Origin of the sequence: Microbacterium sp. KSW4-4 (assembly GCF_023091185.1) — a bacterium.
GTDB classification, from domain to species: domain Bacteria; phylum Actinomycetota; class Actinomycetes; order Actinomycetales; family Microbacteriaceae; genus Microbacterium; species Microbacterium paraoxydans.
This window is the reverse complement of sequence record NZ_JAHWXJ010000002.1, coordinates 788,428-844,058: the sequence shown is the minus strand read 5'-3', so window position 1 is coordinate 844,058 and position 55,631 is coordinate 788,428. Positions and strand designations below refer to the sequence as shown.

Below are 55,631 nucleotides of genomic sequence, written 5' to 3'. Positions count from 1 at the left end.
CCCCACAGCCCCGGTGCCCCGCGGCGCCCCCGGAGCCGCCACGTTCGCCGATGCCGTGCGTGATGCCGCGCGGGAGACGGAGCCGGCCGGCCCCGAGTCGCCCGAGGGGACCGCGGCCGACGCCGCCACCGGCAGCGACGGCACCACGGCAGCCGTTCCCGCCGGCGGTGCCGTCGCCACGCCGCCTCCGCTCCCCGCCCCGTCGTCCTCCGGGTCCGCGATCGCTCCGCCAGCGGTGCTGCCTGTCGCTCCGTCGGATGCCGACTCGACCGCGGTCCCGACGCCGCCGCACGGAGAGGACGCCCCGGCTCCTCCGTCTCCCGCGGGTCCGGCCGGCCCCGGCATCGACGCGCTCGCACTGCCCGCCAGCAACGCGCCCACCCTGCCCGCCATCGACGCGGCCGCCCCTGCGGCGACGTCTCCTCGTGCGGATGCGGTGCCCGCGGCGGCCGGCAGGGCGCCGGACGCCGCACCGATCGAGGCCGGAGCGGTCCGGTCGGCAGCCGCTCTCCCGTCGTCGGCTCCGACGACAGCGCCTCCGACGATCGAAGCGGTCGTGCCGTCCCCGCCCGCCTCGTCCGTCGACGCAGCGGCGGGTGCGCGCGCCGGCGCCGACGGCGGGACGAGCACGGGGTCGGAAGGCCGGATGTCCCGCCTCGCCGGTCCGGCGCCGGACGGAGCGACGGCCACGCTCGAGCCCCCGACCGAGGCCACGACCGTCCCCGAGACCTCCTCCCAGCCCCCGACACCCTCGGCCCCCGCGCCGGTCACCGCCGCGCCGGCGGGCCCGACGAGCATCGACCCGGTCGCGGCCGGGTCCGCCACCACGCCGAGCCCGGTCGCCGCCACGGCCACCGCCCCCGTCGCGCCGCCGAGCACCGTCCCCGCGCCGGTCCGCCCGGCCCTGCTCCCCCAGGTGGCGGCCCCGGTGCTGTCCTTGGCCCAAGCCCCCGACGGCGACCACCGGATCACGCTCACCGTCTCGCCGGAGAACCTCGGTCCCGTCACCGTGCGGGCCCACATCGCCGGCTCCACCCTCCGCATCGAGCTGCAGGCCCCGAGCGAGATCGGCAGGGACGCCCTCCGCGCTCTCCTCGTCGATCTCCGCCGGGACCTCGCGGTCGCCGCGCCGCACGCCACCCTCAGCCTCAGCACCGGGGACGGCTCGTCCTCCTCGCCTCAGCACGGCGCGACGACGCACGGCCAGACCGGGAACGGTGACCAGGACACCCCGCGCCCGCAGCCCGTCCCACGTGCCCCGACCTCGGCGCAGGCCGCATCCCCGCCCCCGCCCGCACCGCCCGCCGCGCCCACCGGCGGCATCGACGTCTACGCCTGACCAGAGAGGACTCCATGACCACGGTCGACTCCATCACCGGCACCCTGCCCCCGGGTGCCACGCCGACGTCCGGTGTGCAGACCGGCAGCACGACGCCGGCGACCGAGCGCAAGAAGACCCTCGACTCCGAGGTGTTCCTCAAGCTGCTCGTGACCCAGCTCACCAACCAGGATCCGAGCTCGCCGATGAACACCAACGAGATGATCTCGCAGACCACGCAGCTGGCATCCATGGAGCAGCTGACGGCGCTCGCCTCGACGAGCACCGAGAGCTTCGCCCTCAGCATGCGGCAGACCGCCGCCGCCCTCCTCGGGCAGGAGGCCCAGTACGTCGACGCCGACGGCATCACCCAGAAGGGCATCGTCACCGCGGTCTCGTATGCGGGAGCCATCCCCACCGTGACCATCGGCGAGAAGTCGATCCCCCTCGACGCCGTCTCCGGCGTCTCCCTCGTCCCCGGCACCGCTGCCTGACCCCGCTCCCCAGAAAGGCACCACCATGCTCCGTTCGCTGTTCTCCGGAATCTCCGGACTCCGCTCGCACCAGACCATGCTCGACGTCACGGGCAACAACATCGCCAACGTCAACACGACCGGCTTCAAGGCGTCCTCCGTGCAGTTCCAGGACTCCCTCTCGCAGCTCCTGCGCAACTCGATGCTGCCGCAGCAGGCGACCGGCGGACAGAACCCCGCCCAGGTCGGGCTGGGTGTGCAGGTCGCCGGCATCAGCACTAACTTCGCCGGAGGCGCCCCGCAGCCGACCGGCGTGCCCACCGACCTGATGATCTCGGGCGACGGCTTCTTCGTCGTCCGCTCCGGCGGCGAGACCCTCTACACCCGCAACGGCGGCTTCACGTTCGATGCGAGCGGCCGTCTCGTCGGCGCCGGCGGGGCCCTCGTCCAGGGCTGGACCGCCCGCAACGGGGCCATCGTCCCCGGTCAGGGCATCGGCGACATCACCCTCCCCGTGGGCGCCCTCAGCCCGGCCGCCGCCACCAACACGGCACGGGCCACCGGCAACCTGCCCTCCGGCGCCGCGGTCGGCGAGACGCTCGTGCGCGACATCAAGACGTACGGCGCCGACGGCTCCGCGTCCACCCTGCGCCTGACGTTCACTCGCAGCGCGACCGGGTGGGACGTCACCGACGGGGCGGGTGCGAGCACCGCACTGACCTTCACCGACGGCGTGCAGAACGGCGCCGGCAGCATCGTGTCGGGCGGCGTCACCGTCGACCTGTCCGGTGTGACCGGCTTCGCCGACGTCAGCGACATCGCGATCAAGGAGCAGAACGGCAAGCCGGCCGGCACGCTGAGCTCCTACGCGCTGACCAACGACGGCAGCCTCGTCGGCACGTTCAGCAACGGCGACACCCAGGTGCTGGCCCGCATCGCGCTGGCCGGGTTCGTGAACCCCGGGGGCCTGGAGAAGGTCGGCTCCTCGCAGTTCCGTCCGAGCGGCAACTCCGGTCAGGCCGAGCTCGGACAGCCCGGCACCGGCGGTCTCGGGGGCATCATCAGTGGCGCACTCGAGATGTCGAACGTCGACCTCTCGCAGGAGTTCACCAACCTCATCGTCGCTCAGCGCGGCTTCCAGGCGAACGCCCGCATCATCACCACGAGCGACGAGGTGCTGCAGGAGCTCACGAACCTGAAGCGCTGAGCCCTTCCCGCGAGACCCCGTCTTCGCGTCGAGGCCCCGCCGTATTCACGTGGATACGGCGGGGCCTCGGCGCGTAACCGGGGTTTCGGCAGGGTCAGACGTAGATGCCGCGCTGCTCCATGAAGCGCACGGGGTTCGTGTACCCGCCGTTGATGTAGACCTCGAAATGCAGGTGGCAGCCGAACGAACGGCCGGTATCGCCGGCATACGCGATGACCTGACCCGCCCGCACCCACTGGCCGCTGCGCACGTTGATGCCGCCCGGCTTGATGTGGGCGTACCCGGTGCTGATGCCGCCGCCGTGCTGGATGCGGATGTAGTTGCCGTAGTTCCCGTTCGGTCCCGCGTAGTCGACCGTGCCGGAGTTGGCGGCGTAGATGGCGGCACCACAGCCGTTGGCGAGATCCGCACCGTAATGGAAGCTCGACGAACATCCCTGAGGACCGCAGATGGGGGTGCGCGGGCCGTAGCTCGAGCTGCGTGCGCCGCCGTGCGGACGTACCCATCCGCCGCTGCCCGCTGAGCCGCCGCCACCGCCACCACCACCACCGCCACCGCTCGTCCCCCGGCCGGCCGCTGCGGCAGCCGCGGCTGCCGCAGCGGCCTCGCGCTTGCGGCGGGCTTCCTCTTCCCGTCGGCGCTTCTCGACGCCCGCCTGGTACCCCGCGACCGTCTTCGTCGTGGTGTCCTTGAGCGCGGCCAGCTGGGCCTTGAGGGTCTCGAGGTTCGCCGCCTGCTCGTCGAGCGCCGCCTGCGCGGCGTCCGCCGCCTGCTGCGCCGCGACCATCTTCTGCTCGGCGACCTGCTGCAGGCGGTCACGCTCGTCCCGGGCGACGTCGGCCTGAGCCGTCAGCGCCTGGGCGGTGTCGCGCGCCGAGACGGCGTTGTCGTAGGTCGTCTGGTTGTACTCGAGGAATTTGTTCATCGTGCCGAGGCGCGACAGCAGCTCGTCGGCGTTGGCACCCGACCCCGCGAAGAACAGCTCCAGGGCGGTGTCGTCCCCGCCGCTGCGATAGAGCTGGGCGGCGATCTGACCGGCCTTCTTCGCGGTCTCGTCGGCGAGCGCCGCCTGCTCATCGGCCTGAGCCTGCAGCGTCTCCGCCTCCGTGATCGCCGCGAAGTACGCCTGCTGCGCCTCATAGAACTCATCCGACGCGACCTGCGCGGCCGCCTGCGTCTCGGCGACCTTGCGCTCGAGCGACTGGATCAGCCCCTGGATACGGGTGACTTCGCCGGCCTTGGCCGCCTCGTTGCTCTTCGCCCGCTGGACGTCGTCCCAGCTCGGGTAGGACGCGGCGTGCGCGGCGGTGACGCCCGAACCGACGCCGAAGGCAGCGAGCGCGACCACTCCCAGCGCGCCGATCCCGAAGGCATGGCGCCGGCTCACCGGCTGGTTCCACAGTGCGCCGCGCTCGGCAGCGGTCGGCGCGCAGCCGCACTCCTCGGCCGCCGTCGCCGCGGCCTTCTCCACGTTCCGATCCCGCACAAGGCTCCCTTCGCCCGCTGCTCATCGTCCCCCGCCCCTGGTCTCTATCGGCGACGACGCGCCCGCCGTGAGAAAGATCCCACCTGGTCCCGACCCCGCGCTAACGCGGCGCAGCGCCCGGCCGACAGTCCTCTCCGACAGCCCAGGACGGGCCGTCGGTTCCCTGCTCTCGGGCGGGGCGAGCTTTTTCCAGGATGGAGCCCATGATCGTCCTCACGCGCCTGAACCGTTCCCGGTTCGCGGTGAACCCCGACCTGATCGAACGTGTCCAGGCCACGCCCGACACGACGATCATGATGGTCGACGGCGCGACCTTCGTCGTCACCGAGACGATGGACGACGTGATCGCCCGCATCACCCGCTTCCGCGCCGGCGTCCTCGCGACCGCGGCCGCGCTGGTCGCCGCCGGCATCGAGGACACCCGACCCGCCACTCCCGTCGCAGGGGGGGATTCCTGATGGATCCGTCCCTCATCCTCGGGCTCGTCCTCGCGTTCGGCGCCCTGATCGCCATGATCAACCTGGAGGGCGCGACGGTCGGGTCGCTCCTGCTGCCCGCGCCGATGGTGCTCGTCTTCGGCGCCACGATCGCGGTCGGCCTCGCCAGCGGCACGCTGCGCGACGCCCTGCACGCCGTGAAGTCCCTCCCGCGCGCTTTCCGCGGCGAGCGACGCACCGCCCAGAGCACGATCGACACCGTGGTCGGCTATGCGGAGAAGGCGCGCTCCGAGGGCCTGCTCGCGCTGGAGCAGGGTCTGGACGAGGAGAAGGATCCGTTCCTGCGGCAGGCCCTGCAGAGCATCGCCGACGGCACCGACGCGGAGGATCTGCGGGTGCTCCTCGAGGACGAGCTCACCTCGACCGCCGCCCGTAACCGCACCGCCTCACGCTTCTACATGACCCTCGGCGGATTCGCCCCCACCGTCGGCATCATCGGCACCGTGGTCAGCCTCACCCATGTGCTGGAGAAGCTCGACAAGCCGGACACCCTCGGACCCATGATCGCCGCGGCCTTCGTCGCGACGCTGTGGGGCCTGCTGTCGGCGAACTTCATCTGGCTGCCGATCGGCGGCCGGCTGCAGCGCCTCGGTGAGCTGGAGCTGGAGCGCATGACGGTGCTGATGGAGGGCATGCTCGCCGTCCAGGCCGGCGCCGCCCCCGCCCACGTCCGCGAACGTCTGAGCGCGCTCGTCTCCGACCGCTCCCCCGGCCGCTCCCGCCGGCGCGAGCAGCCCGCGGAGACGGAGGCGCACGAGGACCTCTTCTCATGAGCGTGCGCACCCGACGCCGTGTCCAGGAGTCCGAGCACAGCGGACCGGACGAGCGCTGGATGGCGTCGTACCTCGACATGGTGACGGTGCTCATGTGCATGTTCATCGTGCTGTTCGCGATGTCGACCGTGGACCAGGAGAAGTTCGAGGCCCTCAGCGCCTCGCTCGCGACGGGTTTCGGGCAGGAGCCCTCGGACGACGTCGACGTGACCAGCGGCGTGGTCGTACCTCCGGAACTCATCGACGATGAGGGCGAGGACTTCGCGGACACGGGTCTGGAGGCGGCGGAGCGCGAGTTCGACGAGCTGTCCGCGCTGCGCGAGCGGCTGCGCCAGGTCCTCGCCGAGCGCGGACTGGAGACCGATGTCACGTTCACCATCGACGAGCGCGGGCTGACGATCGGGCTCGTGAGCGCGGAGACGTTCTTCACCACCAACAGCACCGATCTCAGCCCGGCCGCGACGCAGGTGCTCGACGCCCTGGGGTCCGTCCTCGTCTCCGCCCCGAACGAGATCTCCGTGGAGGGGCACGCCGACGCCCGCGGATCGGTGGCACCGTTCCCCACCAACTGGGAGCTCTCCGCCGGACGCTCCACCCAGGTGCTGCGCTACCTCGTGGAAGCGGCCGGGCTGCCGCCGGCCCACCTCAAGTCCGTCGGCTTCGGCGACACCCGTCCGGTGGCCGCCGGAAGCACCCCCGAGCAACTCGCGGAGAACCGCCGCGTGGACATCGTCATCCTCTCCGACGCCAGCGAGGAGGTGCGAGCGCTGATCCCGGCTGCGGGTGCGGCGCAGACCTCCCCCTGACCCGCCCCTAACGCACGCCGATCACCGCCCGATAGTCGGGTTCGTGGTGATGGATGACGGCGTGCGCTCGCGAGTGCGCGCGGAGACGGCGACCGCCGACGTCGAGGTCTACGACTTCGGACGCGCGGCGACGCTGTCGCGCGAGCACGCCCGCACCCTCGAGCTCGCGTTCGAGACGTTCGCCCGTCAGTGGTCGGCCCAGCTCAGCGGCAAGATCCACGTGCGCGCGACCATCGCCGTCGAGCACGTCGGCATGCTCACGTACGGCGAGTACGCGCAGTCGCTGCCCACGACGACGACCATGATCGTGTGCGCGCTGCCGGACTCCGACGAGCGTCTGATCGTGCAGGTTCCGATCCCGACCGCGACGTCGTGGATCGTGCAGATGGTCGGCGGCAGGGTCACCACCACCGCCGAGGACCGCACGTTCACGCCGATCGAGCAGGCCCTGATCCGGTCGTTGATCGGCGACGCGATCGATCACCTCACCGGCAGCCTCGACGGTCTGCTGCCCGCCGGCGTCGCCGTCGCCGGCATCCAGTACAGCTCCCAGTTCGCGCAGGTGGCCGCCGCCGGGGAGCCGGTGATCGTGGCCCGGCTGTCGATGCGCCACGGCGGTCGGACGGTGCCGGCGAGCATCATGCTCCCCGCCTCGGTGCTCGCCGGGTTCGCGGTGCGGGCCTCCGACGCCGACCGATCCGAGACCCCTGGCCTCGTGCGCCGCCAGGTGGAGTCGACTCCGGTCGAGATCGCCCTCCGGCTGGCGCCGCGGAGCGTGCTCCCCCGCGAGGTGCTCGACCTCGCGGTCGGCGACCTGCTGCCCCTGCCGCACGCCGCCGACCGCCCGATGCTCCTCACCGTCGGTGACCAGACGGTCGCGACGGCGGCCGTCGGGAGCGCCGGTGCCCGCCTCGCCTGCGTCGTGACCGCCACCGTCCCCGAAACCGCCCCCGCTCAGGAGTCCGCGTGATCAGCACCACCGCCTACGAGTCCGCCGTCGCCGCCGCGTTCGCGGCGCGACTGCCCACCGCCGCACCGGTCACCGCCCGCGCCTCCCAGGTGTCCGGCGACACCGGCGAGGCGGTCGTGGCACAGTTCGTGGGCGAGGCGAGCGCTCAACTCGCCGTACAGCTCCTCGATGCCGACGTCCTCGTCGACGGCCTCGGGGACCGTCCCCTCACCGACCGGCTGCTGGATGCGCTCGAGGCCGCCGCGACCGCCCTCGGGCCCGGGCTGCTCGGCGAGGCCGCGGTCGGCGACGCCTCGGCCGTGTTCGCCGACCCGCAGACCCAGCTCTTCGACCTCGTCGACCACACCGAACGCACCATCGGCCGGCTCGCGGTCCGCATCACGCATCGACCGGCGCGTCCGACCGGAGCCGACGGCCGCCTGCATCGCATCGCGGGTGTCGAGATGGAGCTCACGGTCGAGATCGGGCGCACCCGCATGGCGGTCCGTGACGTGCTCGACCTCGAGCCCGGTCGCATCGTAGAGCTCGATCGCTCCGCGGGTGCCCCCGCCGACGTCAAGCTCAACGGCCGCACGATCGCGCACGGTGAGGTCGTCGTCGTCGACCAGGACTACGCGGTGCGGATCACCCGCATCCTCGAGAACGTCGAGGCCTGACCCTGGACGACCTCCTGCTCGCGCTGCGGGTCGGGCTGTCGCTCGCCGCCGTCCTCGGGCTGCTCTGGTTCCTGCAGCGCCGGGTCTCGAAGACCCAGGCGCGGCGCCGTGACGCCGAGGCGATCACGGTGCTCGGGCGGCAGGGCATCGGCCCCAAGGCGCAGCTCGTGGTCGTGCAGACCGATGACGCCCGCTACGTGCTCGGGGTCACCGAGCACGGTGTGAGCGTGGTCGACCGGCTGCCCCTGCGGCCGGAGCCCGCGGAGTCCGAGGAGGGGCGCCCGCCGGCCACCCGCACGGCCGACGACGCCGAGTTCGACCGCATCCTCGCCGCCGCCGCACTCACGAGCACGCCCCCGGCGGTCGGCCCGGCACCGGAGCTCCGTCGCCGCGTGCGGCACCGCAACGACCCGCTCCGCGGTTCCATCCTCTCCCCCGAAACCTGGCGGCAGACCGCCGAGGCCCTCCGGCGCGCACGATGACCGCGACCCGTGCCGTCGATCGCGGTCGCGCCTCGCGGCTGCTCGTCCTCGTCGCGGTCGCGATCCTCCTCGCCGTCGTCCTCGTCGCCCTCACCGGAACCGCCGCCCAGGCGGAGGTCGCCCCGGACGACGGCGAGGGCGTGACGATCGACATCAACGGCATCGACGGCGGCCCGTCCGGCTCGATCCTCACCCTCCTGGGGATCACGCTGCTGTCGGTGGCCCCCGCGCTGCTGCTGATGATGACGTCGTTCACGAAGATCTTCGTCGTGCTCGCCATGACGAGGAACGCGCTGTCGCTCCCGACGATCCCGCCGAACCAGGTGCTCGCGGGCCTGTCGCTGTTCCTCTCGCTGTTCATCATGTGGCCCGTGCTGACCGAGATCAACACGCTCGCCGTGCAGCCGTACATCGACGGCGCGCTCACGTTCACGCAGGCCGTCGACGTCGGGCAGGCTCCGCTGCGCGAGTGGATGCTGCACTACACGCGCGAGGAGGACCTCGCGCTGATGACCCGGATGGCCGGGCAGGACAACCCGGAGGACGCCGCGAGCGTGCCGATGTACACGCTCATCCCCGCGTTCATGATCTCGGAGCTGCGGGCGGCCTTCATCATCGGCTTCGTGATCTTCGTGCCGTTCCTCGTGATCGACCTCGTCGTGGCGGCGGCGCTGATGTCGATGGGCATGATGATGCTCCCGCCGGTCATGATCTCGCTGCCGTTCAAGATCCTGCTGTTCATCCTCGTCGACGGGTGGGGGCTCATCATCAAAGCGCTCCTGGAGAGCTACGGAGGTGTGGGATGAGTCCCGAAGCCGTCCTCGACATCGGCGCCCAGGGCCTGCTGATCGCCGCCAAGCTCGCCGCCCCGATGCTCATCACCGCGCTCGTGGTGGGCTTCGCGATCTCGCTGCTGCAGTCCATCACCCAAGTGCAGGAGGTGACGCTGTCGTTCGTGCCGAAGATCGTCGCGGTGGGCATCGCCCTGCTCATCGCGGGGAACTGGATGATCGCCGAGATCATCGCCTTCACGAACGAGATGTTCGCCCGCATCCCGTCGCTGCTGAGCGGATGAGCCCGTGTTCATCCCGATCGACTTCGCGTGGCTGGAGGCCACCCTGCTCGCCGCCGTGCGCATCACGGCGTTCATCATGATCGCGCCGCCGTTCTCGTACGGCGCGATCCCGGTGCGCGTGAAGGCGATGCTCTCGATCGGACTCTCGCTCGCGGTGGGCGCCGCCGTCGCGCCGGGGTACGAGAGCCTCGACACGGGCGCGTTCCTCGGTGCACTCGTGATCCAGCTCCTCACCGGCGCCCTGCTCGGGTTCCTCGTGCTGCTGTGCTTCTCCGCGGTTCAGGCCGCGGGCAGCCTGATCGACGTGTTCGGCGGATTCCAGCTCGCCCAGGCCTTCGATCCGGCGGCGATGGTCAACGGCGCGCAGTTCACCCGGCTCTTCCACCTCACTGCGCTGACGCTGCTCTTCGCCTCCGGCGGCTACCAGCTCATCCTCGCCGGGCTCGCCCGCAGCTTCGACGCGGTTCCGGTCGACGGCATCTTCCGTGTGGCGGGACCGACCGAGCTGCTCGTCGACGGGGTGTCCCAGATGGTGCTGGCCGCCGTGCAGATCGCGGGCCCGCTGGTCCTCGTGCTCTTCCTCGCCGACGTCGGGCTCGGGCTCATCACGCGCGTGGCGCCGGCGCTCAACGCCTTCGCGATGGGCTTCCCCGTCAAGATCCTCCTCACCCTCCTGCTCGCGGGCGCCGTGTACGTCGCGTTCCCCGGCATCGTCGACGCCCTCGCCACCCAGGCCTTCCGCATGATGCAGGGGGTGACGCCGTGAGCGGCTCGGACAGCGGCGAACGCAGCGAGAAGGCCACCGAGAAGCACCTCAGGGAGGCCAGGCAGAAGGGCCGGATCTCCCGAAGCCAGGACCTCACGGCGTGGCTCGGCATCGGCGCCGCCGCCGTCATGATGCCCGCCGCCATCGCCGCGGGGACCGCCGCCGGCACCGAGCAGCTCGTGACCCTCGCCGGGCTCATGCAGGCGCCCTCTCCGGAAGCCGCCCTCGCCGCCCTGGGGCGGGCACTCGCCTCGGTGCTGCCCACGCTGGGCGCGCTGCTGGCCGCGGTCGCGATCGTGACGCTGTTCGGCGCGGTGGTGCAGGGCGGTGTGCACCTGCGGAAGCTGTCAGGGCGCTACGAGCAGTTCAACCTCGTCTCCGGAGTGCGGCGGGTGTTCGGCCTGCAGGCGCTGTGGGAGGGGGCGAAGGCGCTGCTGAAGACGGCCGCCATCGCCCTCGCCCTGTGGGTCGTCATCTCCGGGCTCATGCCCGTGCTCACGGCGAGCGGCGCCCATTCGGTCTCCCGGCTGCTCGGCACCGCGGCGGACGGCACCGCGGCACTGCTGCAGACCGCCATCGCCGTGGGTCTGGTGCTCGCCGCGATCGACCTGTTCGTCGTGATGCGCCGCAACCGCAAGCACACGCGCATGACCAAGCGCGAGGTGCGCGACGAGAACAAGAACTCCGAGGGCGACCCGCTCCTCCGGCAGCAGCGCCGGTCGCGTCAGCTCGCGGTGAGCCGCAACCGCATGATCGCCGTGGTCGCCGGCTCCGACGTGGTGGTCGTCAACCCCACGCACATCGCCATCGCGCTCGAATACGACCCCGGCACGTCCGCCCCGCGGGTCGTCGCGAAGGGCAGCGGCGTCATCGCCGAGCGGATCCGTGAGAAGGCGCTCGAGTCCGGCGTCCCCCTCGTCCGCGACATCACCCTCGCCCGCGCTCTGCACGCCGCGTGCGAGCTGGGTCAGGAGATCCCCGAAGACCTCTACAACGCCGTGGCACGGGTCCTCGTGTTCGTCGACGCGCTGCGGCGCCGAGGCGCCGCCCGCGGCATCCACTCGCTCCCCTACCGGAGGACCGTATGAAGAAGCTCCTCATCACGCTCGGAGTGCCGATCGGCGTCGTCGGCATCATCATGCTGCTCGTCGTCCCCGTGCCGCCGTTCCTGCTCGACGTGCTGATCATCCTCAACATCATGTTCGCGCTGGTCATCCTGCTGACGTCGATGTTCGTGAAGAAGCCGCTCGACTTCTCGGTGTTCCCGTCGCTGCTGCTCGTGGCGACGCTGTTCCGGCTGGGGCTGAACGTCGCCTCCACCCGCCTCGTCCTCGGTGAGGCGTACGCGGGACAGGTGATCGAGGCGTTCGGGGCGATCGCGGTGGGCGGCTCGCTCATCATCGGCGCCGTGGTCTTCCTCATCCTCGTCGTCATCCAGTTCGTCGTGGTGACCAAGGGTGCCGAGCGCGTGGCCGAGGTGGGCGCCCGGTTCACGCTCGACGCGATGCCGGGCAAGCAGATGGCCATCGACGCCGATCTCAACGCCGGCCTCATCAGCGACACCGAGGCCAGGGAGCGCCGGGCGGAGGTGGCCGCCGAGTCCGACTTCTACGGCGCGATGGACGGCGCCTCGAAGTTCGTCAAGGGCGACGCGATCGCCGGACTCGTCATCATCATCATCAACCTCGTCGGCGGCATCGCGATCGGCCTCGTCCAGCACGGCATGTCGATCGACCAGGCCGTCAGCACGTACAGCCTGCTCACGATCGGCGACGGCCTCGTCACGCAGATCCCCGCCCTGCTCATGGCGGTCTCGACCGGCATGATCGTCACCCGCTCGACCGCCGAGGCCGAGATGGGATCGGCCGCGTCGACGCAGCTCGGCCAGTCGCGCAACGCCCTCATCATCGCGGGATGCGCGGCCATCGTCATGTCGCTCATCCCGCACATGCCGATGCTTCCCTTCCTGGTGATCGGCGCCCTGCTGCTCCTCATCGCGCAGCGCATCACCGCGACCCGCAAGCGCGAGGAGGTGGAGGCCGCACAGGCCCCCGCGCCGGTGCCCGCGGACCAGCCCGAGGAGCTCATCGAGCGTATGCGGGTGCACCCCCTCGAGATCCTCCTCGCCCCGGACATCGTGGACCTGGTGACCGGCGGCCCCGACGATCTCCTCGCGAGGGTCAAGGCACTGCGGCGCCGCATCGCGCTCGACCTCGGTCTGGTCACCCCGCCCGTGCGCACCAGGGACAGCATCGAACTCCCCCAGGCGACCTACGTCATCCGCATCGCCGGCGTCGAGACCGGGCGGGGCACCGCGCCGACCGGATCGGTGCTGGCTCTCGGACAGGGCCTGGACAGCCTGCCGGGGACCGCTGCCCTGGACCCGGTGTTCGGCCTCGAGGGCAAATGGATCCCGATGGAGATGCGGCACAGCGCGGAGTTCGCGGGAGCCACGGTGATCGACAGGGCGAGCGTCATCATCACGCACCTGTCGAGCGTGATCCAGACGCACGCCGCCCGGCTGCTCACCCGCGAGGACGTGCGGCAGCTCACCGACGCGCTCAAGCAGGTCTCGCCGTCGGCGGTCGAGGAGCTCACGCCCGCGCTGTTGTCGCTCGCGGAGGTGCAGCGCGTGCTGCAGGGGCTGCTCGCCGAACGTGTGCCGATCAACGACCTCAGCCGCATCTACGAGGCGCTCGCGCTGCGTGCCAAGGTCTCGACAGACCCGGAGGGACTGATCGAGGCCGCCCGTGCCGCGCTGGGGCCGGCCATCGCCTCCCGCTTCGCGGAGGACGGCACGCTCCGCGTCGTCATGATCGCGCCGCTGCTGGAACAGGCCATGCTGGAGAGCCTGCGTCCCGGCGACGAGGGCTCGCAGATCGTCTTCGACCCGCCGCGGATGGAAGCGGTGATCGCGTCGGTCAAGCAGGCCGTGGCGACGCCGACGGACGGCGGTGAACCGGTGCTCGTGTGCGCGCCCTCGCTGCGCCCGGCTGTGCGGCGGCTCGTGTCGGCGCAGACCGACGGCCTCCCGGTCCTCTCCTACACCGAGGCGACGGCCGCATCGCTGACGATCGAGACGATCGGCGTGGTCCGCGACTCCGCCACCGCGTCGCTGGGGGCCGCCCCCTCCGCACCAGTAGGCTGAACGAATGCTGGTGTTGACGAGGCGGATCGGTGAGAGCGTGCGCATCGACGGCGAGATCGAGGTCACGCTGCTCGACATCAAGGGCGACAGCGTGCGCATCGGCGTCAAGGCCCCGCGCGAGACCCGCATCCAGCGCACCGAGATCATCGAGGCCGTCGTCGCCGAGAACGTGTCCGCCGCCGCCGACACCGACGCGAGCGCCGCGGATGCGATCTCCGCGGCACTCGCGCGGGGGCGCGAGAAGCAGACCCCCTAGACCTCGCGGGACGGCGTCGTCGCGGCGCGGCGCTCCGCCGCGTTCCGTACGGCGTGCAGGGTCGCCGCCAGCACGGAGCGGTCGCGGCCGGCCGCCCATCCCGAGCGCACGCCGTCGCGGTACTCGATCAGAGTGAGCGCGTCGCTGTCCGTGCCCGTTCCGATGCTCGTCTGGTGCAGACTCAGGATCTCGACGGGCAGACCGATCTCCGCGAGCGCCGTACCCAGCGCCTCCACCGGACCGACGCCGTCGTGGCGGGTCCGCGTCTCGACGCCGTCGGCACGGAGCGTGATGGTCGTGCACCCTCCCGCGACGTCGGCATCCGCCCGCAGCCTCGACGGTCTCGTGTCCGCGCTCGCGAGGTAGGCGGCGTCGAAGATGTCCCACACCTCCGCGGCCGTGACCTCGTGTCCCGTCTGCTCGGTGCGCCGCTGGACGTGACGAGCGAGGTCGATCTGCAGGCGCCGCGGCAGCTCGATCCCATAGGCGTCTTCCAGCAGGTACGCGATGCCGCCCTTCCCGGACTGCGAGTTGACGCGGATCACGGCGTCGTAGCTGCGGCCGAGGTCCGCCGGGTCGATGGGCAGATACGGCACGCGCCATTCGATGTCATCCTCGGCGCGGCCCTCCTCCGCGGCACGGGCGCGATGCTCCGCGAACCCTTTCCGGATGGCGTCCTGATGGGTGCCCGAGAAGGCGGTGTGCACGAGGTCGCCGGCGTACGGGTGCCGCGCATGGATGTCGATGCCGTTGCAGTGCGCGACGGTCCGGCGGATCTCGTCGATGTCGGAGAAGTCGATCATCGGATCGACGCCCTGCGCGTGGAGGTTGAGGGCGAGGGTCACGAGGTCGACGTTGCCGGTGCGCTCCCCGTTGCCGAAGAGGCACCCCTCGACCCGCTGCGCGCCGGCGAGGACGGCGAGCTCCGCGCAGGCGATACCGGTGCCGCGGTCGTTGTGCGGATGCACGGAGAGGATGACCCCGTCGCGACGCCCGAGGTTGCGGTGCATGTACTCGATCTGGTCCGCGTAGACGTTCGGCGTCGCGACCTCGACGGTCGCCGGCAGATTCAGGATCACGGGACGCTCGGGGGTCGCGTCCCACAGGGTCGTCATCGCCTCGCACACGTCGAGGACGAAGTCCGGCTCGGTGAGGGTGAACACCTCGGGAGAGAACTCGAAGCGGACGTCGTCGAGGTCTCCCGCGACGCGGAGCACGTCCTGCCCGCCGGTGAGGATCAGCGCCCTCAGCCCCTCCCTGTCCTGGCCGAGGACGACGTCGCGCCACGTCGGCGCCGTGGCGGTGTACATGTGGATGACGACGGGGTTCCGGATGCCGCGCACGGACTCCACGGTGCGCTCGATCAGGTCGCGCCGCGCGGGCGTGAACACCACGATCGTCACGTCGGCAGGAGCGAGGTCGGTCTCGGCGAGGAGCCGGACGAAGTCGTAGTCCGTCCGGGAGGCCGAGGGGTATCCGACCTCGATCTCCTTGTAGCCCATCGCGACCATGAGCTCGAAGAAGCGCCGCTTGCGGGCCGGGTCCATCGGCTCGGCCAGCGCCTGGTTCCCGTCCCGGAGATCCACGGGGACCCAGAGGGGTGCCTGGGTCAGTCGCGCGCTCGGCCAGGTCCGCGTCTGCAGCGGCACGGCGACACGGGAGTACACGTCTCGATAGCGATGCGAGGGCATCTGCGAGGGCCGCTGCCTGTTCCAGTGCGGAGCATCGTCGGGGAGGGCGCCGGACGGGGTGGCGAGGGTCGGGAAGGCGCGGAGAGGGGTCATGATCTGGTTCCTGTTCGGATCGCGGAGAAGGCGACCGGCGCGTCCTGCGCCCCCACGACGGGGAGCCGGTCTGACTAGACCCCGTCGTGGCGACGAAGGAGGAGGAACCCGAATGTGCGCATAGGGAGAACCTAGCACTACTCCTCAGACAAGCAGAGCAGTCGAGTCACCTGCGAGAATGGACCCATGACGACCGTGCGCCGCGAATCCCTCGCCGAACAGGCCGCCGAGCTGCTCCTCGCCCGGATCGGAGCCGGCGAATGGGAGGTCGGCGGGAAGCTGCCCGGCGAGACCACGCTCGCTCCGCAACTGGGGGTCGGAAGGTCGACGGCCAGGGAGGCGATCCGCATCCTGGCCGGGCGCGGTGTGCTCGCCACCCGCCAGGGCGCGGGCGTCTTCGTCACGGCCGTCGAGCCCGCCCCGACCTGGGATGCCGTCCTCGACCGCGCCGACATCATCGCGGTCCTCGAGGCCCGCACCGCGATCGAAGTCGAGGCCGCGGCGCTCGCTGCGGAGCGCCGGACCGCGGCCGACCTGGACGAGCTGAGGCGCACGCTCGCCGAACGCGACCGTCGACGCACGGACATCCGCGCGCACGTCGAGGCGGACATGGCCTTCCACCGGGCCGTCGTCGTCGCCTCCGGCAATCCCGTGCTGCGAGAGCTGTTCGACGGCTTCGCCCCGCGCTCGCTGCAGGCCATGATCGACATGCTGCGCATCCGCGGCCATCACGGCGACGCCGCCGACCAGGACGCGCACGGGCGTATCGGCGATGCGATCGCCGCGCGCGACCCCCGGACAGCCGGCGCCCTGACCCGCGAGCACCTCGATACGGTGAAGAGGCTGTTCGGCTGACGCGGAACGCGAGCTCAGACGGCGGTCAGATCCGACTCCTGCGCCCGCTTCCACTGATCCCCGCCGGCGTCGCGCGCCCGTTCCGCCGCGGATGCCGCCGCCGCGACGAGTGTGCCGTAGTCGTATCCCGCGACGGCTGCCGTCGCCCAGCCGATGCTGGCGGAGGAGCGGATCCCGCTCGCAGGCGCCTCCAGATCGATGATCGACACGGATGCCAGGATCGCCCGCAGGTGGAACCGCACCGCCTCGTCGCTTCCGTGGATGATGACGATCGCGCGGTCGTCGGCGACCCGCTCCGCGTCGGCCGTCGCCGGCAGCGCTTCGCAGATGTCCGCGTGGAACCGATCGGCGATGCGGCGGAAGCCGGCACTGCTCGACGCCTCGCGGAGGTCGGTGGGATCATCCAGACGGATGTCGAGGATCGACCACGCCGGGTCTTTCTGCGCTGCCGCCTTGCGAAGCCGCTCCCTGGCGCGCTCCACCGCGCCGTCCGTCCCGGGGGTCGCGCTCTCCACCCGCACGAGGAGCACGAGGGTGAAGGCCGCGCACGTGCTCACGACGATCGTCCCCACCGCGTTCATCCCGCGCAGCGCGCTGAGCTGTTCCTCCGTGCTCACTCCTCCCGATACGAGGGCGGAGCCGGCGCTGACGACGGCGACCACGACGAAGCCGCACGCGGCGAGCGCCAGAGGCAGCACGATGTCCCGCGACGCCGGCTGTCCTCGGAGCAGCTCCCAGGCGAGCAGGCCGGCGAAGACCGCCATCGCCAGGAAGACGACGTGGAAGACCGGGAGATACCAGCGGGTACCCGCGGTGAGGATCAGTGCCGCGGGCACGCCGACGAGCGCGAGGACGACCGGCAGCCAGGGCGCTGACCGTCCGAAGTGCATCCGCACCCCGATCCACACGAGCGGCACGAAGGAGACGACGATCGCGGAGGCGGCCGCACGGAGCACGGGGCTGCCGGTGTGGTGACCGGCCAACCAGAGGTAGGCGCCGAGCATCCCGATGCCGAAGGCGACGCCCCAGACGATGGTCGCCCTGCTCGGCCGCGCCAGGGTGGCGAGACCGACGACGATCGCGGTGAGCACGGTCACCACGGCCACCATGCTCGTGGTGACGTCGACGCTGACGGGCACGAGCGGCGTCATACAGGGTCCTCTCTCATTCGTCGGGGGAAACGGACGGTGACGGTGGTGCCGACGTCCACCTCGCTCGCCACGAGGATGGCGCCGCCGTGCGCGACCACGATGTCCCGCGCGATGCCCATGCCGAGACCGGTGCCGGCGATGCCGCCGCGCACGGCGCTGTCGGCGCGGAAGTAGGGCTCGAACAGCCGCGGCAGCTCCTCCTCGGCGATGCCGATCCCGGTGTCCGCCACGGTGACCTCGGCATGTCCGTCCGACTCCGTCAGCCGCACCGTGATGCGGCCACGGGCCGGCGTGTACTTGACGGCGTTGCCGAGCAGGTTGTCGAGCACCTGACGGAGCCGGAAGGCGTCGCCCGTGATCACCATCCGAGCGGCACCGTCGAGCACGAGCTCCTGCCGCGCGGCACCCATCAACGGTGCGAAGGACGCGGCGGACTCCTCCACGACGACGCGCAGGTCCACCGGCTCGAACGGATCGTGCGAGACCCGCCCTGTCTGGGCCTGCATGCTCGTGACGAGATCCTGCAACCGCTCCCCGGCGTCCGCGATGACCTCGATCTGCGCGGGCACCCGGCCGGGGAGGTCGTCGCGCTCGCGGAGGAGCTCGACGTGCCCGATGATCGCGGTGAGCGGGTTGCGCAGCTCGTGGGAGATCACGGCGGTCAGCGCCCGCCGCTCCTCGGCGGCCTCCAGGAGTGCGGTGACGTCGTCGATGACGACGAGGGTGATGCGCTCCCCCTCCCGCGCTCCGGCGATGGGCTGCGTGGTCACGGCCAGGGCGTGCCACTGCCCTGCCCCGTCGTAGAGCCACACCCGCTCCTCCCGCATCGACTCCCCCGCGGCCGCGCGCGCCAGCGTCGTACGCTCCGGGGTCAGAGCCGTCCCGCGCCGGGCGTCGTACTCGACGGACGCCGACGGGAGCGCCGTCCCGAAGCGGTCACGGCCGTAGAGGGTGCGGTACGCGTCGTTCATCTGCAGGATGCGGCCCGCGGAGGTGACCACCACCAGCGCGATGCGCAGCGCGTCGATGACCTGCGTGACGCGCTCCTGATTCGTCTCGGCCCGCTCCGCCGCCCGGTTCACCTGTTCCGAGCGGCGCTGCAGGAGCCGGCGCGCCGCGCCGGACCGCTGGGCGCCGATGCGGACTGTCACGCCCAGGAAGCTCAGGGTGATGACGACGGTGAGCACCCGCAGCAGCACGTCCTCCGGCGGGCCCGAGCGGTCCGCGAAGAACACCAGACAGCCACCGCTGAGCGCGATGCCGACGAACACCCAGGGCATCGAGAAGTAGGTCGCCAACCAGACCACCGGAAAGACCCAGAGGAAGCCGAGCCGGAGATCCGGCACGTTCGTCGTCAGTCCGACCCCGAGCACGTCGAGCAGCGGGAGGACCGTCACGGCCGAGCGCGGCAGCCGTCGCCACGGGACCATGAGCGCCACCAGGGTGGTGACGACGATGAGCCCGATTCCGCCGATGAACAGCGGGATCGCGAGGGTCTGCGGCTTGAAGCCCGCGACCATCACCACGATGGCCACGATGCTCGCGGTGAACACCAGCTGCCACCGCCAGATCGAGACCGTGCGGATCATCAAGGTCCGCCTCCCGGTCGATCCTCAGCATTCACGCAAGATTACTCAAAGATCGTCACTTCTCGCTCTTCAGGAGGCCTTCCCGTCCTACGATTCTGAGTGGGAGCCGACGCTGCGACTGGGGAATTCGCAGAAGCTGGGGCCGCGCGAGTGGGGATTCGCAGGCATCCGGGGCCGCGGTGGGGGAGCCGCGGCCTCGACCCCTTCTTTTCAGGCGGGGCGGTCGTCGGACGTGAGGCGGTACCCGACACCGCGCACCGTCTCGATGTAGCGGGGGGCGGTGGGGCTGTCGCCGAGCTTCCGACGCAGATTGGCCATGTGCGTCTCGATCGCCCGCTTGTCGGGTTCGCTCACCCGATCGAAAGCGTCGCCGGAGGCTCCGCGCAGTCCGAGCGCGAGGTCGGCTTTGCTGCAGACCCGGCGGCCGGCCTCGAGGAGCGCCGCGAGCAGGTCGAACTCGGTGGGCGTGAGCTCGACGGGGCGCTGGGCGACGAGCACGAGGCGCGTGTCGAGGTCGAGACTGAGGTCGCGGTGCACGAGCCCTCGCCACGTGGCCACGGTGGCATCCCCGGCGGCCACCGTCGGGAGAGCGGGGATCGACGCGACGGAGGGTGCGGGGGCGGCGGTCTGCGGCGACGGGGCGCTTGCGACCTCCGGCGTCCCCGTGGGTACCGCCGACGAGCGGTTGCGGCGGAGGAGCGCCTCGATCCGCGCCCGCAGCTCGCGTGGCCGGAAGGGCTTCACCAGGTACTCGTCGGCGCCGGAGGTGAGGCCGAGCACCACATCCGACTCGTCGGCCAGGGCGGACAACATGATGATGAACGTGTCGCTGACCTGACGGATGCGCCGCGCGACCTCGAAGCCGTCGATGCCCGGGAGGTTGATGTCCAGCGTGGTGATGATCGGATGGTGCGCCGCCACGGCTGCGAGACCCTCCGGCCCTGACCCCGCCTGCACGGTTCGGAAGCCCGCGGCGAGGAACACCTCATCCAGGAGCGAACGGACACCGGGGTCGTCTTCGATGATGACCGCGACCAGCGGCTCCCCCGCCGTCATGCGCGCTCCTCGCGGGCGATCGTGACGAAGCGCGGCGCATCGGCATCCAGCTCCGAAGCATCGAGGTCGTCATCGTCCTCACCGGCTCCGACCGGTCGTTCGATCTCGATGTCCCACCAGGCGTCGGCAAGCTCCTCCGCCATGCCGCGACCCCACTCCACGACCACGACCGACCGCTCCAGGTCCAGGTCGAGGTCGTCGAGCTCGGCCGCGGAGCCAAGGCGGTACGCGTCCACGTGCACGAGGGGGGCGCGTCCGACGAGCGATGGATGGGTGCGGGCGATCACGAACGTCGGGCTCTGCACGGGTCCTCGGACCCCGAGGCCCTCGGCCAGGCCGCGCGTGAAAGTGGTCTTGCCGGCCCCCAGCGGACCGGTGAGGATGAGCAGGTCTCCCGGCTCGAGCTGCTCGCCGATGCGCAGCCCGAGCTGCTCCATCTCCTCGGACGTGGCGATCCGGCGTCGTCCGAGGAACGCCGGGTCCAGGCTCACGTCGTCCTCCGCGGCACCCGGTGACCGATGCGGGTGACGATCTCGTACCCGATGGTGCCGGCGGCCTCCGCCCAGTCCGCGGCCGATGGCACGCCGAGAGTCGGATCCCCGAAGAGCGTGACCTCGTCGCCGACCGCGACCGGGGCGTCTCCGACGTCCACGACGAACTGATCCATCGCGATCCGGCCCACGTTGGTGTAGCGGCGCCCGCCGATCGACACGGGCAGTCTCCCGGAGGCGCTGCGGGGCACTCCGTCGGCATATCCCAGCGGCACGAGCGCCAGGGTGGTCGCGCGGTCCGTGCGATGCACGTAGTCGTAGGAGACCCCGGTACCGGCGGGAACACGCCGGACGGCCGCCACGGCCCCGCGCAGGGTCATGGCCGGGCGCAGGCCCAGCTCCGCGGAGGAGCGGTCGTCGAAGGGCGAGAGGCCGTAGGTGCCGATGCCGATACGCACGGCGTCGAGTCGTGTCTCGGGCAGATCGATGGCGGCGGCGGTGGCGGCGATGTGGCGGATCTCCGGACGCACGCCGAGCGCAGCGGCCTGCGCCACGCCCTCCTCGAACCGGGCGAGCGCGGCGCGGTCGTCGGCCGGCGAGGCGTTGGAGAGGTGACTGAAGAGCCCCACGACCCTGACCCTTCCGATCCGCTCCAGGCGGGCGGCCTCGGCGAGCACCGTCGCCCAGTCGTCCGGAGCGATGCCGTTGCGCGACAGCCCCGTCTCGAGCTTCAGGTGCACCGCGACCGGGCGGTTCGCGGATGCGGCGGCAGCCACGGCCTGCAGCTGGTCATACGACGAGATACCGATCTCGACGCCCTCCGCTGCCGCCTCCAGGAACCGCTCCCCCGGCGCGTGCAGCCACGCCACCACCGGCGCGTGCACCCCTTGGCGCCTCAGCTCCAGCGCCTCCGGGATCTCGGCCACCCCGAGGCGGGTCGCACCGCCGGAGAGCGCGGCCACGGCGGTCGCGGCGGCTCCGTGCCCGTACGCGTTCGCCTTCACCACGGCCAGCACCTCCACGCCGGTAAGGCGACGGAAGTGCCGCACGTTGTCGGCGATCGCATCGAGATCGATCGTGGCCTCGCGGAACGGGACGGTCACAGCGGGGCTCCTTCGGCGACGACGAACGCGGCGGCGAGGCCGGCATCGTGGGTGAGGGTGAGGTGCAGCGTCAGGATCCCCCTAGCCTCGACCACCGCGGCCGTGGATCCGGACAGGACGAAATGCGGTCTCCCTGAGGGCTCGGAGGCGATCTCGATCTCGGTCCAGTGCACCCCGTCGGAGCCGCCGAGCGCCTTGATCAGCGCTTCCTTCGCAGCATATCGCGCGGCCAGAGAGGGCAGCCGGAGTTCACGTTCCGACGGGGCGAACAGCCGCTCCCGCAGTCGAGGCGTCCGGGTCATCGTGCGCTCGAACCTCGGGATGTCCACGAGGTCGATGCCGGTGCCGATGATCACGCGTTCAGCCTACTCGGGCTTCCCCACCCACCCCGCTACGAACGCCCCACCCCTCTGCGTGCGTACTCAGAGGGGTGGGGCGAACAGAAGGGAGTGGGTCGGCGGTCACTCCACCGTGACGGACTTCGCGAGGTTCCGCGGCTGGTCCACGTCGAGGCCCTTCGCGGTCGCCAGCGCCATCGCGAAGATCTGCAGCGGGACGACGGCCAGCAGCGGCTCGAACATGGGGCCGGCGAGCGGGATGTGGATGACCTCGTCCGCGAAGGGCAGCACGGCGGCGTCACCTTCCTCGGCCACCACGATCACGCGGGCACCGCGGGCGCGGATCTCCTGGATGTTGGAGACGACCTTGGAGTGCACGAGCGCGGAGTGCCGCGGCGACGGCACGAGCACGAACACCGGCTGCCCCGGCTCGATCAGCGCGATCGGACCGTGCTTGAGCTCGCCCGCGGCGAAGCCCTCGGCGTGGATGTAGGAGATCTCCTTGAGCTTCAGCGCGCCCTCGAGGGCGATCGGGTAGCCCACGTGACGGCCGAGGAACAGCACCGAACGGGTGTCGGCCATCCAGCCGGCGAGCTGGGTGACGTGCTCGTGCTCGCTCTCCAGCACCTTGGCGACCTTCTCCGGCAGCGCGGCGAGCTCCTCGACATCGGTCGAGGCGTCGGCCACCACACCGCGGACCCGTCCCATGTGCAGGCCGAGCAGCAGCAGGGCCGTGATCTGGGCGGAGAACGCCTTGGTCGAGGCGACGGCGACCTCGGGCCCGGCGTGCGTGTAGACGACGGCGTCCGACTCCCGCGGGATCGTCGCGCCCTGCGTGTTGCAGACCGACAGCGTGCGGGCGCCGCGCTCGCGGGCGTACTTCACGGCCATCAGGGTGTCCATGGTCTCGCCGGACTGGCTGATGGAGACCACGAGGGTGTCGGCGCCGATGACCGGGTCGCGGTAGCGGAACTCATGGGCGAGCTCGACGTCGACCGCCACCCGGGCCCACTGCTCGATCGCGTACTTGCCGACGAGCGCGGCATACGAGGCCGTGCCGCACGCGGTGATGATGACGCGGTTGATGCCGACGAACAGGTCGTCGAGACCGTCGAGCTCCGGGATCACGACCTGGCCGTCGCGGATGCGGCCGCGGATCGTGTTGGCGACGGCCTCCGGCTGCTCGGCGACCTCCTTGGCCATGAAGCTCGACCATCCGCCCTTCTCGGCGGCGGCGGCGTCCCACGACACGTCGAACGGCTCGGCGGTGACGGGGGTGCCGGCGAAGTCGGTCACGGTCACCGCGTCGGGGGTGATCGACACGATCTGATCCTGACCGATCGCAAGGGCCTTGCGGGTGTGCTCGACGAAGGCGGCGACGTCGGAACCGAGGAAGTTCTCACCCTCACCCAGACCGATCACGAGCGGCGAGTTGCGGCGAGCGCCGACGACGAGTCCGGGGTGGTCCTGGTGCATCGCGAGGAGGGTGAAGGCGCCCTCCAGGCGGTTGACGACAGCACGGAACGCGAGGGCGAGGTCGCCCCCGTTGCCGGCGTACTCGCGGCCGAGGAGCGCCGCAGCCACCTCGGTGTCCGTCTCGCTGCGGAAGGAGACACCGTCGGCGAGGAGCTCGTCGCGCAGAGCCGCGAAGTTCTCGATGATGCCGTTGTGGATCACCGCGAGCTTGTCGTCGTCGGCGAGGTGGGGGTGCGCGTTGACGTCGGTCGGGCCGCCGTGCGTCGCCCACCGCGTGTGCCCGATGCCGGTCGTGCCGTCGGCGAGGGGCGCATCACCGAGCGAGTCGCGCAGCATGGCGAGCTTGCCCGCCTTCTTGCGCATGCCCAGCATTCCCTCGCCATCGATCACGGCGATGCCCGCGGAGTCATAGCCGCGGTACTCGAGCCGGGCGAGGCCGGCGAGAAGGATGTCCTGGCTGGGCCGCGGGCCCACGTATCCGACGATTCCACACATGGGGATAAGGGTAAGCGGGATTTTTTGCGAGTCGTCCGAACAATAGAGGGCTGCAGGAGGGGCTCAGAGCTTCCGCAGGAGCACGCTCTCCACGTCGTGATCCGCGCCCTTCCGCAGGACCAGCCGCGCGCGGTGCCGGGTGGGCATCACGTTCTCGACGAGGTTCGGCATGTTGATCTCGTTCCAATATCCCAGTGCGGTCGTGATCGCCTCCTCGTCGGTGAGGTGCGCGAACACGTTGAAGTAGGACGACGGGTTGCTGAAGGCTCCCTGCCGCAAAGCGAGGAACCGGTCGACGTACCACTTCTCGATGTGCGCGGTGTCGGCGTCCACGAAGATCGAGAAGTCGAAGAGGTCGCTGACCGCGACGTCGTTCGGGGCCGGCGGGGGCTGCAGGACGTTGAGCCCTTCGACGATGACGACATCGGGGCGGCGCACCACGACGTGCGCGTCGGGGACGATGTCGTAGCGCATGTGGGAGTAGAACGGCGCCCGCACCTCAGGGGCTCCGCTCTTGACCTCCGTGAGGAACTCGATCAGCGCCCGGCGGTCGTACGACTCCGGGAAGCCCTTGCGATCCATGAGACCGCGACGCTCGAGCTCGGCATTCGGGTAGAGGAAGCCGTCCGTCGTCACCAGCTCCACCCGCGGCGTCCCCGGCCATCGGCTCATGAGCTCGCGGAGGAGCCGGGCGATGGTCGACTTGCCCACGGCCACGGAGCCGGCGACTCCGACGACGAACGGCGTGGTCGTGTCGTCCTCCTGGAGGAACGACGAGGTGGCCGCACCGAGCTGCTTCGTCGCGCTCGCGTACAGGCTCAGCAATCGGCTCAGCGGGAGGTAGACCTCGCGGACCTCGGTGAGGTCGAGGCGGTCGCCGATACCTCGTAGCTCCACGACCTCGGTCTCGGTCAGGGGCTGGTCGAGTCCGGCGGCGAGACGCGCCCATTCCGCGCGCCCGATCTCCCGGTACGGCGACAGCGGCAGCGTGGGGTCGGCGGTGGTCACGTCGTCCATCGTAACCGCGCGCGAGTATCCTCATCCCGTGCGCCTGGGAGTCCTCGACATCGGATCCAACACCGTCCACATGCTCGCCGCCGATGTGCGGCCGGGCGGACGACCACTCGCCACCACGAGCGACCGGACCGTGCTGCGCCTCATGCGCTACCTCACACCGGACGGGGCGATCGCGGAGCAGGGCGTGCAGGCCCTGGAAGCGGCCGTCGCGCAGGCGCGCCGGGTGGCGGAGGAGGAACGCGTGGACGCGCTCCTCGCCACGGCCACGAGCGCCGTCCGCGATGCCCGCAACGGGGCTGAGGTCATCGCCCGCATCGAGGCCGTCCTCGGCCAGCCGCTCCAGGTGCTCGACGGGGAGACCGAGGCCGCGCTCACGTTTCTCGCCGTGCGGCGCTGGTTCGGGTGGTCTGCCGGCCAGCTGCTGCTCCTCGACATCGGCGGTGGCTCCCTGGAGATCGCCGCCGGTGCCGAGGAGGTGCCGGACGTCGCCGCGTCCGTCCCCCTCGGAGCCGGGCGCATGACCGTGCAGTTCCTTCCGCAGGACCCTCCGGGTGAGGACGACGTGGAGCGCCTCCGGGCGCACGCCCTGACGACGCTCGACGGGGTCACCTCGCGGTTCCGCAGCCTCCCCCGTCCGGGCCACGTCGTGGGCTCCTCCAAGGCGATCCGCTCACTGGCCCGGCTCGTCGGCTACCCCGTCCCCGGCTGGTCGGGCATCGAGCGGATGCTGCTCCCCCGCGACGCCCTCGGGTCGTGGATCCCGCGTCTCGCGCGCCTCCCCGCCTCGGCACGGCAGGAGCTCCCGGGGATCACGCCCGACCGGACCTTCCAGATCGTGGCGGCGGCGGTGTCGCTGCATGCCGCCATGAGCGCGCTGGATGTGGAGGAGCTGGAGGTGTCGCCGTGGGCGCTGCGCGAAGGCGTGCTGCTGCGGTACATCGAACAGCTCGGCGGCTGACCGCCCCGGCCCGGAGACGACGAACCGGCCGGCCGCCGAGGCGACCGACCGGTTCGGAGACGACGGGCTCAGAGCGCGAGGCGCTCCTGCACGACCGCCGCGAGACGTTCGGCGTAGGTGCGGGCCGACTCGGAGTCGGCGGCTTCGACCATGACGCGCACGAGCGGCTCGGTCCCGGACTTGCGCAGCAGCACGCGCCCGGTGTCGCCCAGTTCGGCCTCCACGTCGCGGACGGCCTGCTGCACGACCTCGTCGTCGGCGACGCGATCCTTGTCGACGTCGCGGACGTTGATCAGCAGCTGCGGGTAGACCGTCATGACCGAGGCGAGCTCGGCGAGGGACTTGCCCTGCCGCGCCATCTCGGCCACGAGGTGGAGTCCGGTGAGCAGGCCGTCGCCCGTGGTCGCGTACTCGCTCATGATGACGTGGCCGGACTGCTCGCCGCCGAGCGCGTACCCGCCCTCGTTCATGTCCTCGAGCACGTAACGGTCGCCGACGGCGGTCTGGCGCACCGTGATGCCGTGCTCGCGCATCGCGACGTGCAGACCGAGGTTGCTCATGACCGTCGCGACGAGCGTGTCGTCGGTGAGGCGTCCGCGCTCCTTCATCGACAGGGCCAGGATCGCCATGATCTGATCGCCGTCCACGACGTTGCCCTGCGCGTCGACCGCGAGACAGCGATCAGCGTCGCCGTCGTGCGCGATGCCCACATCGGCGCCGAGCCGGACGACGGCTTCGGCGAGGTTGTCGAGGTGCGTGGAGCCGACGCCGTCGTTGATGTTCCACCCGTCGGGGTCGGCACCGATCACGGTGACCTCCGCGCCGGCGTCGCGGAACGTCTCGGGAGAGACTCCGGAGGCGGCACCATGGGCGCAGTCGAGCACGACGTGGACGCCCTCGAGACGGTGCGGCAGCGAGCCGAGCAGATGGACGACGTAGCGGTCCTCCGCGTCGGAGAAGCGGTCGATGCGACCGACGCCGGCGCCGGTCGGGCGCAGCATCTCGCCGTGCATGGCCTCTTCGATGCGCTGCTCTACCACGTCGGGGAGCTTGCGTCCGCCGCGGGCGAAGATCTTGATCCCGTTGTCGGGCGCCGCGTTGTGCGATGCCGAGATCATCACGCCGAAGTCCGCATCGCGATCCGCGACGAGGAATGCCAGAGCGGGCGTGGGGATGACCCCTGCCTCGAGGACATCGACGCCCGAGGAGGCAAGGCCCGCGGCGACGGCAGCGGTCAGGAAGTGCCCGGAGACCCGCGGGTCACGGGCGACGACGGCGGTGAGTCGCTTGCCTTCGGCCTTGCGAGCCTCCGCCGTACGGCCCTGGCCCAGGACGACAGCAGTCGCCTGGGCCAGGGTGAGCGCCAGGTCGGCGGTGAGGATGCCATTGGCGAGTCCTCGCACGCCGTCCGTGCCAAAGATCGGCATCGGAGCAGTGGACCTTAACGCTTCGAGTACTGAGGCGCCTTACGGGCCTTCTTGAGTCCGGCCTTCTTGCGCTCCTTGACGCGAGCGTCGCGCGAGAGGAAGCCGGCCTTCTTCAGGGTCGGACGGTTGTTCTCCGCGTCGATGCCGTTGAGGGCACGCGCGATGCCGAGACGCAGGGCGCCGGCCTGGCCGGAGTCGCCACCACCCGAGATGCGGGCGATCACGTCGTAGGCACCGGCGAGGTTCAGCGCGGTGAACGGGTCGTTGATGAGCTGCTGGTGCAGCTTGTTCGGGAAGTAGTCCTCGAGCGTACGGCCGTTGACCGTGATGGTGCCCGAGCCGGGAACCAGACGCACGCGGGCGATGGCCTGCTTGCGACGGCCGACAGCGGCGCCGGGGACGCTCAGCACGGGGCGGGGAGCCGCCTCGACCGCGTCGGTCTCCGGGGTCGACGTCGAGAAGTTCTGGAGGTTTTCGGTGGAGTCCTGGATGTCAGCCACGAGTATGTCCTTAGTCTGTACGGCGCTTACTGGGCGACCTGGTCGAGGGTGTACGGCTGGGGCTGCTGCGCGGCGTGCGGGTGCTCGGCACCGGCGTACACCTTCAGCTTCGACAGCTGCTGGCGGCCCAGGCTGTTCTTCGGGAGCATGCCACGGATGGCCTTCTCCACGGCGCGGACCGGGTTCTTCTCGAGGAGCTCGGCGTAGCTGACGGCCTTGAGGCCACCCGGGTAGCCGGAGTGGCGGTACGCCATCTTCTTCTGGAGCTTCTGACCGGTGAGCGCGACCTTGTCGGCGTTCACGATGATGACGAAGTCACCCGAGTCGATGTGGTTGGCGAAGGTCGGCTTGTGCTTGCCACGCAGGAGCGTCGCCGCGTGCGAAGCCAGACGGCCGAGAACGACGTCGGTGGCGTCGATGACGACCCAGTCGCGCTGGACTTCGCCAGCCTTGGGGGTGTAAGTGCGCGTCACGATAGTGCTGCTTTCTTGTCGAACGGAGGTGTTCGTGAATCCCACTCCGGGGTGGTTCTTCCCGACGGGGAGGAACACGCCAGTGGAGGGCTCACGTTCGGATGTGCATCTTCCCCGCAGGCAGGGAAGGGCACCAAAGAGTCAGCATACGCCACCGGAACGGCATTCCCAAACCGGCTCGGACCGGCGGCGTCAGTTCGGGCGGACGGTCACGAGGATCGGGCGGTGATCGCTGGAACGCTGCGGGAGCGTGGTGATGCGCTCGATCTCGAAGCCGGACGAGGTCGCGAAGTCGTAGTGCCCACGGAAGACCCGGTAGCGGGTGTACGTGTGGTCATCGCTGAGGGACAGGGCGTAGCCCTGGTCGCGGACCGCCTGCCCGAGGTTCTCCTTGAACACGGGGTAGTTGTAGTCCCCCACCATGAGCTGCGGCAGCCCCTCGCCCAGCGTCGCGAGCTCGGCGAGCGCGGCGCGGATCTGGTGCCGGCGGAGTGAGTTCAACGCCGTCAGGGGCGCGGCGTGGAAGGACGCCACGATGAACTCTCCGCCGTCGTCGATGTCACGCAGGCGGGCGCCGAGGACGCGCTCGTGCGCCGGTTTCGCGATCCGGTCGTGCAGCGACTTCTTCAGGCCGAGGGTGCGGATGCCCTGCAGCCGATAGGTGCTCTCCCGGTAGAAGAGGGCGAGGCCGAGGCGGTTGCCCTGCGTCGCATCCGCCAGGACGAGGCCGCCGATCCGATCCGGAAGCTCCGGGACGTCGCACTCCTGGAGGCAGAGGATGTCGGGATCATGCTCATCGACGAGCGCCGCGAGCTCGCCGGCGGCGCGGTGCTTGCGCAGGTTGTAGGAGATGACCTTCATGATCGTCCCCACGCTACCCGCCCCATCTGTGCCCCGGCTCCCGATCCCGGCGATCAGTCGCTCTCGCGGTCGCGTCGGGCCCTGGTCTGCGCGGCCCTGGCCGCCAGCAGCTCGTCGGCCGGATACCCGACCTCGGTGAGCGTGAGACCGCGCGCGGCGAGGACCTTGAACTCGCTCGTCCGCGTCAACGCGTCGCGGAGCACGACGAGGTCGTCCACATCGAGTCGCCCCTCCCCCACCGCCGCGCAGGCGCCGACCAGCGCCCGCACCATGCTGTGGCAGAACGCGTCCGCCTTCACCTCGGCCACGAGCACGCCCTCCGCATCCCGCTGCCACCGGTAGTCGAGCAGCGTCCGGATGGTGGTGGCCTCCTCGCGCGGCTTGCAGTAGGCGGCGAAGTCGTGCAGGCCGATGAGGGTCCGGGAGGCGGCGTCCATGGCCTCCGCGTCCAACCGGCCCCGGATGGTGGTGGTGTCGAGCCGTCGCAGCGGGTCGTAGCCGGCCAGGTCGTCGGCGAGCCGGTAGCGATAGCGTCGCCAGACCGCGGAGAAGCGCGCATCGAAGCCCTCGGGGGCGAGGGAGGAGCGCACGACCGTCACGTCGGGGTAGGCGCCGAGCACACCACGCATCCGCGCGGCGATGCTGCCCGCCGGGTCCTGCGCTGCACGGCCGTGACGCGCCTGGATCCGCGCCCACTGCGCCTCGTCGAGATCCACGTGCGCGACCTGTCCGCTCGCGTGCACGCCGGCGTCCGTCCGCCCGGCGACGACGAACCGCACCTCGGAGCCGACGATCCGGGCGAGCGCCGCCTCCAGCGTCCCCTGGACCGTGCGGAGTGCGGGCTGCGTGGCCCACCCGCGGAAATGGGTGCCGTCGTAGGCGATGTCGAGCCGGATGCGCACGAGGCCAGCCTAGGACAGCCGCGCGCGCACCCTGCGCCTCAGATGCCGCCGTCGACCGAGCGGATCATCGCGCCCGGCTCCTCCGGCACCATCACCTCGGTCTCCCGGTTCAGGCTCTCGCCCCGGAAGAACCGCTTCGACCGCGGGAACAGGTACCAGAGGAACATCAGGACGAGGCCGATCGCGAGCGACCCGATGCCGATCACGAACGTGCCGCCGATGCCGAAGAGCACGGTGTAGCCGTAGTCGACGTCCCACATGTCGATCGCCGACTGCACGAACGCGCCGGTCAGCAGCAGCGCTCCGAGCAGCGGGAAGATGCCCTTGAAGAACAGGTCGCGGGTCGAGCGGCGCAGGTCGGCGCGGAAGTACCAGACGCAGGCGAACCCGGTGATGGCGTAGTAGAACGCGATCGCGAGGCCCAGCGAGAGGATCGAGTCCTGCAGGATGTTGTCGCTGATCAGGGTCATGCCGACGTAGTAGAGGGAAGCCACCACGCCCATGACGATGGTCGAGAACGACGGCGTCTTGTAGACCGGGTGCACGTCCTTGAACTTCGCCGGGAGCGCCCGGTACACGCCCATCGCGAGCGTGCCGCGGGCGGTCGGGAGGATGGTCGTCTGGGTGGACGAGATCGCCGAGATGATGACCGCGACCACGAGCACCCAGCCGAACGGACCGAGCAGCCCATCCTTGATGGCCAGGAAGAAGTCGTCGGCGTTGGCCTCGTTGCCGAGGCCCGTGCCGTCCTCGCCGAGTCCGGCGTACATCATCGCGGCGATCGTCACCGCGACGTACGTCACCAGCAGGATGACGCAGGTGAGCACCGCGGCCCGGCCGGGGATGCGCTTCGGATCCTTCGTCTCCTCGTTGAGGGCGAGGCAGGTGTCCCATCCCCAGTAGATGAAGAGCGCGAGGAGGATCGCCTCCGTGAAGCCCGACCAGTCGGTGAAGCCGAACGGGTTCAGCCACTCCCACGAGAACGGGGTGGCGTCGGGGGCGTCGCCCGTGAAGAACTGCCAGAGGGCGGCCACGATGAAGATCGCCAGCGCGAGGTACTGGATCGCGAGGAGCACGTTCTGGATGCGCTCGCCGATCTCGACCCCGCGCCAGCTCACCCAGGTCATGGCCGCGATGAAGAGCACCGCCACGACGACGATGCGCCAGTCGTTGTTCTCGAGGTCCTGCCCGATCAGCGACCAGAAGTACACGGAGGCGATCTGGGCGAGGTTCGCGAGCACGACCATACCGGCGACCGCGACGCCCCAGCCGCCCATCCAGCCCACCCACGGCCCGAAGGCCTTGGTGCCCCAGGTGAACGTGGTGCCGCAGTCGGGGACGGCGTTGTTGAGCTCGCGATAGGCGAAGGCGATCAGGAGCATCGGCACGAAGGCGATGATGAAGGCGATCGGCGCCTGCGCGCCGACGGCGAGCACGACGAAGCCGAGCGTCGCGACGAGCGAGTAGACGGGGGCCGTGGAGGCGAGCCCGATGACAGTGGAGCCCCACAGGCCGAGGGTGCCTGCGGCCAGGCCCTTGCCGTCGGGACGTTCGAGGTGGATGGGCGTCGTTGCCATGTCCTGAACAGTACGGCGCGCCGCGGTATCCCGTCAATCCTTTTGTTTCTGCAACGGAATCCATGCGCCGCGTTCAGATACGCGAAGGATTCCGTGGGTCAGTCGCGACCGAGCATCCCGTCGGCGTGCGCCGCGACCCACTCCATCAGAGGAAGCATCCGCGCCATGAGGTCACGCCCGAGCGGCGTGAGGCTGTACTCGACGTGCGGGGGCACGGTCGGCAGCGACTCCCGGTGCACCAGGCCGTCGTCGGTGAGGGTCCGCAGGGTCGAGGCGAGCATCTTCTCGCTGATGCCGTCCACCTCCCGACGCAGCTCACCCCAGCGCCGCGTGCCGTCGGAGAGGCAGGAGAGCACGAGCACACCCCACTTGCTCATGATGTGGTCGAGGATGACGCGCGTGCCGCATCCCTGGTCGAAGAGAGCAGGCTGCGAATCGCGGATCTGCGCAAAACTCACCGTCATGTTGGTACCTTACCGAAAAGTGGGTACCCACCGGAAGGAATGCGCGGCACGGGCGCGAGGGTTGTCCGGGGAGTCAGCTACGAAAGGACTCCCATGACCATCCTCGTCACCGGTTCGACCGGTCACCTCGGCCGCCTCATCGTCGCCGCCCTGCTCGAGCGCGTCGCCGACCCGCAGGCGATCCGCGCCGGTGCGCGCGACATCGCCAAGGGCGCCGACCTCGGCGTGCCCGTCGTCCGTCTCGACTACACCGACCCGGCGTCGGTCGCGGCGGCGCTCGACGGCGTGGACACCGTCGTGCTGGTCTCCGGCTCGGAGGTGGGCCAGCGCGTCGCGCAGCATCAGGCCGTCATCGACGCCGCAAAGGATGCCGGGGTGTCGAAGTTCGTCTACACGAGCGCTCCGAAGGCCACCACGAGCTCGCTCGTCCTGGCTCCCGAGCACAAGGCCACCGAGGAGCTCATCGCGGCCGCAGGTCTTCCCGCGGTGATCCTCCGCAACAACTGGTACACCGAGAACTACGCCGCCGACCTCGCTCGTGCAGCGGAGACCGGCACCCTCAGCGCCGGCACCGGAGAGGGCCGCGTCGCCTCCGCCAGCCGGAAGGACTACGCCGAGGCCGCCGCCGTCGTCGCCACCGAGGACGGACACCTCGGTGCGGTCTACGAGCTCGGCGGGGACGTCGCATGGACCTACGCCGACCTCGCCGCCGCGATGACCGAGGTGACGGGCCGCGAGGTCGTGTTCGTCCCGCTGTCGGCGGACGAGCAGCTCGCGGCGCTCCGAGCGGCCGGTCTCGATGAGGGCACCGCCGGGTTCGTCGTCGCCCTCGACGCCGGCATCCGCGATGGCGCCCTCGCGGACACCGACGGCACCCTCCGCCGCCTCATCGGCCGCCCGACGACGCCGCTCGTCGAGGGCCTCCGCGCGCTGGTGTGACGCGAGGAGCGCCGCCGGCCCCCGTCACGGGCGGCGGCGCTCCCCCGGCGCCGGCTCCACGGCGCTCTGCACGTAGGCGACGGTCAGCGTGATGCTGCCACGGCGCAGGCCCTCCGCACGCAGCACCGCGTCCACGGCGTCACGAGCGTGCCGCAGTGTCGCGACACTGCGAACCCGCCCGTCGACGCCGATCGCCGCCTCCACCGCCACGCCCTCCGCTCCGGCGGCGACGGACACGATCGGTTCGGCTCCGCGCTCGTTCCCCCACGCCGACGCGCCCGCACGCAGGAGGTTGGAGACGAGGGAGCCCGATCGGTACACGCCGCGCACCCCGGAGCAGGCGCGCAGCGCCGCCTCGATCCGGAGCGCGAGACCCGCGCGCTCCTCCTTCGACAGCTCGGTGCCGGTCATCATGCCCCCTCCCTGACGTCGGTGATCGCGACATCGATCGCCGCGACCCGCAGGTCGGTATGACGACGCAGCCGGTCCTCCACCTCCGCGCGCAGGCGGTCGGCGACGCGGCGGAGCGGGTCGCCGAGGCGCACGCTCACATCGATCGCCACGCGCACGGGCGCTCCGGGCTCGGTGACGTCGCCGTCCAGCCGGCACCGGCCGACCAGCACGCCGGGCACGGCTTCCTCCGCGGCACGGACCAGTCCGCGCACGGCGCCTTCCGTGATGGCCAGGTCCACGTCCGGATCGTCGGAGGCGAAGGGGATGCGGCGTCCCGCCTGAGCGTCCATGGCGATGCCGCTGAGGATCCGGTCCACCCACCTCTCGTCCACGGGCGGTGCGGACGCGGCCTCCTCGTCCATCAGCGCGGTGCCGAGACCCCGCAGTCTCTCCAGGGCGTCGAGGGCGAGCTGGCACCCCGGAGACTCCTCGATCGCAGGGTTCCTCGGAGTTCGTCCCGCGTCCAGGTAGTCACCGAGCTTCTCGATGGTGTGCCCGTCCAGATCGGCGGGCTCCAGGCCGAGGCGGCGCAGCGGGTCGTCCTCGTGGTGATCGGTCATCGCCACGCCTCCATCCGTGTGATCAGGAACCGTCGCGCGCGGGACAGCAGTCCGCGCACCGTGCTGACGGGGATGCCGAGCTCCTCGGCGATCTCCTCGTAGCTGTAGCCGCCCAGCTCCCGCAGCACCCAGCACTCGCGCTGGGCCTCCGGGAGTTCGCGCAGAGCCGCGCCGAGGGCCGCCACGCCCGCTCTCGCCTCGATGACCGCGTCCGGCCTGGTCTGCGGCGGTGCCGGACGATCGAGCTCGTCCACATCGAGGGCGGGCCGCGTCAGGCGCAGCCGATCCACCGCCTTGCGACTCACGATCCGCATGAGCCAGCTCTTGACCTTCGCGGGGTCCTCCAGCTCACCGAACCGCTGCCATGCCGTCACGAACGCGTCCTGCACGATGTCGTCGACCTCCGCCGACGCGTTGAGCATCCGCTGTGTGTAGGCCCTCATCATCGGCGTGTACCTGCGCACGAGCACCGCGAACGCGGCGACGTCGCCGTCCATCGCACGACCGGCGACGATACGGTCCCCGGCGTGCTCCAGCGCCTCGCCCCAGCGATCGGCTGCCATTCCCCCACCCCTCGTTCACGGTTCCCCAGGCGTTCGGAGCCCGCGCCGGATCGGATCGAGGCGACCCGACGCGCGCGGGCGGAGGAGACGCCCCTCCGGGCGTCTCCTCCCCTTCCGTCACTTGGTGAACGTGTCCTTGACATCCTCGGCCGCGTTCCTGACGTCGCCCTTGGCCTGCTCGGCCTTGCCCTCGGCGACGAGCTTGTCGTTGTTCGTGACCTCGCCGACGACCTCCTTGGCCTTGCCTGCGACCTTCTCGGCTGCGGCCTTGATCTTGTCCTCCGCGCTCATAGCGCCTCCTTTCCTCACACGACCCCGACGGTCGGGGTCGATGTCCGTGTGGCGTTCCGCTCGTGCGGTGCCGTCGTCTGTGTGTCCGCGAGCGAACGGCGCATCCGCTGCCGGGAGCGGAAGAGCTCCCGCCAGCCGCGGTCGGCGATGTGTACGACGACCGGCATCCGCGTCCCGGTGACGGCGTCCCACTCCTGCACGACGGCGTCGGCGGCGGCGAGCACGTGGCCCAGGGCCGCGCCGGGGCGCGGAGTCACCACGAGGCCGAGAGCGATCTCGCGGCCGACCTTCCGGCTCATCACCCGGGCGGCCAGCACGTCCGCTCGGTCGGCGAGCGGGGTTGCCAGCAGCTGCTCCGCCACATTCCGGTCGACGGCGGTGATGCCGCCATCGCCGACGAGCCGGAGAAGGGTGCGCTCCGGCCGCGGCCTGCGGGTGACAAGGAACGCGAGGAGGAGGACGACGAGCAGCACCGCGGCGGCGATCCCGACGAGCGCCCACAGCGGCACGAAGCCCGCGCCGGGGATGTCGAGGCCCCATGCCCCCGACCACGCCACGAGGCCGTCGGCCTGGACGAGTACATCCTCGGCAGGGGCCGGAAGCGCCCCCGCGCTCCGCAGTCCCGCAGCGAGGAGGACGACACCCCCACCCAGAAGCATCGCGGCTCCTCCGAGGAGGACGATCCGGTTCGCGACGGTCCCTGCCGACGTCATGCGATCACTCCATCCCGCGCCACCTGCACCCGCGGCGAGAGCCGGAATCCGGTCTCGTCCAGCACGCGCAGGGCCGCGTCTCGCGCGGCGGCCGCATCCACCGGGACCCCGCTCGTGGGCGTGACCCGGATCAGCACCGTGCGTCGTCCCACGGTCACGCGCATCTGGCCGCGCGGCACGCCGATCCGGCGCGCGGTGCCGTCGGCGATGGCGTCGGCGAGCACCCCGTCGTCGATCACGAGCGCCGCCCGCGCGGCGAGCCGCGTGCGACGGGCGCGCCGGCCGGGAAGCACGGCGAGTCCGAGGAGGAGCAGCGCCACGACCACGAGCACGGTCCCGGTGGTGATCATCACCGCAGGCGCCGCGGCGGAAGCCGTGACGGGCGTGAGCCATCCGGTGATCTGCGCGCGCAACCCCGCGTCGAGAGTCCCGGCGACCACCGCGCCCAGCAGAGCGACGAGGAGCACCGCGAGGACGACCGCGAGCGCGATCGCCGGACCCCGGCGGGTCGCCCTCGCCTCTCGACGAAGCAGGCGCCGCGACGTCGTCGTGTTCGCCGTCATGCCACTCTCCTCCCGTCCTCACGTCGAACTCCGGTGAAACGCACGTCCACCGCTCCCACGCGGCGCGCCGCGAGATCCCGCATACCGCCCACCACGGCGTCGCGGACGGCGTCCGCCCGTGCGCCCACGGTGTCGGCGCCGCGGGGCCCGCGCACGACCGGAACCTCCACGGACACGCGCAGGTCGCCGCGGCGGTCCGCGAGCTGCACGCTCACGTCTCCGGCGCCGACCCGCACGACGTCCCGGACGATTCCGACCGCGAGGCGGTGCAGCGCCCGGGCCTCGACGACCGTGGCCCCCGCCACGGTCGTCGGCCCGTCCGTCACTGCGACGCTCATGAGGACGATCGCCGCCCGCGCACCACGTCGGCGAGCGCCCGCACGTCCAGGCGACCGTCGACGATGCGGCCGGCGACCGCGCCGACGAGCATCGCGAGGGTGACGAGCAGGAACGCCCAGAACCCCCAGACGATCCAGGTCAGCGCGAGCACCGTCGCCGCAGCTCCGCCGATCACCGAGGCGTTCACTGGACTCGCGCCTCCGGAGCCTCGTCGTCGTCCTCGGACGGGATGTGCACGTCGTTGACGGTCACGTTCACCTCGGCGACCTCCATGCCCACCAGCTCCACCATGGCCCGGTGGATCGCGGCCCGCACCTGGTCGGCCACCTTCTGCAGGGACACGGGGTACTCCGCCACGATCGTCACGTCGACGGCCACCTGCGTCTCGCCCACCTCGACGCTGATCCCCTGCGCGAGGTCGGTCGTGTTGAGGGCGTCGCGAATGGCGCCCATCATGCGTGCGGCACCGCCACCGAGTGCGTAGACCCCGTCCACCTCTCGCGCCGCGATGCCGGCGATCTTCGCGACCACCGCGTCCTCGATCGTGGTCTTCCCCGCCGCCCCCTGCGAGGCCGGAACGACCTGAGCCTTGGGCTGGGTGCCCCCAGTCACGTTCGCCATCTCGAGCTCCTTCATCCGTGTGACCACGCGGTTCCCGCGCGGGCCGTGTTCTCACGACACCACTAAGACGGTCGGGGAGCACAGAATGTCACAAACTTCTCCGAATGAACTTCGTCTCGCCTCTCGGCGGCGACTCTCAGTGCACTCTAAGGTTCAGAGTGCAAAGTTGCACTTTATGGAGAACAGTGCAGAATCTACGCGGGAGCAGCGCAAGCGTCGAACCACGCGCGCGCTCACCGAGGCCGCGCGCCGCTTGACCACCGAGCGAGGCTTCGCCGGCTTCACCGTCGAGGAGCTGTGCGCCGACGCCGGGGTCTCCCGGCGCACGTTCTTCAACTACTTCGAGAGCAAGGAGAACGCCGTCTTCGGCTTCGCCGTCATCGACTCCCGCCAGGAGGAGCTCGAAGCGGCCTTCCTCGACCGCGAGGGCGATCTCCTGGACGACTTCGTGCAGCTCACCGTCGAGCGCTTCGCCCTCTTCGATCCGATCGAGCACGCCGCGGAGCTGTTCGCCGTCATCGAGCAGGAGCCGCGGCTGCTGCGGGCCGCCTTCGAGCAGCAGGAGAAGCACGAGCGCCGCGACATCGCCCTCGTCGCCCGCCGCCTCGACACGGAGCCGGACGCGGAGCTGCGCGCCGAGGTACTCGTCCACTCCGTCGGCGCGCTCGTGCGGTTGTGCATGGAGCAGCTGCTGCACCATCACTCCACCGAGCCGTTCGCCGACCTCATCACCCGCCGGCTGCGCCTCGCGCGCGACCTCTACACCCCTGCACAGAAAGACCACTGATGTCCGCCACCGCCACCGCGGATGCGCCCTTCCTCCTCACGAAGCGCCGCATCTGGATCATCTTCAGCGCCCTGATCGCGGGCATGCTGCTCGCGAGCCTCGACCAGACCATCGTGTCGACCGCGATGCCGACCATCGTCGGCCAGCTCGGCGGCGTCGACCATCAGGTCTGGATCACCACGGCCTACCTGCTCGCCACCACCATCGTCATGCCCATCTACGGCAAATTCGGCGACGTGCTGGGCCGGCGGTCGTTGTTCCTCGTCGCCATCGCGCTGTTCACGCTCGCCTCGGTCGGCTGCGCGTTCGCGTCGGACTTCTGGATGTTCGTGGTGTTCCGCGCTCTCCAGGGTCTCGGCGGCGGCGGCCTCATGATCCTCTCGCAGGCGATCATCGCCGACATCGTGCCCGCCAACGAGCGCGGTAAGTACATGGGTCCGCTCGGTGCGGTGTTCGGCCTCTCCGCCGTCGCCGGACCGCTCCTCGGCGGCTTCTTCGTCGATCACATGACCTGGCAGTGGGCGTTCTACATCAATATCCCGGTCGGCATCGCCGCGTTCCTCATCGCCCTCGTGGCCCTGAAGCTCCCCAGCAAGAAGGCGGAGAAGCCGATCGACATCCTCGGCGTGCTCTTCCTGTCCGCCGCCACGACCTGCCTCATCTTCTTCACCGACTTCGGCGGCGACGCCGCGTTCGGCTGGGATTCCCTGGCGACCTGGGCCTGGGGCGCCGGGCTCGTGGTGTCGGCGACGGCGTTCGTCATCACCGAGTCCCGGGTGCAGGACCCGATCATCCCGCTCAGCCTCTTCCGCAATCCGATCTTCGTGAACGCGACCGCCATCGGCCTCGTCCTCGGCATCGGCATGTTCGCCGCGATCGGCTTCGTCCCGACGTTCCTGCAGATGTCCTCCGGCACGTCCGCCGCCGCGTCCGGGCTGCTGATGATCCCCATGATGGTGGGCCTCATGGGGACCTCGATCTTCTCCGGCATCGCGATCTCGAAGACCGGGAAGTACAAGATCTACCCGATCCTCGGCACCATCATCACCGGCATCGCGATGGTCGCCATGACCACCCTGTCGGCGGAGACGCCGATCTGGCTGATCTGCGCGTTCCTGTTCGTCTTCGGCGCCGGGCTCGGCCTCATCATGCAGGTCGTCGTGCTCGTCGTGCAGAACGCCGTCCCGGCGGGCGAGATCGGCACCGCCACCAGCACGAACAACTACTTCCGCGAGGTGGGCGCCTCGCTGGGGACCGCGGTGTTCGGCACGATCTTCACCACGCGGCTGACCGAGAACCTCCTCGGCGTGTTCGCCGGCGCCGGAGCGTCGCCCGAGGCCGCATCCGAGGCCGCGTCCACGATCGACCCCGCCACGCTGAACAGCCTCCCGGACGAGGTGCGCGACGGCATCGTCACGGCGTACGCGGACGCGCTCGCCCCGGTGTTCTGGTACCTCGTGCCCTTCATCGCACTCGCGCTCATCCTGTCGCTGTTCCTCAAGCAGATCCCGCTGTCGGATCAGGCCGGTCTCGTGGCCCGCGGTGAGGCGATCAGCGGCGAGGAGGCCGAGCGTCTGGAGGCGGAGCTCCGCGCCGGAGGGCGGGTCGACGCCGCACGCGCGGACGCCGAGCCGGGAGAGAACGGCTCGGCGCCCACAGGCAAGTAGCCCGCGCTAGGGGAGGTCGGCGACGTCGACGTCGTCGTCCTCCCCGCCGCCCGTCGCCGGAAGCTCGTCGGGCTCGGGGTCGTGGTCGGTGGTGACGAAGTCGGGGTCGACGCCGATGGCCTCGATCTCCTCCTGGTTGTCCTGGCTGTTCGACGTGTCGGACATGGCGCCTCCTGACGTTGGGGATCCGGACGGCCAGTCTGGGCGGGCGGCCTCCCGGGGCCGAGGGGGTTGACACGGCGTGTCGTCAGGCGCTTTCGTCGGGTCCGGCACGGAACCACCAGACTTGAGCCGTCCGCCCCTTCCCCCCACCGAGGAGCACCCATGACCGACGCCGCACCGCACCGTTCCGCCTGGCAGCGCTTCTGGGATCGCGGAGGCTGGTGGCGCGCCCTCCTGCTCGCCGCCGTGTACTACGGGCTCTATCAGCTGCTCTCGCTGGCCTTCCTCCCGCTGGCCGCGCAGGTGGACGACCCGGCGAGTGCGGCCGGCGTCCTCGTCTACGACGTCCTGCCGATCCTCGTCGGGGGTCTCCTGCTCGTCGGGTTCATCGCCTCGGTCGGGTGGTGGCGCCCCGTGTTCGGGCGCCAGCCGATCCGGGGAGCGGGATGGATGTGGATCGCGATCGTCGCCGTCCTGCTGTTCAACGTCCTCCGCTTCCTCACGATCGAGGACGGCAGCGTCGGGGTGGATGTCGTGGCGACCTGGTTGCTCGCCGGCCTCGCCATCGGCTTCGCGGAGGAGGTCCTCACGCGCGGCCTCGTCGTGAAGATGATGCGGGACGCGGGGGCGCGCGAGCTCGTCGTCGCGGTGATCTCCGCCGCGATCTTCGCCGGGCTGCACGCGGGCAACCTCCTGACCGGCCAGGATCTGCTCCCGACCCTCTTCCAGCTCGTCTACACCTTCGCCTTCGGCATCTGCATGTACCTCGCGCTCCGCGTCACCCGGACCATCGTGGCCCCGATCCTCCTCCACGCCAGCACCGACCCGAGCATCTTCCTTCAGACGCTGCACCCCGCCGAGGGTGGGCTGACGGCGCTCGCGGCTCTGGGGAACATCGTCGTGGTCGTCGTGGGCCTCGTGCTGATGGTCTTCATCCGCGGGCGGGTCGAAACCTCCGTACCCCGCACCTTCGCCCCTCGGCGCTGACAGCGCGCGTCACGCCGCACGCCAGACGGCGTGGGTGCCGACCGCCGCCATCGCGAAGACCAGCACAGCCACCCGGTGCGCGTCGCCGGCGGACAGGGCCGCGTCGGAGGCGCCGATGAGGTCGTCGGCGACGCCCGCCACCATCGTCCGCGACACGACGGCGTCGTCCATCTCGGCCACGCCGTCCGCGAGCCACCCCATGACGAGCCGGAGGGATCGCGGCCCCAGCTCGACCCCGAGAGGGACCTCAGGACAGCTCAGCACGTCGGCGACGGTCACGCCGTGCCGCAGCAGCCCGCCGAGCGCCCCGGCGAGGGCACCGGTCAGTAGGGCGCGCCCGTAGCCTTCGGCGACCAGCACGTCCCAGGACTCCTGGGGCGCGAGCGTTTCGAGCCCGAGGCAATGACCGCGCCCGTCCGCGACGGCGTCCTCCAGGGCTCGCCGGGCGTCCCGGAACACGGTGCTCGCACGGCGATCGGGTGCAGACACGGCAGACCTCGTCCCTCGATGCCCGCCATCTCGGTGCCGACTGTGGGGCCGACGCGTCACACACTCTAGGACGCTCCGCGCGGGGTGAGGACGGTATCCCGGCACGGAGGTCGGAGACGACAAAACCCCCGGAAGGTTCCGGGGGTTTCATTCTGTAGCAGGAGCGGGGCTTGAACCCGCGACCTCACGATTATGAGTCGTGCGCTCTCACCAACTGAGCTACCCTGCCGCACGGCATCCGCATCGCAGATGCGAACTCCGAGCCCCGAGTCAGGATTGAACTGACGACCCCTTCCTTACCATGGAAGTGCTCTGCCACTGAGCTATCGGGGCGTGCTGCCCCTCGCGGGGCAACCACACGAGAATACCATCACTGTGGCGTCCTCATGAAATCGAGACGGTCACTCCTCCGAGGTGAGCGACGTGCGTCCGGCGTTCTTCTTGAGCCACGGCATCGGGTCGATGGTCGTCCCGTTCACGATGAGCTCGAAGTGCAGGTGCGCCCCGTAGGAGCGGCCGGTGTTACCGGTCTTGCCGACGATGTCGCCGACCTTGACCTTGTCGCCCGCCTTGACCTGCAGCGAGCCGTACTGCATGTGCGAGTAGTGGCTCGTGATGACCGAGCCGTCGATGACGTGGTCGATGTAGACCGTGACACCGTAGGCGGCACCCTGCTCGGTCGCGATGCGGACGGTGCCGTCGGCGATGGCCTGGATGGGCGCACCGTTGCCCGGGACGAAGTCGATGCCCTCGTGGAGGCGGCCGCTGCGCATGCCGTAGCCGTAGCTCATGCCCACACCGACGAGGAACGGCCACTGGATGGCGGCATCCGGGTCGTTGGTGAAGATCTCGCCCGAGTAGTTGATGCCCTGCTCGGCGGCGACCTCGACGAGCGACACGGTGCTGAAGTTGTCGGCGCGCGAGAGCGGCTCGTTCTGCACGCCGGACGGCGCGACGAAGGCCTGGATCTCGTCGTCCGCCGAGCCTGCCGCGTCAGCGGCGGCCGCGGTGACGAGGGACGTCGAGGCGAGCGATCCGCCCTGGGCGGCCGCGACGGCCTCCGCCGGCAGGGTCATGGACACGGCCAGGAGTCCGGCGAGCCCCATCGCGCCGACGGTGGCACCGGCGGCGAGGGTCTTGCGGATGCGGCGGGTGCGGCGAGGACCGACGGCGGCGAGGCCGGCGGTGTCGATCTTCGGCGCAGCCTGCGATGCGGCGTTCGCGACGAAAGCCGAACGGCGGGACGCCGACGACGTCGGGATGGAGCCGGTCTCGCGGAAGGCGCGGGAGGCGCGCTCGAACGCGTCGCCCTCGGCGTCAGCCTCGGCGACGAAGGGCTCGGACGCCGGGGCGATGTCCTCGACCGGGACCGTGTCCTCTGACTTCTCGACGATCTCGGCGACGACGGGCACCGCGGGGACATCGGCGATGACGGGCGCAGCCGCGGCGATGAAGGGCTCCTCAGGTGCGACCGGCACCGGGGGTACCTCGGCCTGGCGCTGACGCGCGGCGCGACGGGAGAGCGGGATGACAGCAGCGAGGGCGATCACGGTCTCCGCGTCAGCGAGGGGTGCCGTCGACCCGCTCGCCGAGGCCTCGGAGGCCGCAGTGCGAGGGCGGCTGGACCGGCGCGTGGGCGCAGCGGCAGCCTGGGGGTTCTCGAAGGGCAAAGCTAATCTCTCGGTCGTTCGTGATGCTCGGGGGCGCAATGACAACTCTCACCTTCGGGTGGTGAAAGTAACGATCGGGTAAACACTACCCCGATCCTCCTGTGAAAGCCATGGATCGGTCAGGGTTTCTCCTCATCGAGGATATCCCGGAGTCGGTCGTGCACGGTCACGCCACCCGCGATCAGGAAGGGCCGCGGCGATTCCCGGTCGATCCGGCTCACCCGGCCGCCCGCTTCCTGGACGAGCAGGGCGCCCGCCGCGTGATCCCACGGTTTGAGGCCGCGCTCGAAGTATCCGTCCAGTCGGCCCGCCGCCACGTAGGCCAGGTCCAGGGCCGCCGATCCCATACGGCGGAGATCCCGGGCGATGGGCATCACCCGGCGGACCGTCGCGAGGTCGCCGTCGTGCGTCGCCGGGTCGTAGCCGAACCCGGTCGCCAGGAGTGCCCCGGCGTCGGTCACCGCGGTCACCGCGAGCCGGACGCCGTCCGACCAGGCACCGTGCCCGCGAGCGGCCGAAAAGGTCTCCCCTACAGCGGGCGCGTGCACGGCGGCGGCCAGCGCCTCCCAGGCGTCCGGCTCCGGAGGACCGCTGACGGCCGCGATGCTCACGTTGTACGCCGGGATGCCGTAGGCGTAGTTCACCGTGCCGTCGATGGGGTCGACCACCCACGTGATGCCGCTGTCGCCGGCGGCCGCACCCGACTCCTCACCGAGGAAACCGTCCGCCGGCCGGGCCGCGCGCAGTCGCTCGCGGATGAGCGCCTCCACCTCGCGGTCCGCCTCGGTCACGATGTCGGCGAGCGTCGACTTGGTCGCCGCGAGCCGGACGCCCTCCCGACGTCGGGTACGGGCGAGCGCACCCGCCTCCTCGGCGATCTCGGTCGCCAGCGCGCTGAGCTCGAGAGCGTCGATCACGGCGCCGGGTGCGAGGGTGCGGGCGGCGGCGGCGGGAAGGCCGGGGGCTCACTCTGGGTGGGCGGAGCGGGCTGCGGCGGCGCCGGCTGCGCAGGTGCCGCCGAGGGCGACGCCGGCTGCGGCGGCGCCGGCAGGTCGGGCGCGGGAGGCACAGGGCCAGGAGCGGGAGGCGCCGCGAAGTCGGGAAGGGCCGGAGCCGTGGGCGCCAGGGGCGGCGTCGCCACGGGGAACGCCGCGGTGGGCGCCTGACCCAGGGCCTGGGGAGCCGCCGAGGGGTAGCCCGTGTAGAACGCATTCCAGTCCGGGCTCCCGTCCGGAAGGACCGGGAGGGGCGTGATGCCATCGGCGTAGGTCGGCCAGGACGGCGCGGAGGCGATGGGCCGGGCGGCAGGAGCCTTCTTCGGCGCGAACAGGGCGTTCAGCAGCGGGATGAGCGTCGTGCCGACGGCGACGAGGATCGTGAGGGCGACGACGATGCGCCAGTACAGCTCGGTGTAGTCGAAGGTGTTGGGGAACGCGAGGAAGAACACCAGCAGTGCGACGAGGGCGCCGAGGAAGACGATCGTCACGATGTGGATCACCTTCGTGAAAGTCGTGACATGGCGCTGCGCGGCACGGGTGAAGAGCCGCACATGGAGCAGTGCGAGCTGCAGGATCCCGATCACGAACAGCAGTTGGAAGAAGCGCTCCGCGCCGAAGTAGAACCCGTCTTCCGGGAGCCAGATCTTCACGAGGCCGACGAGGAGCGCGACGACCCAGGTGACCATGCTCGCGAGCTGGAGCCAGTCCGGCCGGTTCGGCGCGAGGCCCGCCTCGAGGATGGCGATCCCGGCGAAGGCGGCGAGCAAGAGGATCGTGAGGAAGGCGCGACCGATGAGGCCGTTCTGATCACCGACCAGGACCCACACGACGCAGACCAGAGCCGCGGCGATGAGGGCGCCGATCGCGACCCACAGCGAGCCCCTGATGAGCAGCGACATGTTCTTCTTGTCGCCCTGCGGCTGCAGCCGGGCGGTGTCCGGATGGGACATGGGGATCCTCTCGTCGAGCGGCGATGCCTTCATCCTGCCACGCGCGGGCCCGCTTGTTCCGGCTTCCCTCGAGTGCGAAGGAGATCAGGGACCGCCCGCGCCCTGGGGAGGAAGGGTCAGCCGGCCTTCTTCGCGGAGGCCGCCGCGAACGCCGCGACCCGCGCCTGCGCGTCCGGGGTCTCCAGGGCGGCACCGATCGACCGCGCCTCCTCGCTCAGCTGCTCGGCGAACGTGCGCTCCGGCTGCGACCGCACCAGCCGCTTGGCCTGCCCGTACGCGTCCGCCGCCCCGGCGAGCCAGAACCGCGCGACCTCCTCGGCCCGTGCACGGACTCGGTCGGCTTCCGTCCTGCCGTCCTCGCCCTCCACGACCTCGGCCACGAGCCCCCAGTCGAGGGCCTCCGCGGCGGTGAGAAGCCGGTCCTGCAGCACGAGCTGGAGGGCACGGCGCTGGCCGACGGCCCGTGCGAGCTGGGCCGACACGGAGAGGTCCGGAGTGAGGCCGATATTCGCGTACAGGCTCCCGAGCTGCGACCGCGAGCCCACCACCGCGTAGTCCGTGGCGAGCAGGATGCCGAGTCCGCCGCCGGCCGTCGTCCCGTGCGCCGCGGCGACCACCGGCACGCTCGACTCCGTGAGCGCGCGGATCCCGGTGTTGATCACTTCCGCCAGCGCGGTGATCTCCGCCCCGGACGACCCCATGGTCGTCGCCATGTCGATCACGTCACCGCCCGCGCAGAACGCCGGTCCCGCCGCATCGATGAGGATGGCCTGCACGTCGTCTCGCGACGTCGCCTCGACGGTCGCGTCCCTCCAGGCGTACGCCAGATCGGCGTTGAAGGCGTTGAGGCGGGTCGGACGGTTCAGCGTCAGCCGCGCCATCCCCTCGTCGACGGCGAACAGGATGGCATCACTCATGGCTTCTCCTTCGAGCACAGGCGGATGCCTCCAGGCTAGTCGCGCTCAGGAGCCGTCCCAGACGCGAGCGACGAACCGCTCCATGCGCCGCCGGGTGCCGTCGAGCCGGAAGTCGACCTGTCCCGCCGCCCGGATCTCGTTGGGTGCCAGCGGATGCGCCAGGCGCACGTTCTCGTGGCAGGACAGATCGGCGCAGATGTACGTGCCGACCGAGTCGCCGCGCTCCCCCGCCTCTCCCGTGCGTCGCGCCGCGAACAGCGCCACCTGGTTGCCCGGCTGCATCGTGTGGCAGATGTTGCACATGCCGGAGCGCCCACGCCCGGGTTCCGATGCCCGCAGCACCACGCCGACCACGCGCCCCTCGTGCGGGATGAGGACGTAGCCGCGCTTGCCGGCACTCGGGTCACGCCAGGCGAAGAAGTCGAGGTAGTCCCAGTCCACGAGGAGGAAGTCGTGCGGCATCTCCATGACGCGCAGCTCATCGGCGTCCGCGTTCACGAACGAGGCCCGGACGTCGGCTTCGGTGAGAGGTCGCATCGCTCCAGTCTAGGAACTCGGCGCGGAGGTGAGGCCGGGAACGGGAGAAGCCCCCGCGAGCGGGGGCTTCTGTGGTGGCGAGTGAGGGATTCGAACCCCCGAAGTCGAAGACGGCTGATTTACAGTCAGATCCCTTTGGCCACTTGGGTAACTCGCCAGAGCGCACCCGTCCGACTTGAACAGCCAACCGGGGGCACGAAGAACAATCATACCTGTCGGATGCGGGCGCGAGAAATCGAGGCGTCAGCTTCCGTACACGCCGCGGTCGGCGGCGGCCAGCGACTCCGGTGTGCGCAGCAGCCCGCCCTCGGCGCGGCAGGTCGCAGCGGCCACATCCATCGCGCGCTCGAGCAGGGCGGACCATCCCTCGGCTGCCTTCGGGGAGGCTTCCACCAGTCCGGCGGCGACGGCGGCCAGCGTCGCGTCCCCCGCGCCCACGGTGTCGACCACGCGACCCGGCAGCGCCGAGATGGGCGCCGAGACCGACCCGGCGTCCGACTCGAGCACGGCGCCGTCCGCTCCGGCCGTCGCCAGCACCGCCGTGACGCCGAGGCTCCGGAGCCGCGCGCGCAGGGCGTCGAGGTCGCCGTCGTAGAGCACGGCGGCATCGTCGGCGCCGACCTTCACCAGATCCGCCCGCGCCGCCAGCCGCTCGAAGCCGCGGACGAACTCCTCGCGGTCGGACAGCATGCCGGTGCGCGGGTTCGGGTCGATCGCCAGCCGCGCGCCCTCCACCGCGGCGGCGAGGGCCTCGACCTCGGCCGGGACGTCGAAGGGGAAGCAGCTCACCGCGACGATGTCCGCGCTGGCGATGGCAGCCCTCGCCTCGTCCGAGTACCGGACGGTCCGCTCCTGGGCCGCGCGGTTGAAGGCGTAGCTCGGCTCGCCGTTCGCGGCCCGGGTCACGACGGCCCGCGACGACCCGTGCGGCGCTGCGCTCGCGATCAGCCGCACGCCGTGATCGGCCAGATACTCGCGGATGTGCGCGCCGGCGATGTCCTCCCCCACCATCGCGATGAGCGTCGTAGGGATTCCGAGCCGGCGCAGCCCCACCGCCACGTTCAGGGCGGCCCCGCCGACGAACTCGCGGACGCCGCTGTCATCCCGGATCTCGTCGATCAGGGCGTCTCCGATGACGACGGCCGCGCCGCCGGGGGAAGTCTCAGTGCTCACTCGCCGACCCTACCGTGCCGCCCGCGCCCCGAAGCAGCGCCGAACCGTGTGCATAACTCAGGAGACCTGGGCCTCCATGCCGTCACGAGCAGCCCACGGCGGCCTGCCGTCCCGGATCTCCTGAGTTGTGGACACCCGAACGGGCCGAGGGACGACGAAGGCCCCGGGGAGAACCCCGGGGCCTTCGTTCACTCACTCACACCTCAGTTGTAGGTACCGGGGGTGATGTCGTCCGTCGAGAACGCGTCGAAGTCGACGTAGCCGAAGTCGCCGTCCGCGTACGCGCCGTCGGATGCGAAGATCCGGTTCGGGTAGCGCTCGCTCTTGGCTTCCTCGGTGGCCTCGACCGTGACGTCGCGGTACTTCGAGAGACCGGTTCCGGCGGGGATGAGCTTTCCGATGATGACGTTCTCCTTGAGACCAACCAGCGGGTCGCGCTTGCCCTCCATGGCGGCCTGCGTGAGCACGCGGGTCGTCTCCTGGAAGGACGCAGCGGACAGCCACGACTCGGTCGCGAGCGACGCCTTCGTGATACCCATCAGCTCCGGGCGACCGGACGCGGGGCGCTTGCCCTCGGCCACGGCCTCGCGGTTGATCTGCTGGTAGCGCTTCAGGTCGACCATCTCACCCGGCAGCAGGGTCGTGTCGGCGTGGTCGACGACGGTGACCTTGCGGAGCATCTGGCGGACGATGACCTCGATGTGCTTGTCGTGGATCGGCACGCCCTGCGAGCGGTAGACGCCCTGGACGCCGCCGACGAGGTACTTCTGCACCTCGCGGGCACCCATGACGCGCATGACCTCCTTGGGGTCGAGCGTGCCGACCTGCAGGGGCTGACCGACCGAGACGTGCTGGCCGTCCTCGACGAGGAGGGTGGCACGCTTCAGCACCGGGTAGACGACGGGCTCGTCGCCGTTGTCGGGCGTGAGGATGACCTTCTTGGCCTTCTCGGTCTCGTCGATCGTGATGCGGCCGTCGGCCTCCGCGATCGGCGATGCACCCTTGGGGGTACGCGCCTCGAACAGCTCCTGCACACGGGGCAGACCCTGCGTGATGTCATCCGCCGACGCCGAACCACCGGTGTGGAAGGTACGCATCGTCAGCTGGGTACCGGGCTCACCGATCGACTGGGCCGCGATGATGCCCACGGCCTCGCCGATGTCGACGGTCTTGCCGGTCGCGAGCGAACGGCCGTAGCACTGCGCGCACACGCCGACAGCGGAGTCGCAGGTCAGGACCGAGCGGACCTTGATGGTCTCGACGCCCGCGGCGACCAGCTTGTCGATGAGCACGTCGCCCACGTCGTCGCCGGCCGCGGCCAGGACCTCGCCCGACGCGTTCACCACGTCGGAGGCCAGCGTGCGGGCGAACACCGAGTTCTCGACGTTCGCGTCGCGCACCAGCTCACCCTGCGAGTTCGGAGCGGCGATCGGGAGCTCGAGGCCCTTCGACGTGCCGCAGTCCTCTTCGCGGATGATGACGTCCTGCGAGACGTCCACCAGACGACGGGTCAGGTAACCCGAGTCGGCGGTACGCAGAGCGGTGTCGGCCAGACCCTTACGGGTACCGTGCGTCGCGATGAAGTACTCCGCCACCGACAGACCCTCGCGGTACGAGGAGATGATCGGACGCGGGATGATCTCACCCTTGGGGTTGTTCACCAGACCACGCATACCGGCGATGTTCCGGATCTGCAGCCAGTTACCACGGGCGCCAGAGGACACCATGCGGTTGATGGTGTTGTCCTCCGGGAAGTGCGCCTTCATCGCGGCCTGCACCTCGTCGGTCGCCTCGGTCCAGATCTTGATGAGCTCCTGACGACGCTCGGCGTCGGTCGTGAGGCCCTTCTCGTACTGGGACTGGACCTTCGCGGCCTGCTTCTCGTAGCCCGCGACGATCTCCGCCTTGTTCGGCGGGGTGAGGATGTCGCTCAGCGCGACGGTCACACCCGAACGGGTCGCCCAGTAGAAACCGGCATCCTTGATGCGGTCCAGCGTGGCGGCCGTCTCGACCTTGGGGTACTCCTCGGCCAGCTTGTTGACGATCTGCGACAGCTTGCCCTTGTCGGCCTGCTCGCGGACGAACGGGTAGCCCTTCGGGAGCGCGTCGTTGAAGATCGCCTGCCCCAGCGAAGCGTCGACCAGGCCGTGCTTCTCGTAGCCCTCGGGAGCCTCGCCCTCGAGGAAGGCCAGACCCGGGATGCGGATGCGGACCTTCGCCTGCAGGTCGAGCGTGCCCTCGTCGTACGCGAGCTGCGCCTCGCCGACGGAGCCGAACGCACGGCCCTCGCCCTTGGCGCCGGCCTTGACCGTGGTCAGGTGGTGCAGACCGATGATCATGTCCTGCGAGGGCAGGGTGACCGGACGGCCGTCCGACGGCTTCAGGATGTTGTTCGACGCGAGCATGAGCACGCGGGCCTCGGCCTGAGCCTCGACCGACAGCGGCAGGTGGACAGCCATCTGGTCACCGTCGAAGTCGGCGTTGAACGCCGCGCAGACGAGCGGGTGCAGCTGGATGGCCTTGCCCTCGACGAGCTGCGGCTCGAACGCCTGGATGCCGAGACGGTGCAGGGTGGGTGCACGGTTCAGCAGCACCGGACGCTCGCGGATGATCTCCTCGAGCACGTCCCAGACCTCGGGACGGGTGCGCTCGACGGCGCGCTTGGCGGCCTTGATGTTCTGCGAGTGACCGAGGTCGATCAGGCGCTTGATGACGAACGGCTTGAACAGCTCGAGCGCCATCTGCTTGGGCAGACCGCACTGGTGCAGCTTGAGCTGCGGGCCGACGACGATGACCGAACGGCCCGAGTAGTCGACGCGCTTGCCGAGCAGGTTCTGGCGGAAGCGACCCTGCTTTCCCTTGAGCATGTCGCTCAGGGACTTCAGGGCGCGGTTTCCGGTACCGGTGACGGGGCGACCGCGGCGGCCGTTGTCGAACAGCGCGTCGACGGCCTCCTGCAGCATCCGCTTCTCGTTGTTGACGATGATCTCGGGGGCACCAAGGTCGATCAGGCGACGGAGACGGTTGTTGCGGTTGATCACGCGGCGGTACAGGTCGTTCAGGTCGGAGGTCGCGAAACGGCCACCGTCGAGCTGGACCATCGGACGCAGCTCCGGCGGGATCACCGGGACGACGTCGAGCACCATCGCGGCCGGGCTCATGCCGGTCTCGAGGAACGAGTTGACGACCTTGAGGCGCTTGATCGCACGGATCTTGCGCTGACCCTTGCCCTCCGAGATCTGCAGGTGCAGGCTCTCGGCCTCGGCGGCCAGGTCGAACGCGGCCAGGCGACGCTGGATCGCCTCGGCACCCATGTAGGCCTCGAAGTACTGGCCGAAGCGGTCCTGCAGCTCGTGGAAGACGTCGTCCTCCGGACGCAGGGCGCCGACCTCGAGCGTGCGGAAGTCCTCCCACACGCGCTCCAGCTTCAGGATCGCCTCGTCGGCACCCTTGCGGATGAGCGACATCTCCTTCTCGGCGGCGTCCTTGACCTTCTTCTTGGCGTCGGCCTTGGCACCCTCGGCCTCGAGGGCCGCGAGCTCCTCCTCCAGCTTCGCCAGGCGCTCCGCGATCTTCGCGTCGCGGCGGTCGCCGAGCGTCTTCAGCTCGAGACGGATGTTGTTCTCCTGGGTGCCCAGGTCGCGGTGACGGGCATCCTCGTCGACCGAGATGACCATGTACGCGGCGAAGTAGATGACCTTCTCGAGGTCCTTCGGCGCCATGTCCAGCAGGTAGCCGAGGCGCGAGGGCACGCCCTTGAAGTACCAGATGTGGGTGACGGGAGCGGCGAGCTCGATGTGACCCATGCGCTCACGACGGACGGAGCTCTTGGTGACCTCCACGCCGCAGCGCTCGCAGACGATGCCCTTGAAGCGGACGCGCTTGTACTTGCCGCAGGCGCACTCCCAGTCACGGGACGGGCCGAAGATCTGCTCTCCGAAGAGACCGTCCTTCTCCGGCTTGAGGGTGCGGTAGTTGATGGTTTCGGGCTTCTTGACCTCGCCGTAGGACCACGCGCGGATGTGGTCTGCGGTCGCCAGGCCGATGCGAAGCTCATCGAAGGTTGTGGACTCGAGCACTAGTTCTCCTGTGTCGGAAATTCTTTTTGAGAAGTCTGGGCTTCGACCGGCTCAGCCGTCGCGGGGACGGCTGAGCCCGTCGAAGGATTAGATCTCGTCGATCGAGGCGGCCTCGAAGCGGCTGGAGATGTTGATACCGAGTTCCTCTGCGGCGCGGAACGCCTCGTCGTCGGTGTCGCGGAGGTTGACCAGTGTGCCGTCGGCCGAGAGGACCTCGACGTTCAGGCAGAGCGACTGCATCTCCTTCATGAGCACCTTGAACGACTCGGGGATGCCGGGCTCCTGGATGTTCTCGCCCTTGACGATGGCCTCGTACACCTTGACGCGACCGAGGATGTCGTCGGACTTGATCGTGAGGAGCTCCTGGAGGGCGTACGCCGCACCGTAGGCCTCGAGGGCCCACACCTCCATCTCACCGAAGCGCTGTCCACCGAACTGCGCCTTACCACCGAGCGGCTGCTGGGTGATCATCGAGTACGGACCGGTGGAGCGGGCGTGGATCTTGTCGTCCACCAGGTGGTGGAGCTTCAGGATGTACATGTAGCCCACGGAGATCGGCGCCGGGAACGGCTCGCCGGAGCGGCCGTCGAACAGCTGCGTCTTGCCGCTCGAGTCGATCAGGCGGAGGCCGTCACGGGTCGGAAGCGTCGAGTCGAGCAGACCGGAGATCTCCTCCTCGCTGGCACCGTCGAACACCGGGGTGGCGACCTTGGTGCCGGGTGCGGCCTCGAACGCCTGCTGCGGCAGCTTGGCGGCCCACTCCGGGGTGCCCTCGACCTTCCAGCCCTGCTTCGCGATCCACCCGAGGTGGGTCTCGAGGACCTGGCCGAAGTTCATTCGACCCGGGATGCCGAGCGGGTTGAGGACGATGTCCACCGGGGTGCCGTCCGCGAGGAACGGCATGTCCTCGACGGGCAGGATCTTCGCGATGACACCCTTGTTGCCGTGGCGGCCGGCGAGCTTGTCGCCCTCGGTGATCTTGCGCTTCTGGGCGATGTAGACCACGACGCGGCGGTTCACGCCGGAGCCGAGCTCGTCGTCGCCGTCCTCGGCGTTGAACTCCTTGACCGCGATGATCGTGCCCTGCTCACCGTGGGGCACCTTCAGCGACGTGTCGCGGACCTCGCGGCTCTTCTCGTTGAAGATCGCGCGGAGCAGACGCTCCTCGGCCGACAGCTCGGTCTCACCCTTCGGCGTGACCTTGCCGACGAGGATGTCGCCGGGGCGGACCTCGGCACCGATGCGGATGATGCCGCGCTCGTCGAGGTCCTTCAGGAGCTCCGGGCTGACGTTGGGGAGATCACGGGTGATCTCCTCCTTGCCGAGCTTCGTGTCGCGGGCGTCGACCTCGTACTCCTCGATGTGGATCGACGAGAGGGTGTCGTCCTTCACCAGGTCCTGGCTCAGGATGATGGCGTCCTCGAAGTTGTAGCCCTCCCACGTCATGAACGCGACGAGGAGGTTCTTCCCGAGGGCCAGCTCGCCGTTCTCGGTGGCGGGGCCATCGGCGATGACCTCTCCGACCTCGACGCGCTCACCGGCCGAGACGACGACCTTCTGGTTGTAGGAGGTGCCCTGGTTCGAACGGTCGAACTTGCGCAGGTGGTACTCCTGCGTTCCGCCCTCGTCGAGCATGACGACGACGCGGTCCGCGGAGACCTCGGAGACGACACCGGCCTTCTCGGCGGTGATCACGTCACCGGCGTCGATGGCCGTGTAGCCCTCCATACCGGTTCCGACGAGCGGCGAGTCGCTGCGGAGCAGCGGCACGGCCTGACGCTGCATGTTGGCGCCCATGAGCGCGCGCTGCGCGTCGTCGTGCTCGAGGAAGGGCACGAGCGAGGTCGCGACCGACACCATCTGGCGCGGCGAGACGTCGATGTAGCCAATCTCCTCCGGGAGGAACAGGTCGACCTCACCGCTGCCGCCCTTGGGGCGCGCGAGCACGTGGCTCTCGCGGAAGCGACCCTTCGCATCGAGCGGCGCGTTGGCCTGCGCGATGTTGAAGTCGACCTCCTCGGAGGCGGTCAGGTAGTCGATCTGGTCGGTCACGACACCGTCGACGACCTTGCGGTACGGGGTCTCGATGAAGCCGAACGAGTTGATGCGCGCGAAGGTCGCGAGCGCACCGATCAGACCGATGTTCGGGCCTTCCGGCGTCTCGATCGGGCACATGCGGCCGTAGTGCGAGGGGTGGACGTCACGGACCTCGACGCCGGCGCGGTCGCGGCTCAGACCACCGGGGCCCAGAGCCGACAGACGGCGCTTGTTGGTCAGACCCGCGAGCGGGTTGTTCTGGTCCATGAACTGCGACAGCTGCGAGGTTCCGAAGAACTCCTTGATCGCGGCGACGACCGGGCGCACGTTGATCAGGGTCTGCGGCGTGATGGCCTCGATGTCCTGCGTGGTCATGCGCTCGCGGACGACGCGCTCCATGCGGGACAGACCCGTGCGGACCTGGTTCTGGATCAGCTCGCCGACCGCGCGGATGCGACGGTTGCCGAAGTTGTCGATGTCGTCGGTCGCGAGGCGGATCTCGGTCTTCTTGCCGCCGCGGATGCCCTCGAAGGTCTCCTCGGTGCCCGCGTGCAGACGCACGAGGTACTTGATCGTGGCGACGATATCCTGCACCGTCAGCACCGACTCCGTCAGCGGGGTGTCGAGACCCAGCTTGTGGTTGATCTTGTACCGGCCGACCTTGGCGAGGTCGTAGCGCTTCGGGTTGAAGTAGAAGTTGTCGAGCAGCGCGCGGGCGGCCTCGGCGGCCACCTGCTCGCCCGGACGCAGCTTGCGGTAGATGTCGCGCAGCGCGTCTTCCTTGGTGACGATCGTGTCCTTCGCGAGCGTCTCCTCGATGGAGGTGTAGCCGGCGAACTCCTCGAGGATCTCCTCGCTGGTCATGCCCAGCGCCTTGAGGAAGACCGTCACGGACTGCTTGCGCTTGCGGTCGACGCGGACGCCGACCTGGTCGCGCTTGTCGATCTCGAACTCGAGCCAGGCACCGCGGCTCGGGATGACGCGCGCCGAGACGATGTCCTTGTCACTCGTCTTGTCAGGGGTCTTGTCGAAGTAGACACCCGGCGAGCGCACGAGCTGCGAGACGACGACGCGCTCGGAGCCGTTGATGATGAACGTGCCCTTGTCGGTCTGCAGCGGGAAGTCGCCCATGAAGACCGTCTGGGTCTTGATCTCACCCGTGAGGTGGTTCATGAACTCGGCCTCGACGTAGAGCGGGGCCGCGTAGGTCTTGCCACGCTCCTTGCACTCCTCGATGGAGTACTTCTCGGGCTCGAGGTACGGGTTCGTGAACGACAGCTGCATCGTCTCGCCGAGGTCCTCGATCGGGGAGATCTCCTCGAAGATCTCGCCCAGACCGCTGTTCTCGTTCACGTCGGTGCGACCGGCGGCCTTGGCCTCGGCCACGCGCGCCTTCCAGGCGTCGTTGCCGACCAGCCAACCGAAGGACTCGGTCTGCAGGGCGAGAAGGTCCGGGACCGTCAGCGTGTCGGAGATCTTGGCGAACGAGAGACGGGAAGCTCCGCGTCCGTTCTTGGTGGTGGTGGATGTGGATGCGTTGGGAGCAGCAGCCAAGGGAATAACCTCCGTGAGCCCCGCAGGGCTTCTCGATTCCTTTGTCGTCAGGTGGAGTGCGCTCAGAAGCTCACGAGATGCCGACCACCATATGAGGGCAGGGAGAAGCGAGCGCAACTACCAACTATAGACGCGATCTCGCGACATGGCAA

At 70.3% G+C, this 55,631-nt stretch carries 57 protein-coding genes and 3 tRNA genes (1 of these 60 running past the window's edge); 21 read left to right on the top strand and 39 right to left on the bottom strand.

The annotated features are described in order from the left end of the window. The 3 genes in view from KZC57_RS13650 to KZC57_RS13640 are tightly spaced (at most 25 nt apart) and all read left to right on the top strand, a layout consistent with a single transcriptional unit that may run on beyond the window. Positions 1-1,339, top strand: partial view of a flagellar hook-length control protein FliK gene (locus KZC57_RS13650; RefSeq protein ID WP_247641977.1) — the 3' portion only. The gene continues 47 nt to the left of window position 1, outside the view; only the last 1,339 of its 1,386 coding nucleotides appear in the window; its start codon lies beyond the left edge, outside the window; the stop codon is at positions 1,337-1,339. 14 nt (positions 1,340-1,353) lie between these two features. Continuing rightward, positions 1,354-1,812, top strand: a complete 459-nt coding sequence (locus KZC57_RS13645; protein ID WP_060923654.1) for a flagellar hook assembly protein FlgD — start codon at positions 1,354-1,356, stop codon at positions 1,810-1,812. A gap of 25 nt (positions 1,813-1,837) precedes the next feature. Next, a complete protein-coding gene (locus tag KZC57_RS13640) occupies positions 1,838-2,998 on the top strand; it encodes a flagellar hook protein FlgE (RefSeq protein ID WP_247641976.1) in 1,161 nt (386 codons plus the stop codon). 94 nt (positions 2,999-3,092) lie between these two features. On the opposite strand, the gene KZC57_RS13635 is transcribed toward KZC57_RS13640, so the two are convergent. Further along, positions 3,093-4,469 (bottom strand): M23 family metallopeptidase, encoded by a 1,377-nt coding sequence (locus KZC57_RS13635; RefSeq protein ID WP_231919582.1) that lies wholly within the window; start codon positions 4,467-4,469, stop codon positions 3,093-3,095. A gap of 218 nt (positions 4,470-4,687) precedes the next feature. On the opposite strand from KZC57_RS13635, the gene KZC57_RS13630 reads away from it, so the two are divergent. Genes KZC57_RS13630 through csrA form a run of 12 tightly spaced genes read left to right on the top strand, consistent with a single transcriptional unit; the run spans position 4,688 to position 13,913 of the window. Next, positions 4,688-4,942 (top strand): flagellar FlbD family protein, encoded by a 255-nt coding sequence (locus KZC57_RS13630; RefSeq protein ID WP_060923592.1) that lies wholly within the window; start codon positions 4,688-4,690, stop codon positions 4,940-4,942. Then, positions 4,942-5,754, top strand: a complete 813-nt coding sequence (locus tag KZC57_RS13625) for a motility protein A (RefSeq protein ID WP_071327503.1) — start codon at positions 4,942-4,944, stop codon at positions 5,752-5,754. The genes KZC57_RS13630 and KZC57_RS13625 overlap by 1 nt, the downstream gene beginning before the upstream one ends. Further along, a complete protein-coding gene (locus KZC57_RS13620; protein ID WP_060923590.1) occupies positions 5,751-6,560 on the top strand; it encodes a flagellar motor protein MotB in 810 nt (269 codons plus the stop codon). Before KZC57_RS13625 ends, KZC57_RS13620 begins: the two co-directional genes overlap by 4 nt. Positions 6,561-6,609: 49 nt before the next feature. Beyond that, a complete protein-coding gene (locus KZC57_RS13615) occupies positions 6,610-7,530 on the top strand; it encodes a flagellar motor switch protein FliM (protein WP_231919689.1) in 921 nt (306 codons plus the stop codon). Beyond that, entirely contained in the window at positions 7,527-8,186 is a 660-nt protein-coding gene (gene fliN / locus KZC57_RS13610) for a flagellar motor switch protein FliN (protein ID WP_060922126.1), read from the top strand. The genes KZC57_RS13615 and fliN overlap by 4 nt, the downstream gene beginning before the upstream one ends. Then, a complete protein-coding gene (locus KZC57_RS13605; RefSeq protein WP_308194441.1) occupies positions 8,183-8,668 on the top strand; it encodes a flagellar biosynthetic protein FliO in 486 nt (161 codons plus the stop codon). The genes fliN and KZC57_RS13605 overlap by 4 nt, the downstream gene beginning before the upstream one ends. After that, positions 8,665-9,474, top strand: a complete 810-nt coding sequence (fliP, locus tag KZC57_RS13600; protein WP_144880712.1) for a flagellar type III secretion system pore protein FliP — start codon at positions 8,665-8,667, stop codon at positions 9,472-9,474. The genes KZC57_RS13605 and fliP overlap by 4 nt, the downstream gene beginning before the upstream one ends. Continuing rightward, entirely contained in the window at positions 9,471-9,743 is a 273-nt protein-coding gene (fliQ, locus tag KZC57_RS13595) for a flagellar biosynthesis protein FliQ (protein ID WP_025104366.1), read from the top strand. Before fliP ends, fliQ begins: the two co-directional genes overlap by 4 nt. A 4-nt stretch (positions 9,744-9,747) precedes the next feature. After that, on the top strand, positions 9,748-10,509 hold the full coding sequence (locus KZC57_RS13590) for a flagellar biosynthetic protein FliR (protein WP_060922129.1): 762 nt from the start codon (positions 9,748-9,750) through the stop codon (positions 10,507-10,509). Further along, entirely contained in the window at positions 10,506-11,597 is a 1,092-nt protein-coding gene (locus KZC57_RS13585) for an EscU/YscU/HrcU family type III secretion system export apparatus switch protein (protein ID WP_247641975.1), read from the top strand. Before KZC57_RS13590 ends, KZC57_RS13585 begins: the two co-directional genes overlap by 4 nt. Then, positions 11,594-13,657 carry a flagellar biosynthesis protein FlhA gene (locus tag KZC57_RS13580; protein ID WP_247641974.1) on the top strand — a complete coding sequence of 688 codons (2,064 nt, stop codon included), beginning with the start codon at positions 11,594-11,596 and terminating at the stop codon, positions 13,655-13,657. The genes KZC57_RS13585 and KZC57_RS13580 overlap by 4 nt, the downstream gene beginning before the upstream one ends. 4 nt (positions 13,658-13,661) lie before the next feature. Next, entirely contained in the window at positions 13,662-13,913 is a 252-nt protein-coding gene (csrA, locus tag KZC57_RS16450) for a carbon storage regulator CsrA (protein ID WP_060922132.1), read from the top strand. Here csrA and KZC57_RS13570 read toward each other — a convergent pair. Further along, positions 13,910-15,604 (bottom strand): 2-isopropylmalate synthase, encoded by a 1,695-nt coding sequence (locus KZC57_RS13570; protein ID WP_374206618.1) that lies wholly within the window; start codon positions 15,602-15,604, stop codon positions 13,910-13,912. The genes csrA and KZC57_RS13570 overlap by 4 nt on opposite strands. Positions 15,605-15,883: 279 nt before the next feature. Here KZC57_RS13570 and KZC57_RS13565 point away from each other — a divergent pair, with 279 nt between their 5' ends. Further along, positions 15,884-16,552, top strand: coding sequence for a FadR/GntR family transcriptional regulator (locus tag KZC57_RS13565; RefSeq protein WP_025104372.1), 669 nt, complete (start codon positions 15,884-15,886; stop codon positions 16,550-16,552). Between the two features lie 14 nt (positions 16,553-16,566). Here the strand turns inward: KZC57_RS13565 and KZC57_RS13560 are convergent, their stop codons facing one another. From KZC57_RS13560 to coaA, 8 genes are all read right to left on the bottom strand, one after another. Then, positions 16,567-17,703: a hypothetical protein gene (locus KZC57_RS13560; RefSeq protein ID WP_247641972.1), complete on the bottom strand. Its 1,137-nt coding sequence runs from the start codon at positions 17,701-17,703 to the stop codon at positions 16,567-16,569. Then, positions 17,700-19,292 (bottom strand): cell wall metabolism sensor histidine kinase WalK, encoded by a 1,593-nt coding sequence (locus KZC57_RS13555; protein ID WP_105949341.1) that lies wholly within the window; start codon positions 19,290-19,292, stop codon positions 17,700-17,702. Before KZC57_RS13555 ends, KZC57_RS13560 begins: the two co-directional genes overlap by 4 nt. Positions 19,293-19,502: 210 nt before the next feature. Further along, on the bottom strand, positions 19,503-20,348 hold the full coding sequence (locus tag KZC57_RS13550) for a response regulator transcription factor (RefSeq protein WP_060922137.1): 846 nt from the start codon (positions 20,346-20,348) through the stop codon (positions 19,503-19,505). Further along, a complete protein-coding gene (tsaE, locus tag KZC57_RS13545) occupies positions 20,345-20,839 on the bottom strand; it encodes a tRNA (adenosine(37)-N6)-threonylcarbamoyltransferase complex ATPase subunit type 1 TsaE (protein ID WP_247641971.1) in 495 nt (164 codons plus the stop codon). Before tsaE ends, KZC57_RS13550 begins: the two co-directional genes overlap by 4 nt. Then, on the bottom strand, positions 20,836-21,942 hold the full coding sequence (alr, locus tag KZC57_RS13540; protein WP_105949339.1) for an alanine racemase: 1,107 nt from the start codon (positions 21,940-21,942) through the stop codon (positions 20,836-20,838). The genes tsaE and alr overlap by 4 nt, the downstream gene beginning before the upstream one ends. Next, complete coding sequence (locus tag KZC57_RS13535; RefSeq protein ID WP_060922139.1) at positions 21,939-22,298, bottom strand: holo-ACP synthase; 360 nt, start codon at positions 22,296-22,298, stop codon at positions 21,939-21,941. Before KZC57_RS13535 ends, alr begins: the two co-directional genes overlap by 4 nt. Before the next feature lie 105 nt (positions 22,299-22,403). Then, positions 22,404-24,251: a glutamine--fructose-6-phosphate transaminase (isomerizing) gene (gene glmS, locus KZC57_RS13530; protein WP_247641970.1), complete on the bottom strand. Its 1,848-nt coding sequence runs from the start codon at positions 24,249-24,251 to the stop codon at positions 22,404-22,406. Between the two features lie 63 nt (positions 24,252-24,314). Next, the gene (gene coaA, locus KZC57_RS13525; RefSeq protein WP_071327518.1) at positions 24,315-25,268 is read right to left on the bottom strand and encodes a type I pantothenate kinase; all 954 of its coding nucleotides are present in this window, start codon (positions 25,266-25,268) and stop codon (positions 24,315-24,317) included. Between the two features lie 28 nt (positions 25,269-25,296). On the opposite strand from coaA, the gene KZC57_RS13520 reads away from it, so the two are divergent. Then, entirely contained in the window at positions 25,297-26,226 is a 930-nt protein-coding gene (locus KZC57_RS13520) for a Ppx/GppA family phosphatase (RefSeq protein ID WP_247641969.1), read from the top strand. A 68-nt stretch (positions 26,227-26,294) separates the two neighbouring features. Here KZC57_RS13520 and glmM read toward each other — a convergent pair whose 3' ends face one another. The 7 genes from glmM to KZC57_RS13485 all read right to left on the bottom strand — a co-directional run bounded on the left by glmM (position 26,295) and on the right by KZC57_RS13485 (position 32,430). Next, positions 26,295-27,653, bottom strand: a complete 1,359-nt coding sequence (glmM, locus tag KZC57_RS13515) for a phosphoglucosamine mutase (protein ID WP_105949336.1) — start codon at positions 27,651-27,653, stop codon at positions 26,295-26,297. A gap of 14 nt (positions 27,654-27,667) precedes the next feature. Further along, on the bottom strand, positions 27,668-28,153 hold the full coding sequence (rpsI, locus tag KZC57_RS13510) for a 30S ribosomal protein S9 (RefSeq protein ID WP_025104384.1): 486 nt from the start codon (positions 28,151-28,153) through the stop codon (positions 27,668-27,670). A gap of 26 nt (positions 28,154-28,179) precedes the next feature. Further along, a complete protein-coding gene (rplM, locus tag KZC57_RS13505; protein WP_025104385.1) occupies positions 28,180-28,626 on the bottom strand; it encodes a 50S ribosomal protein L13 in 447 nt (148 codons plus the stop codon). Between the two features lie 192 nt (positions 28,627-28,818). Beyond that, a complete protein-coding gene (locus tag KZC57_RS13500) occupies positions 28,819-29,487 on the bottom strand; it encodes an endonuclease/exonuclease/phosphatase family protein (RefSeq protein WP_060922143.1) in 669 nt (222 codons plus the stop codon). 53 nt (positions 29,488-29,540) lie between these two features. Next, positions 29,541-30,389, bottom strand: coding sequence for a tRNA pseudouridine(38-40) synthase TruA (gene truA / locus KZC57_RS13495; RefSeq protein WP_144880706.1), 849 nt, complete (start codon positions 30,387-30,389; stop codon positions 29,541-29,543). Positions 30,390-30,427: 38 nt separating this feature from the next. After that, on the bottom strand, positions 30,428-31,966 hold the full coding sequence (locus KZC57_RS13490) for an APC family permease (protein WP_247641968.1): 1,539 nt from the start codon (positions 31,964-31,966) through the stop codon (positions 30,428-30,430). Between the two features lie 98 nt (positions 31,967-32,064). Beyond that, positions 32,065-32,430: a helix-turn-helix domain-containing protein gene (locus tag KZC57_RS13485; protein WP_247641967.1), complete on the bottom strand. Its 366-nt coding sequence runs from the start codon at positions 32,428-32,430 to the stop codon at positions 32,065-32,067. A gap of 93 nt (positions 32,431-32,523) precedes the next feature. Between KZC57_RS13485 and KZC57_RS13480 the strand changes: the two genes are divergently transcribed. Beyond that, entirely contained in the window at positions 32,524-33,369 is an 846-nt protein-coding gene (locus KZC57_RS13480) for an SDR family oxidoreductase (protein WP_247641966.1), read from the top strand. Positions 33,370-33,393: 24 nt separating this feature from the next. On the opposite strand, the gene KZC57_RS13475 is transcribed toward KZC57_RS13480, so the two are convergent. The 9 genes from KZC57_RS13475 to KZC57_RS13435 form a co-directional block, all read right to left on the bottom strand. Further along, entirely contained in the window at positions 33,394-33,783 is a 390-nt protein-coding gene (locus tag KZC57_RS13475) for a hypothetical protein (protein WP_231919581.1), read from the bottom strand. Continuing rightward, positions 33,780-34,382 carry an Asp23/Gls24 family envelope stress response protein gene (locus tag KZC57_RS13470; RefSeq protein WP_247641965.1) on the bottom strand — a complete coding sequence of 201 codons (603 nt, stop codon included), beginning with the start codon at positions 34,380-34,382 and terminating at the stop codon, positions 33,780-33,782. The genes KZC57_RS13475 and KZC57_RS13470 overlap by 4 nt, the downstream gene beginning before the upstream one ends. Continuing rightward, on the bottom strand, positions 34,379-34,945 hold the full coding sequence (locus KZC57_RS13465) for an RNA polymerase sigma factor (RefSeq protein ID WP_060923627.1): 567 nt from the start codon (positions 34,943-34,945) through the stop codon (positions 34,379-34,381). The genes KZC57_RS13470 and KZC57_RS13465 overlap by 4 nt, the downstream gene beginning before the upstream one ends. 117 nt (positions 34,946-35,062) lie before the next feature. Continuing rightward, positions 35,063-35,236: a CsbD family protein gene (locus tag KZC57_RS13460; protein WP_025104394.1), complete on the bottom strand. Its 174-nt coding sequence runs from the start codon at positions 35,234-35,236 to the stop codon at positions 35,063-35,065. Positions 35,237-35,250: 14 nt separating this feature from the next. Continuing rightward, the gene (locus KZC57_RS13455; RefSeq protein WP_247641964.1) at positions 35,251-35,949 is read right to left on the bottom strand and encodes a hypothetical protein; all 699 of its coding nucleotides are present in this window, start codon (positions 35,947-35,949) and stop codon (positions 35,251-35,253) included. After that, entirely contained in the window at positions 35,946-36,512 is a 567-nt protein-coding gene (locus KZC57_RS13450; RefSeq protein ID WP_247641963.1) for a hypothetical protein, read from the bottom strand. Before KZC57_RS13450 ends, KZC57_RS13455 begins: the two co-directional genes overlap by 4 nt. Next, positions 36,509-36,850: a hypothetical protein gene (locus KZC57_RS13445; protein WP_157547060.1), complete on the bottom strand. Its 342-nt coding sequence runs from the start codon at positions 36,848-36,850 to the stop codon at positions 36,509-36,511. Before KZC57_RS13445 ends, KZC57_RS13450 begins: the two co-directional genes overlap by 4 nt. Continuing rightward, positions 36,847-37,038: a DUF2273 domain-containing protein gene (locus KZC57_RS13440; protein ID WP_247641962.1), complete on the bottom strand. Its 192-nt coding sequence runs from the start codon at positions 37,036-37,038 to the stop codon at positions 36,847-36,849. Before KZC57_RS13440 ends, KZC57_RS13445 begins: the two co-directional genes overlap by 4 nt. Then, positions 37,035-37,472, bottom strand: coding sequence for an Asp23/Gls24 family envelope stress response protein (locus KZC57_RS13435; RefSeq protein ID WP_025104399.1), 438 nt, complete (start codon positions 37,470-37,472; stop codon positions 37,035-37,037). The genes KZC57_RS13440 and KZC57_RS13435 overlap by 4 nt, the downstream gene beginning before the upstream one ends. A 175-nt stretch (positions 37,473-37,647) precedes the next feature. Here KZC57_RS13435 and KZC57_RS13430 point away from each other — a divergent pair, with 175 nt between their 5' ends. Then, entirely contained in the window at positions 37,648-38,259 is a 612-nt protein-coding gene (locus tag KZC57_RS13430) for a TetR family transcriptional regulator (RefSeq protein ID WP_060923341.1), read from the top strand. Beyond that, on the top strand, positions 38,259-39,926 hold the full coding sequence (locus KZC57_RS13425; RefSeq protein ID WP_247641961.1) for an MDR family MFS transporter: 1,668 nt from the start codon (positions 38,259-38,261) through the stop codon (positions 39,924-39,926). The genes KZC57_RS13430 and KZC57_RS13425 overlap by 1 nt, the downstream gene beginning before the upstream one ends. Positions 39,927-39,932: 6 nt before the next feature. On the opposite strand, the gene KZC57_RS13420 is transcribed toward KZC57_RS13425, so the two are convergent. Continuing rightward, complete coding sequence (locus tag KZC57_RS13420; protein WP_168429010.1) at positions 39,933-40,091, bottom strand: hypothetical protein; 159 nt, start codon at positions 40,089-40,091, stop codon at positions 39,933-39,935. A gap of 159 nt (positions 40,092-40,250) precedes the next feature. Between KZC57_RS13420 and KZC57_RS13415 the strand changes: the two genes are divergently transcribed. Then, positions 40,251-41,075, top strand: coding sequence for a CPBP family intramembrane glutamic endopeptidase (locus KZC57_RS13415; protein WP_217583991.1), 825 nt, complete (start codon positions 40,251-40,253; stop codon positions 41,073-41,075). A gap of 9 nt (positions 41,076-41,084) precedes the next feature. On the opposite strand, the gene KZC57_RS13410 is transcribed toward KZC57_RS13415, so the two are convergent. From KZC57_RS13410 to KZC57_RS13355, 12 genes are all read right to left on the bottom strand, one after another. Further along, on the bottom strand, positions 41,085-41,564 hold the full coding sequence (locus KZC57_RS13410; protein ID WP_105949327.1) for a hypothetical protein: 480 nt from the start codon (positions 41,562-41,564) through the stop codon (positions 41,085-41,087). Positions 41,565-41,719: 155 nt separating this feature from the next. Continuing rightward, positions 41,720-41,793, bottom strand: a tRNA-Met gene (locus KZC57_RS13405). Positions 41,794-41,825: 32 nt separating this feature from the next. Next, positions 41,826-41,897 (bottom strand) — tRNA-Thr (locus KZC57_RS13400). A gap of 68 nt (positions 41,898-41,965) precedes the next feature. After that, positions 41,966-43,234 carry a M23 family metallopeptidase gene (locus KZC57_RS13395; protein ID WP_060923344.1) on the bottom strand — a complete coding sequence of 423 codons (1,269 nt, stop codon included), beginning with the start codon at positions 43,232-43,234 and terminating at the stop codon, positions 41,966-41,968. Between the two features lie 119 nt (positions 43,235-43,353). Beyond that, positions 43,354-44,148 (bottom strand): inositol monophosphatase family protein, encoded by a 795-nt coding sequence (locus KZC57_RS13390; protein ID WP_105950750.1) that lies wholly within the window; start codon positions 44,146-44,148, stop codon positions 43,354-43,356. After that, complete coding sequence (locus tag KZC57_RS13385; protein ID WP_105949325.1) at positions 44,148-45,182, bottom strand: hypothetical protein; 1,035 nt, start codon at positions 45,180-45,182, stop codon at positions 44,148-44,150. Before KZC57_RS13385 ends, KZC57_RS13390 begins: the two co-directional genes overlap by 1 nt. Positions 45,183-45,298: 116 nt before the next feature. Beyond that, entirely contained in the window at positions 45,299-46,099 is an 801-nt protein-coding gene (locus KZC57_RS13380; protein WP_025104407.1) for an enoyl-CoA hydratase/isomerase family protein, read from the bottom strand. Positions 46,100-46,144: 45 nt separating this feature from the next. Then, on the bottom strand, positions 46,145-46,636 hold the full coding sequence (locus KZC57_RS13375) for an FBP domain-containing protein (RefSeq protein WP_060922589.1): 492 nt from the start codon (positions 46,634-46,636) through the stop codon (positions 46,145-46,147). A 72-nt stretch (positions 46,637-46,708) separates the two neighbouring features. Next, positions 46,709-46,793: transfer RNA gene (locus KZC57_RS13370), tRNA-Tyr, on the bottom strand. Positions 46,794-46,879: 86 nt separating this feature from the next. After that, positions 46,880-47,809, bottom strand: coding sequence for a PfkB family carbohydrate kinase (locus KZC57_RS13365; RefSeq protein ID WP_247641960.1), 930 nt, complete (start codon positions 47,807-47,809; stop codon positions 46,880-46,882). A 203-nt stretch (positions 47,810-48,012) separates the two neighbouring features. Then, positions 48,013-51,888: a DNA-directed RNA polymerase subunit beta' gene (gene rpoC / locus KZC57_RS13360; protein ID WP_060922591.1), complete on the bottom strand. Its 3,876-nt coding sequence runs from the start codon at positions 51,886-51,888 to the stop codon at positions 48,013-48,015. An 87-nt stretch (positions 51,889-51,975) separates the two neighbouring features. Then, the gene (locus tag KZC57_RS13355) at positions 51,976-55,479 is read right to left on the bottom strand and encodes a DNA-directed RNA polymerase subunit beta (RefSeq protein WP_025104411.1); all 3,504 of its coding nucleotides are present in this window, start codon (positions 55,477-55,479) and stop codon (positions 51,976-51,978) included. Between the last annotated feature and the right edge of the window lie 152 nt (positions 55,480-55,631).

Coding starts and splice junctions, on each gene's coding strand:
- KZC57_RS13645 (WP_060923654.1), top strand. CDS start 1,354: ATGACCACGGTCGACTCCATCACCGGCACCCTGCCCCCGGGTGCCACG.
- KZC57_RS13640 (WP_247641976.1), top strand. CDS start 1,838: ATGCTCCGTTCGCTGTTCTCCGGAATCTCCGGACTCCGCTCGCACCAG.
- KZC57_RS13630 (WP_060923592.1), top strand. CDS start 4,688: ATGATCGTCCTCACGCGCCTGAACCGTTCCCGGTTCGCGGTGAACCCC.
- KZC57_RS13625 (WP_071327503.1), top strand. CDS start 4,942: ATGGATCCGTCCCTCATCCTCGGGCTCGTCCTCGCGTTCGGCGCCCTG.
- KZC57_RS13620 (WP_060923590.1), top strand. CDS start 5,751: ATGAGCGTGCGCACCCGACGCCGTGTCCAGGAGTCCGAGCACAGCGGA.
- KZC57_RS13615 (WP_231919689.1), top strand. CDS start 6,610: ATGGATGACGGCGTGCGCTCGCGAGTGCGCGCGGAGACGGCGACCGCC.
- fliP (WP_144880712.1), top strand. CDS start 8,665: ATGACCGCGACCCGTGCCGTCGATCGCGGTCGCGCCTCGCGGCTGCTC.
- fliQ (WP_025104366.1), top strand. CDS start 9,471: ATGAGTCCCGAAGCCGTCCTCGACATCGGCGCCCAGGGCCTGCTGATC.
- KZC57_RS13580 (WP_247641974.1), top strand. CDS start 11,594: ATGAAGAAGCTCCTCATCACGCTCGGAGTGCCGATCGGCGTCGTCGGC.
- csrA (WP_060922132.1), top strand. CDS start 13,662: ATGCTGGTGTTGACGAGGCGGATCGGTGAGAGCGTGCGCATCGACGGC.
- KZC57_RS13570 (WP_374206618.1), bottom strand. CDS start 15,604: ATGCCCTCGCATCGCTATCGAGACGTGTACTCCCGTGTCGCCGTGCCG.
- KZC57_RS13565 (WP_025104372.1), top strand. CDS start 15,884: ATGACGACCGTGCGCCGCGAATCCCTCGCCGAACAGGCCGCCGAGCTG.
- KZC57_RS13560 (WP_247641972.1), bottom strand. CDS start 17,703: ATGACGCCGCTCGTGCCCGTCAGCGTCGACGTCACCACGAGCATGGTG.
- KZC57_RS13555 (WP_105949341.1), bottom strand. CDS start 19,292: ATGATCCGCACGGTCTCGATCTGGCGGTGGCAGCTGGTGTTCACCGCG.
- KZC57_RS13550 (WP_060922137.1), bottom strand. CDS start 20,348: ATGACGGCGGGGGAGCCGCTGGTCGCGGTCATCATCGAAGACGACCCC.
- glmS (WP_247641970.1), bottom strand. CDS start 24,251: ATGTGTGGAATCGTCGGATACGTGGGCCCGCGGCCCAGCCAGGACATC.
- coaA (WP_071327518.1), bottom strand. CDS start 25,268: ATGGACGACGTGACCACCGCCGACCCCACGCTGCCGCTGTCGCCGTAC.
- glmM (WP_105949336.1), bottom strand. CDS start 27,653: ATGCCGATCTTTGGCACGGACGGCGTGCGAGGACTCGCCAATGGCATC.
- KZC57_RS13500 (WP_060922143.1), bottom strand. CDS start 29,487: ATGAAGGTCATCTCCTACAACCTGCGCAAGCACCGCGCCGCCGGCGAG.
- KZC57_RS13490 (WP_247641968.1), bottom strand. CDS start 31,966: ATGGCAACGACGCCCATCCACCTCGAACGTCCCGACGGCAAGGGCCTG.
- KZC57_RS13485 (WP_247641967.1), bottom strand. CDS start 32,430: ATGACGGTGAGTTTTGCGCAGATCCGCGATTCGCAGCCTGCTCTCTTC.
- KZC57_RS13480 (WP_247641966.1), top strand. CDS start 32,524: ATGACCATCCTCGTCACCGGTTCGACCGGTCACCTCGGCCGCCTCATC.
- KZC57_RS13475 (WP_231919581.1), bottom strand. CDS start 33,783: ATGATGACCGGCACCGAGCTGTCGAAGGAGGAGCGCGCGGGTCTCGCG.
- KZC57_RS13470 (WP_247641965.1), bottom strand. CDS start 34,382: ATGACCGATCACCACGAGGACGACCCGCTGCGCCGCCTCGGCCTGGAG.
- KZC57_RS13465 (WP_060923627.1), bottom strand. CDS start 34,945: ATGGCAGCCGATCGCTGGGGCGAGGCGCTGGAGCACGCCGGGGACCGT.
- KZC57_RS13460 (WP_025104394.1), bottom strand. CDS start 35,236: ATGAGCGCGGAGGACAAGATCAAGGCCGCAGCCGAGAAGGTCGCAGGC.
- KZC57_RS13455 (WP_247641964.1), bottom strand. CDS start 35,949: ATGACGTCGGCAGGGACCGTCGCGAACCGGATCGTCCTCCTCGGAGGA.
- KZC57_RS13450 (WP_247641963.1), bottom strand. CDS start 36,512: ATGACGGCGAACACGACGACGTCGCGGCGCCTGCTTCGTCGAGAGGCG.
- KZC57_RS13445 (WP_157547060.1), bottom strand. CDS start 36,850: ATGAGCGTCGCAGTGACGGACGGGCCGACGACCGTGGCGGGGGCCACG.
- KZC57_RS13435 (WP_025104399.1), bottom strand. CDS start 37,472: ATGGCGAACGTGACTGGGGGCACCCAGCCCAAGGCTCAGGTCGTTCCG.
- KZC57_RS13430 (WP_060923341.1), top strand. CDS start 37,648: ATGGAGAACAGTGCAGAATCTACGCGGGAGCAGCGCAAGCGTCGAACC.
- KZC57_RS13425 (WP_247641961.1), top strand. CDS start 38,259: ATGTCCGCCACCGCCACCGCGGATGCGCCCTTCCTCCTCACGAAGCGC.
- KZC57_RS13420 (WP_168429010.1), bottom strand. CDS start 40,091: ATGTCCGACACGTCGAACAGCCAGGACAACCAGGAGGAGATCGAGGCC.
- KZC57_RS13415 (WP_217583991.1), top strand. CDS start 40,251: ATGACCGACGCCGCACCGCACCGTTCCGCCTGGCAGCGCTTCTGGGAT.
- KZC57_RS13385 (WP_105949325.1), bottom strand. CDS start 45,182: ATGTCCCATCCGGACACCGCCCGGCTGCAGCCGCAGGGCGACAAGAAG.
- KZC57_RS13380 (WP_025104407.1), bottom strand. CDS start 46,099: ATGAGTGATGCCATCCTGTTCGCCGTCGACGAGGGGATGGCGCGGCTG.
- KZC57_RS13375 (WP_060922589.1), bottom strand. CDS start 46,636: ATGCGACCTCTCACCGAAGCCGACGTCCGGGCCTCGTTCGTGAACGCG.